The organism is Streptomyces sp. NPDC031210 (genome assembly GCF_055570395.1).
The window spans coordinates 277,729-335,399 of record NZ_JBVIHH010000008.1; the positions used below are offsets into that span (position 1 = coordinate 277,729).

The following is a 57,671-nucleotide window of genomic DNA, read 5'->3' on the forward strand; positions in this document are numbered from 1 at the left end:
GTCCAAGTGATGCAGCGGGACGCCATCGACCGGCTCGGGCTGTCCACGCTGCTGCTGGAGCCGGAGATGCTGGAGGCCGTGGAGGCGGACGTCCATCTGGTCGGCACCCTCCTCTCGCTCAACAAGGTCATGCCGGAGACGACCAAGGAGACCGCGCGGGCCGTCGTCCGCAAGGTCGTCGAGCAACTGGAAAAACGCCTGGAGACCCGCACCCGCGCCACCCTCACGGGCGCGCTGGACCGCTCGGCGCGGATCAGCCGGCCGCGGCACCACGACATCGACTGGAACCGCACGATCCGGGCCAACCTCAAGAACTACCTCCCGGAATACCGCACGGTCGTCCCCGAGCGGCTGATCGGCTACGGCCGGGCCGCCCGGTCGGTGAAGAAGGAAGTGGTGCTCTGCGTCGACCAGTCCGGATCGATGGCCGCCTCGGTCGTCTACGCCTCGGTGTTCGGCGCCGTACTCGCCTCCATGCGGGCCCTGGACACCCGTCTCGTCGTCTTCGACACCGCGGTCGTGGATCTGACGGACCAGATCGACGATCCCGTCGACGTCCTGTTCGGCACCCAGCTCGGCGGCGGCACGGACATCAACCGCGCGCTCGCCTACTGCCAGTCCCGGATCACCCGCCCCACCGAGACCGTCGTCGTGCTCATCAGCGACCTCTACGAGGGCGGTATCCGGGACGAGATGCTCAAACGGGTCGCCGCGATGCAAGCCTCCGGCGTGCGGTTCGTGACCTTGCTCGCACTTTCCGACGAGGGCGCGCCCTCCTACGACCGGGAGCACGCCGCGGCTCTCGCGGCCCTGGGCGCACCGGCGTTCGCGTGCACACCCGATCTGTTCCCCGAGGTGATGGCCGCCGCCCTGGAGAAACGGCCGCTGCCCATACCGGACATGGAGGAGCAACGGTGACAGGATCGCCGACCGGACTTGCGTGACACCTGGTTTGTCGTGCAAGGATCAGGCCATCGCTCGATCGCCCGCGACGCGAGTGACACCTGGGCAGAAGGCCCGGCGTGTCCCCGTCCGTATGGGAAGGTCCCCTCCTTGTCCGCTGTGTTCGTCATGCCTGCCGCCGTGCGCTCTGTGCGCACCGTGGCCGCGCGGCGTGCGCTGCTGGCGGGGCTCTTCCTGGTCGGCTTCGTAGCTCTCGGCTTCGCCTTCGGTCCCGGCGCGCACGCCGACGACGGCACGCGGTCGCCGAATCTCACCGGTCCGGTGACCACCGTCCGGGACACGTCGTCCGACGAGGCCCCGACGCCCACCGACTCCAGCGCTACCGCGCCCGCCCGGACCTCCTCTGACGGGGCTTCCGCTCCGGACGAGGCGTCCACCCCCTCCCGGGCCGCCACCCGGGACGGGGCGGCGGACCGGGCCGCGTTCGCGCGGCACCGCGAGGCGACCCGCACGAAGCTGGCGGAGCGCGAGGACACCGCGTCCGAGGCGTTCGCCCGGGCCGTGCGGCCCGCCGCCGAGCGGGCCGAGCCGGTCACCGGCCCGATCGCCGCACCCGTGGCCGGTGTCGTGGGAAAGTTCCGGGACGCGGCCGGCGCCACGCTGCCCGTACCGCTGCCGACCTGCGAGCTTCCGGTACAGCCCGGCAGCGGTGCGCCCGCCACGGACGAGGCGCGCCACGGTGCGCGGCCGGCCGGTGCGCGGACCGCGTCGCCCGCCGGTGACCTCGCCGCACGCTTCTCGGCCCAGGCCGCGGAGGCGTCGGCGCACACCACCGCGGCACAGGCGCCCACCGCCGCGCACGAGCAGCGCGGCCAGGGACACGACGGCCTTCCGGCGCAGTTGCCGCAAGGCCCCGTGGCGCCCTCCTCGCACCACGCCGGTGACGGCCACGGTCCCCGAGGCGGGGACCAGCACGCCGCCGCCACGGCGGACTCCACACGCTTCCGGCTGCTGCCCGGTGGCGTCCGCACGGCCGATGGCGCTCCGACGCGTCGGCGTGCCGAAGAAATCCTCGAATTCCCCGGCTAGGGCAGACCGTTCCGCGTCTGTAACCGACCTGCCGCGCGGGGGCGGGACAGGTCTGCCCGTCAAACCTCCCTGAATTCGAAGGACTTTCACCACCATGCGCTCCAACATCCGTCGCTCCATCGTCGTCGCCGCCGCTGCCACCGGCCTGTGGGCCCTGGGCACCGTCGCCGCCAGCGCCGCCGAGCTGCCCGTCACCCCGGACCTGCCGTCCACCGGCTCGGTGACCGACGCCGCGAAGCAGCTCCCCACCGGTGACGCGGCCGGCAAGGCCAAGAGCGCCCTCGGCGGTGTCTCCACCGACGACCTGCCCGCCGCGCCGGCGCTGCCCTCGGCCGACGGCCTCGGCCGCGTGACCGACACGCTGGACGGCCTGCGGAAGCAGGGCGACCCGGCCAAGGCCGCCGACCTGAACAAGGGCAAGGCCACCGCCAAGGCGGCGGGCAAGAAGGCCGACAAGGACGCCAAGAAGGCGCTCAAGCGCGCCACCAAGCTCACCGACGGCAAGGTGCCCGCCACCCCGTCGCTGCCCGCCACCCCGGGCGTTCCGTCCGCCGGTCTGCCCGGTGAGCTGCCCGCCACCCCCGAGCTGCCGAAGGCCCCGGCGCTGCCGAAGGCGCCCGGCTCGGCCGACAACCTGCTGGCCGCCCTCGCCGCCGCGGGTGTCCGTCCCGAGCAGCTCACGGACCTCGCCCAGGGCGGTCTCGGCACCGTCCGTCCGGCCGTCGAGCAGGCCGCCGACGACGTGCTGCCGCCCGTCGCCCGCCGCATCGTCGTCAAGGTCGTGCCGGTCGCCCAGGGTGCCGTCGGCGGTGCCGGTCAGCTCGCCGCTGACGCCGCGGGCCGGACGACCCCGTTCGTGACCGTGGTCGGCGGCCGGGCGCAGGGCCTCGCGCAGAACGTGGCCGCCAAGGCCACCCCGTTCGTGCAGGGTGTCGCCGCGGAGGTCACCCCCTTCGCGCAGGGCGTCGCCGCCGAGGCCCGTCCGTTCGCGCAGGGCCTGGCCACCGTGGCCGCCGCCGACGCCAAGAGCACCGCCACCGACGCCGCCAACGGCGTGCGCGGCGCGGCCCCGGTCGCCGTCCCGGCCGTCCCGGCCGCTCCCGCCGCTCCCGCCCTCCCCGCCGCCCCGGCCGACCTGACCAACGCCGCCAACATCCCGGCGCTCCCGGCCTTCCCGGTGCTCCCGGTCCAGGCCGTCTGAGGACCGCTCGACGGTACGGTCGGCCGGTGCGGCCGGGCCCTTCGGCCCTAGCTCAGGAGACGGGCATCATCCGTCCCCCGGGCACGGCCGGGCCCACCCGCACCGCCCGTACCTCCGGCAGCACCGGAACGGCGTAGGCCGGGTCCCCTCGGGGACCGGCCCGCCGGCTGCGGCGGCAGCCTCGCGGGGCGGCGCGCAAGCGTCACCGCGATGTCCGGTCAGGCCGGAACACCCATGAACAGCCGGGCGGTCCTCTGTGGGGGAGGACCGCCCGGCCTTTTGCGTTCCCCGGGGCCGCGCGGTCGGCGAATGCGCCGGTGGGCGAATGCGCGGGCGTGCGGTGTCGGGCTCCGCCGCTCGGCCCGCCGCCCACACCTAGGAGTGGGGAACGCGCAGCCGGTCCCAGCTCACCTTCCCCGGTATCCCGTCCGCGTCCCGCCCGGAGAAGCCCAGCCTGCGCTGCCAGGCCGCGTACGACTTCCGGTCCGCCTCGGTCCACTCCGGACCGGGGCCCTCTTCGTAGTGGCCGCAACCCTCGGCCACCAACCGCCTGCCCATCGCCGTGATCACCGCGTCGCGCGCGCCCGTGTGGAAGAAACCGCGCCCGGGGAACGGCTCGTACGGCGGGTGTTCCGGCCTCGGCGGCACCGGCCGGGTGGTGTCGTCACCGGAGCCCGACCCCGACCCCGAACCCGACCCCGACCCCGCGCTGCCCTCCGCCGCCTTCGCCAGCCGCTTCTTTATCCGCGCCCGCATCGAGTCCATCGTGAAGCCGCGCGGATCGGTCTTGCCCGGCTGCCACTCCTTGTGCCCGATCACCGAGCGCTCGCTCCAGCCGTGCGCCCGGCAGATCGCCGCCGACACCTTCTCGATGGCGACCATCTGCTCCGATGGCCACGGGTCCTTGCCGTCGCCGAGGTTGACGCACTCGAAGCCGTAGAAGTGCCGGTTGCCGTCGGTGTCGGCGGAGTTGTCGGGCGGCAGTTCCGTCTCGTTGATCACCGCCCGCAGGACGTCGCGGTCGCCCAGTCCGGCGTGGTTGGCGCGCCCGTTGCCGACGAGATGGATCTCGCCCTTCTTGTCGATCACGCCGTGGCACAGCGGCCCCGGCAGCGCCGCGTGCCCGTCGTAACACAGGTCCACGGAGTTCGCGGTGCCCTTGGTGACGGTGTGATGGATCATCACGCCGTGCATCGGGCCCCAGGGGCCCTTGGAATTACGGTTGTGGGTGCGCCAACTGCGCACCTCGTGGACGATCAGACCCTCGTCGCGCAGGGCCTTGAGCAACCGGGAAGCGGTCAGGGGCGTGGCCATCAGTGGTTCCCTTCCTCGTCGACGGCGGCTTCCGCCGCGGCGGTCGTCTGCGACCTGCTCACCGCACGTTCCGCCGGTTCGCCGGCCGCCTCGCCGTCGGCCTCCTGCGCCCGCGCCTCCTCCTCGGCCGCCAGTGCCGCGTCGTCCGCCGCCGGGATGCCCGCCGCCAGCGGCCGGAACGCCAGCCGCAGGTCGGGGGCGGTCTGTTCGCCCTCCACCCAGGCCAGCGGCGCGTAGTGCACCTCGATGCCGGCCGGGTCCTGGAGCAGCGGGCGACGCGCCGCGTCCACCGGCCACTCCACGCCGCCGGTGGCCGTACGTGCCGGGATCAGCCAGAAGTCGCCGGTCCGGTAGGTGCCGCCGGCCGCGAAGTACACCTCCACGCCGTCCTCCAGCGGCAGCCAGCGGCCTTCCGCCACCCGCACCGCGCCGTGCCGCAGTTGGCCCGCCTGCCCGCCGCGGCCGGTCCGCCCGGTCTCGTGGTGGTCCCAGCGGCGCAGGAAGGGACGCAGCTCCGGCCGCCGTCCCACGCCCGGCGCCGGCTCGCCCGACAGCCGCACCCGCCGCCCGGGCAGGTCGACCTCCTCCACCCGCAGCAGCGGCTCCGCCTCGCCGCGGCTGGTGTACGCGGTGTCCACGAACTCCACCAGGTCCCCGACCGCCAGGGAGAGCTTGTCGTCGTTGCCGAGGGAGGCCAACTCCACCCAGGTACCGTCGAGTTCGTCGACCGGGAAGGTCACCGAACCGTTCTCCCGGGACCATTTGAAGGTGGCGTCCGCGGCGGGCCCGCCGTCGTGCACCTCGACGCGGTAGAGCTGGTTCTCCGGCCCCCGGTAGCGGGCGTCCGGCGCGACCAGGCACGGCCCGTCGTCGGCGTGGTCCGGGCGCTCGGCCCGCGCCGCCAGGCGGGAGGCCGGCGCGGACGCCCGCTGCGCCCAGCGGGCGAACGCCGCGCGGATGTCGTCGACCGGCGGGTGGTCGCCCTCCAGGCCCAGGGCGGAACCGGGCAGCGGCAGCACCTGCCACACCACCTTCGTGCGGGCCGCGGTGTCCGGCATCGCCGAGCCGAGCGCCACCTCGCGCAGCGCCGGATCCTCGGCCGCGGTGACCACCCGCTCCCACACCTTCAGATACGCCAGGTAAGGGAACCGGGTGGGCAGCCGGTCGCCGGGCCGCTCCGGGTCCCGGAAGCCGTCGGGCTGGTCCCAGTAGGTCCAGGTGGCCGGTGGGGCGGCCGCCTTCGCCGCGTCCCGCGGCCCGTCCTGGCCGGCCCGGCCCTCCTCGCCGGTCTTCCCGTCGTCGCCGTCCTGGCCGGCCGCCCCGCCCGCCGGCACCGGAACGCCGGGCCGCGGCCGGGTCGCGTCACACAAGATGCCGTCCACGTAATAGCGGCCGCCGCCGATCAGCAGGTCGTCCAACTCCCGGCTGCCGCCGACCATCTCGATGCGGAAGCCGGTGGCGCCGCGCGGCCCGCCGTGCTGCCCGATCAGGTCGGCGGCGAGCGTACGGGCCTGGTGCCGCTGGATCGCGGCCTGCTCGTTGGCGTCCGCGTCCAGTTGGACGCGGCCCTGCTGGGCGACCACCGCGGAATAGTGCCGCTCCGGCCGGTAGGTGTCGCGGGAGAGATCAGCGTGCATGGAAGGGGTCCCCCTCGTACGGGATGCTCAGAAGGTCAGGAAGGCGACGCCGGAAGGCGCCGGTCCGGCCGGGCCGGGTGGTCGCGTCACGCGCGTCGGGCCGCGGGCTCATGTCACGAACACGATCCCCGCGTCGGTGCCCGCCGGGGTGTACTCGGCGAGCCGGGCCCGCAGGCTGTCCTCGCGCTGCGGCTGGTAGAGGTCGTGGTACGCGCCCATCTCGGCGCCGTCCTCCGCGCCGCGCCGGATCTCCTCGGCGCAGCCCGCCGCCAACTGCCCGTACCACGGCGTCCCGTAGCGCACCCCGCGCAGCAGCGGCCGCACCCGGGCCGCGTCGTGGGGGCCTGCCAAATCCGGCTGGCAGCGGTGGCGGCGCGGGGTGCGCGAGCCCGGCGGGACGTAGCTGAAGCGCAGGCAGCCGATGCCGCGCCGGGCGACGTGCAGCCGCCCGGTGAACAGGCTGTTCTCGGCGATCTCCACGGCGTGGGTGTGCACCTCGCCGATGACGGTGGTGCGGTGCGCGTGCAGCACGGCGTGCGCGTGCCGGCAGTCCGGCGCGGACAGCGCCGCGCGGTCGGAGCCGGTGGCGTCCAGGATGCTGTCGCGCAGGTGCAGGGGCAGCGGATCGGTGCTGACCTCCTCGCCGATCACCTCGATGGCGCCCAGCACGCAGCGGTCGATCTCGACGCAGGCGGTGGTCCGCTCCAGGACCAGGCTCGGTTCCTGCGGTGAGTGCGGAGCGCACTGCGGCTCCAGCGACCAGCCCGGTACGAGGGTGCAGTGCCGCAGTACCACCGCGCCCATCGGCCCGGTGACGTTCAGGCCGCGCCCGGTGACCAGCAGCCCGTCGAGCACCATCCGCGGCCGTTCGCCCGGCGGGCGGTCCTCGCCCTCACGGGCGCGGATGTTGAGCGCGTCGGGACGGTTGCTGTACCAGTCCAGCAGCCGGATCACCGGCCGGGTGCCCTCGGCGGCCCGCAGTTCGAGCCGGTCGCCGGGCTCCAGGTCGAAGTCGAGCTGCTCCTGGTAGGCGCCGCTGTGGGTGATCTCGATGATGCCGTCCGGGCCGCCCGGCCCGGCCCGCCGGTCGTCCCGCCACCGGCCGTACGCGTCCATGATCCGCCGGAACGGCTGGCCCGGCCCGACCCGGTAGACGGCGGCGTCCGGGGCGGCGGGCCGTTCCCGGGGGTAGGTGCCGCCGCCCAGGTCGTCCCCGAACGCGTAGTGGTAGTCCACCCACACGCCCTGCCGCGGCGCGAAGCGCGCGCCGAACGCCATCCGGCCCAGCTCCGGATCGACCGCGACCTGCCCGCGCCGCGGACGGTAGCGCCACTCGCTCAGATCGGCGACGACGATGTCGGACGGCGCGATGGGGGCGTCGTGGCCGTCGCGCCGGACGGTGAAGCTCTTGCCCGGTCCGTAGTAGTCGGCGAGCCGGTCGTGCAACTGCCGGCGGCGGATCGCGGCCGGCACGTTGTCGATCGTCGCGCTGTGCGTCGCGGACGGTTCCGGCTCGGGGCGGGTGACCAGCGGGGTGTCGTTGCCCAGGATCGAGAAGGTGTAGAGGTTGCGGGCCCGGTCGACGCAGTAGGCGGGCGCGTGCGTCACCGCGTACGGCTTCAGCCGCCACACGAACAGACCGACCCCGGCGGGAGAGCTGGTCCCCTGCGTACGACGGGAGTTGACGCGTCGCACGTCCACCGAACGGGCCACCGCGCCGAACGGCCCACCGGCCAGGTCCAGCGCCGCGCCGTCCCGGACATCGGCCAGCCGGCCCCGCCCCAGCCGCCGCGCGTCGACGGCCGGGGTGTCCGACCCGTACAGCTTCACCGGCTGCTGGTGCGCGACCAGCCGGGAGCACTCCACCGCCCGCGCCGGCCATCCCGCGACGCCCTGCGCCAGCTCCTCCAGCAGGGCGAGGGTGCCCTTGCGCCGCCGGTTGCCGACGGTGGCCGCCACATCGCGGCGCGGCGCCAGCGCCTCGGCGAGCCGGCGCCGCGAGTCGTCGGGCAGCCCGCCGTCCCGCAGCCCGGTCGCCAGGACCCGCTCGTAGCCGGGCAGCGGGCGGTAGCCCACCAGGTCCCCGATGTAGGGCAGCACCCACTCGGCGGCGCTCTCCACGAACCAGTCGTCGTAACTCTGGGCCACGCCCTCCCGTACCCGGTCCACCTGCTCGGCGATCACCGCCAGCAGCGCCCGCAGGGGCTCACCGCCCTCCGCGTCGCGCAGCCGGTGCCACTGCGGAAGCAGCTCCGCGAGCCCGTCCGGCTCCCTCGTCGTGCTCATCGTGTGACCTCCGTGAGGATCAGCGTGTCCGCGACCCGCGGTGAGAACAGGGCGAGTTGCGCCGGCCTGATGCCGCGGAAGACGCGGACCGCGCGGCCCTTCTCCAGCGGGCGGGTGTCGGTGATGTCGGGGTTGAGGCGCAGCAGCGTCGCGAGCGGGATGCCGTAGCGGGCGGCGACGGAGCTGAGGGTCTCGCCGCCGTCGGCGCGCACTTCGTGGACGCGCTCGTCGTACGTGGCGAGTCGGGCGGGGACCGAGGGCTGGTGTGGTTCGGTGAACCGGTCGGCCAGGCGGGCGAGTTCCTCGGGTGTGACGGAGGCCGGGACGCCGGTGAAGGCGTCCACGTCCAGGTAGTCGACGCCCGGCACCGCCTGCGCCGCCGCCAGCACCTGCGACAGATGGGCCGGCTGACCCAACTCGCGCCCCTCGTAACCCAGTTCGCTCATCAGTGCCTGCCGCAGGCGGGGCTCGACCAGCGGCCACGAGCGGTCCGGTGCCACCTTCACCTTCGCCGCGAGCAGCAACAGCACCGGCTCACGGACGTCCACCCGCACCGGCAGCCGGGCGTCGCCGTACTCGGCGAGGGCACGGCGCAGCGCCCGCAGCACGTCCGCGTCCGGTGCCAGGGGGATGTCGTCCACGCCCGCGACCGTCACATGCAGCACCTGGCGGCGGCCGTCGAAGAGTTCCCGGGCCGAGGCCCGGCCGATGCCGGCCCGCGAGCGGGCGAAGTCCTCGTAGTCGGCGAGGGAGACCAGGCGGTCCAGGGCGGACACCGACAGTGGAATGGTGCGCCGGGTCAGCCCGGGCCCGTCGGCGTCCGCGCCGCCCGTCGCCGGCTGCGGGTTGGTGACGCCGGTGACGCCCAGCGGCCGGGAGACGGCCTGGGTGATGCGGTGCGCCGCGACGTTCGCGGCCCGGCCGGTCCCGAAGCGGTAGCGCGCCCGGACGTTGTCGTGACCGGTCGGCAGGCGCGCGCCGTGCACGCCGTCGCCGAACGTCACCGTCGTGCGGCCACCGTCGACCGCCGGGGCGGTCACATACACCCGCTCGTGCGGCCCGCGCCCGGCCAGGCTGTCCACGGCGTGCCACAGCAGCCCGTCGACGCGGATCTCCAGTTGGGCGGTGGCGCCCAGCGGATTGTCGTCCGGCAGCCAGGTCAGCGGCGACTGCCACAGCGCGAACGTCTGGTGGGCGCGGGTGGCGTCGCCACTGCCGACCGGCTCGTCGCGGCTCTCGCCGTGCGAGGCGGGCACGACATTGCCCTGGATCCGGACGGTGTCGCGCCGGTAGCGGTGGGAGAGGTCGGCGGTGAGGGTGAGCGTGGTGTGGACGCGGTCGCCCGGCAGACCGGGATCGAGCCGCTGCTCGACGCCCGCGATCACCGCCAGCTCGGTGCCGGGCACCCCGGCCGCGCCGGGGATGTCGGTGCGCTCTCCGGAGACGACCAGATACCGGCCGGGCCGTAAACCCTCGTACAGCCCGGCGAGTTCCAGTGCGTTGCCGTGCACGTCCTCGCCCAGCGGCTCGTCGGCCGGCCGCAGCGCCTCGCCCGCCGCGTGCACCGTCGTGTCCCGGATCGCGGAGAGCACCACATCGTGCTCGTCCAGCCACGGGTCGGCGAGGGTGAGCAGCGTGCCGCGGCCGGTGATGCCGTAGTCGGTGTGGACGGTCGTGCGCACGGCGGTGACCTTGGTGGTGACGAACGCCAGCTTCCTGTCGCCCGGAATCCCCTCCGGCCCGTCCATGCCCTTGCGGGGCCGCTCGATGGCGACCCAGCCACCGACGGTGATCCCGTCGTACACCGCGTCCAGCGGCAGCGTCAGCCGGTCGGCGGGCCGCGGCACCGTCGCGATGCCGATCTCCACGCCCGGCGGCTCACCACCGGACGCCACCTTCACCGTCACTTCGTATGCGCCGTGGGTGATCTGCCGGTGCTCGCCGGGGGAGAGCCGCCACTGCGCCGGGGTGCCGTTGTCCACCGCGATATGGATCTTGCCGTCCTCGCCCGGCCGGGACACGAACAGCGTCCGCTCCGGAAGGCCCGGCAGCAGCCGGACGGTGACGCCCGGCTCCTGCGAATCGGCGGGGCGCCGGCCGAGCCAGCTCAGGTCATGGTCCTGGCCGGTACGCGTGGACAGCTCGATGCGGCCGGGGCCCAGCTCGAAGTGGACGTCGGCGGGCAGGTTCTCGGTGCGCTGCACCGAACTCCCCGTCTCCACATGCTGGAACTCCGCCCGCACCGGCACCTTGCCCGCCGTGTCGAACACGATCCGTACGCTGGTCAGCGCCGCCCCGGTGAGCGGCCAGTCCGCCGTCCTGATCACCCGGCCGCGGTCGTCCTGTACGGGCTTGAGCGGCGCGGTCGCCCCGAACGGCGCGGCGGTCACCCGCATCGCCAGGACGGCGCGGAGCAGGGGGTCGGGGGCGGGCCTTCCCGGGGCTGCGCCGGCTCTGGCCGCGCCCCCTGCGGCCGCTCGCGCCACGGTCGTCGCCGCCGGTGTGGCCGCCTGCCGCCACGCCGGGTACAGCCCGTCGGACACCCGCGGATCCAGCGCCGACAGCAACCGTGCGCCGAGGTCCGCCCCCGCCCCGAAGAGCCGGCCGGGATCGCCGGCCGGGGCTTGGGAGCCGGCCGGCGGGCGTACGACGCGGGTCCGCAGGGCGGGCAGGAGGCCGGTCAACGCGGCGAGTGCGGTGGGTGGTTGAGCGTCGTGGCCCTCGTCCTTACGGGCCGCTTCCGCCGCTGAGGCCGGGCCCGTCCCGGCCTCCGGCTCACCCGGCGCACCCGACTCACCCGGCTCCTGAAGCTCGCCCCCCAGCTCCCCGGCCCGCCGCGCCAACTCGTCGACCACCGCCGCCAGTTCCTCGAACCACGCGGCGACCTCCTCCCGCGCGGCCGCCAGCGCCTGCGCCTCCACCAGCCGTTCGTGCGGCCCGGTCAGCCGCCGCACGAACGCCTCCGGCGTGGTCAGGCCGTCCAGATCCGCGCGCAGCGGCGCCAGCACCTGCGCGTCGAAATCGGCGATGAACTTGCTGACCGGGCGCGGATCGGGGGCCTGGGGAGTCGGTGCGGGCGGGTAATCGGGGTCGTCCGGGTCACCGGCGTCGGGCGGCTCGGTGATCCACTCGCGCAGCTCGGCCACCAGCTCCTTCAGCGAGGCGGGTGCCGACCCCGGCAGCCCGATCCCGGTCACGTCCTCCGCGCGGTCCCGCCGCACCCGGGCGACGGGCAGCAGCAACCGCCGCGCACCGAAGTCGAACAGCAGCCGGTCGCCGACCGTCAGCACCGTCTGCGCGCCCTCGATCAGCAGCTCGGGCCGCGTCCGCACATCGTCGGCGGTCAGCAGCGCCGGCCGCCGGCGCCGCACCGCCAGCTCGTTCCAGGCCCAGCGCGCGGTCAGATCCTCGTCGGTCTCGAAGGTCTGCGCGTCCTGGCCGGTGGTCGCCGGCACGCTGTGGCTGCGCGCGCCCCGCGGAATGACCACCGGCACGTCCTCGGCCCGCGGATCGCGGTCGAGGGTGTACGCGAGGTGGGTGCCGGCGGCGACGCCGGGGCGCGGCCGGTGCCCGACCAGCCGTCCGAGCAGGGCCAGCGAACGGTGCTCGTTCGCGGTGCGCAGATACCCCTCCTCCGCGATCCGCTCGGAGTGGAAGGTCAGGACGTCACCGAGCACCGCCCAGGCGTCCAGCAGCCCGATCGCGGGATCGTCGGGGGTGCGGACGGTCAGGCCGCGCAGCGCCGGGTAGGCGGGCGAGGCGAGCCGGTCGAGCATCGCGGCCAGGAACGAACCGTGGTCGCCGACGCGGTAGTCCAGGGCCGTGCGGCCCGGCGGGTTGTACAGGGCGGCCGGGGCGCGGCGTTCGTCGCTTCCCCCGCAGCCGCAGCCGCAATCGCGGGCGCTCATCGTCCGCCTCCCAGCTCGATGACCAGCCGGCCGTTCTCGGGCCGCTCGGGGTCGTTGTCGCACACGGCGATCTCCAGCGGGCCGAGCCGCAGCACACCGTCCTCCAGTTCTCCGTCGTCCTGATGGAAGAGCCGCCGCAGCCGGGTCACCCGTACGCTCTCGACGCCCGGCACCGCCGCGGCCACCGCCACCAGTCGGCTCAGCCGCACCGGCTCGCCGAACGTCAGCGCGTCGGGATGGAAGAAGCCGAGCCCGCCGCCGGACAGCCGCCGACTGCCCAGCACCCGGGTCAGCTCGGCGAGGATCTGCCCGTGCTGATGGCCGGGCGCGGCACAGACCTCCAGGGCGACGTCCAGCGGCACCGGGCGGGCGGGCCCGACGACCAGGTCGTGCCCGATCCGCCGGTAGCTCTCCAGCGCGTACGCCACGGAGTCCAGCAGCTCGGGACCCGGCTCGCCGGTCCCGGCCGCGTCGATGGCGACATGCGCCTCCTGGACGCCGCCGGTCCAGCGGATCTCCGCCGCCGCGCGCCGCACACCGGGCAGCGCGGACGCCAACTCGGCGTAGTCGGCGGCGGTCACGGCGCGCAGCCGGGTCCGCCTCAGATCCAGCGGGGCGAGCTGGCGGACCTGCTCGACGGGCTCCGGGTCGACGCCGCCGCGCGCGGGCAGCGGGTTGCGTACGCCCGCCACCGGCATCGGGTCACCGGCGTCCGACTCCCCGTCGGCGCGGCGCAGGACGAGGTGGTTGATCGCCTCCGCGCCGACGTTGCCCGCCGTGCCGCCGCCGAGGCGGTAGTGCGCGGTGAGCCGGCTGCCGGGCGCCGGGCGGGCGCCGTGGCGGCCGTCGCCGAACCGCAGCGCGATCCGCCCGTCGTCCTCCAGCTCGCCGACGAAGTGCCGGTCGCGGGGCCCGCTGCCCAGCAGGTCGCGCCGGGGGACCCAGGTGTGCTCGCCGTCGGTGATCCGTACGGCGGGCAGCGCGTCCCGCGGGTCCGGCAGCAGGGTCGCCGCCGGACCGTGCAGCACCGGCTCGTCCGGGTGCAGTCCCGCCGCGTACGCCGGGCCCCAGCCGTGCGCGATCTCCCAGGCGATCCGGCCGTCCAGGACCGTGCCCGCCCGCGCCCTGGCGGTCAGCACGTCCAGGCGGCGCAGCTTGCCGGCCAGCAGCCGGTCGCCGCGGTGCAGCAGCTCCCGCAGGGCCCGTACCGGGTGCCGCCGCAGTTCGAGGCGCTCCAGGACCTCCAGGCCGAACACCACCGCCAGTTCGGCGACCTCGTCGTCCGACAGCCCGTCGTGGTCGCGGGCGCCGCGCCACAGCTCCACCAGCCGCGCCCACACCCGCTCGCGGATGCCGGCCAGACGGGTCGCCTGCCCCGCGGCCACCTGCGCCGACTGCGGGAAGGGCACGGTCTGGGCCACGGGGGAGCGGTGCAGTACGGGGCGGAAGCGCGGCACGAGGCCGGGGTAGACCGACTGCGCGAGCAGCGTGCGCAGCGCCTCGGCCTGCGCGTGGACGGTGCCCGGCACCACCCGCTCCCCGCTGCCGCCGGCGGACGCCGCGCCGCCGTGCCGCCCGGCGGCCTCCAGACCGATACCGGCGCGTGCGGTCGCCTCCGCGCCGACGACAGCGCACAGCTCCCGGATGTCGTCGGCGGTCAGCGCCCGGTGGCGACCGGCCTTGTCCAGCAGGGCGTTGACGGTGCGGGCGGTGGCGTTGCCGCTGTCCTTGTGGTCGGCGCATCCCCACCTCGACGGCTCGCAGGAGCCGAGTACGGCGGGGGCCGCGGGGACGTCCGCCGTCTCCGGTGGGCTGCCCGGATCGTCCGCGCGGGTCAGCGACCGCCCGTGGTCGACCAGCGCGACATTGCCGCGCGCCACGCTGACGTCCCCGACCGGCGCGCAGTCGCGGCCGCCGAGGGTGGACAGGCACAGGGGGAAGGTCAGGGCGTCCTGCGGCGCCCAGGCGACCTCCAGTACCGGCTGCCCGTCGAGCCGGTCGATGTCCGGTGTCACGGAGGTCAGTCGGACCACCTGGCGGTGCGTGGGGTCCTGGTCGCCGGGCGTGCCGGTGCGGGGCCCCTTGACCTCCTCGAAGAGCAGCAGGTCACCGGGGGAGAGCCGCAGCGCGCGGGTCCGGCACCCCTCGTCGGCCCCCTCGTCGGCCCACTCATCGCGCAACGTCGCCGAGGTCGCGCCCCTCGGCAGTGCGCACACCTCCTCGCCCCAGGTCCACAGGCGGATGGTGGTGTGCTCCGGGCGCAGGCACAGCGGCCCGTCGGCGACCGGCTCGAAGATCTCCACCGCCCCGCGCTCGTCCAGTACGGCCAGATCCCGGTCGTCGACGACGGTGCCGGGCTCCGGCCGGTCGCGCGGCACGGGGGCCCGGACGTCCACCGCGGCGAAGCGGAACTCGCCCGGCAGCAGGGTGAGTTCCCGCGCCACGTCGACCGTGACGAACGCGCGGGCGCTGCACCCGTCGTGCATCGGATAGTCGATGAGCCGGACGTGGCGGCGTACCGACACCCGGCGCCGGGCGGTGTCGAGATACGCCTCGGTCGCCACCGCGTCCTGCTGGTAGCTGATCCGGTCGGCGGTGTACGCGAGCAGCTCGACCAGCGTCATGCCCAGGTCGGCGGGGTTGCGCTCCACCCAGTCGGGCGTCGTCAGCCGCATCCGGTCCAGGACGAGCCGGCGCAGCGCGTCGTAGTCGCGGGCGGTGTAGTCGATGACCGGGGCGGGCCGGAAGGTGTCCGGGCAGTCCTGCCCGCCGTCGTCGCCGGCGCAGTCGAAGGGGCTCGGGCAGTTGGCCCGGAAACCGAACTCCGCGCTGTGATACCGCTGGTCGAACCCTTCGTACGGCTCGGTGCCGGGCCGTCCGTAGGGGTCGGTCTCCACCAGCGACAGCCGGTAGCGGGAACTGTCGCCGGTCCGGTCGAGCACCACCAGGAGCCGGTCGTCCAGCTCGGGATCGTCCTCCCGCTCGACGGAGATCTCCAGCGCCTCCAGACCGGTGATCCGGCGCCCCCCGTCGATCCGGACGTTCTCCGGGCACAGGCCGTGCGGCGCCTTGCCGAGGAAGGTGACGGTCAGGGTCACCCCGTCGTCCGCGACCTCCACCGCGTCGATCCCGCCCCGCCGCGCCGCCCTGACCCGCCCGCGCCTGCTGTCCGTACGGCACACCGACTCCGCCATGGCGCCGCCCCGTTCGCTCACAGTCCGCCCCGCCCCTCGAACACTTCGTCGCGCCGATTCGCGGTGGAGCGCACCACATAGCGCAGACACACCCGTACGACGTTGTCCTCGCTCACCACGTCCAGGGACTCCACCTCGATGAGGTCACCCAGCCAGCGCTGCAACGACGCCTGCACCGACAACTCCAGTGCCGACGCCAGCTCCGGGCTGTTCGGCGTGAAGACCAGATCGAGCAGCCCGCACCCGAAGTCGGGGCGCATCACCCGCTCGCCCGGGCTGGTGAACAGCAACTGCTCGATCAGATCCCGCACATGATCGTCGTGGTCGGCGTGCGCGGTCCGCCCCCGCCGGTCGACCCGGAACGGGAACGCGATCTCGGTACGCGTCTGCCTGGCAGCCCTCATCGACTGGACACCCCCTGGTGAACGGACGCCACGACCGGCGGGCCCTGCGGCACCAGCCCGGCGCTGAAACACATCGCCGCCGCGCTCTCCAGCAGCACCGGCACACCGTCGACCCGCACGGCGTCCTCGCCGGGGGCCGGCGTCCACCGGACGCCGGCGCACGGCTGTGGTCGCCGGTCCGCGAAGTGCGGACAGCCGCTGACCGTGAAGAGGTCCGCGGCGGTGGCCACGGGCGCGCCGTCGATCCGCACGCCCGCGCCGCCGGCCGCGGTGGACACCACCAGGCCGCCGTGCGGGCAGCGGATCACGACGCCGCCGTGGACGAGATTCCCGGTCAACACGTTTCCCGACTCCCCGTTTCTCGATGCTTCCCGAAGCTTCCTGACGGTTTTCGATGGCCCCCGACGATTCCCGAGGCTCTGCGACGGTTCCCGCTCCGATGGGCGGGCGGCCGGCCGCGCTCAGTGCTTCCCGGGCACGGTCAACCGGCCCTCGTTGATGTCGACCAGGTCCCCGACCAGCGAGATCGAGGCGCCCTGACCGTTGTTGATATGGACACCCGTCGCATCGATCCGCACGTACGCGCCGCCCGGCGCCTGGAGCAGAATCCCCGTGGTCGGCACGTCCGACAGGACGACCTTGTGCTTCCCCGGCGTCTGGATCACGACGGGATGCGACTGCGCCGGCGCGATCCGCGCGTCCTCCGGCAGCTCCTCCCGCCGCCCGTACCAACACCCCGTCCACACCGGGAAACTCGGGTCGCCCTGCTCGAACTCCACCCACACGCCCGCCCCCACGGACGGCACGACCACCTGCCCGGCCCCCTCCCCGGTGAACGGGAAGCACGGCAGCGCCCAGGTCGACGCCTCGTCCCCGAGCACGTCCGGGACCTCCACGACCAGCCGGCCGATGCCCAGCGGGTCATCGTTCGCGGCCACCCGGCCCCGGAACTTGCCGAGGAAGCGGTTGTTCGGTGCACCAGCCATCTGCGGTCTCTCCTTTTGGGGGCTACGGGCGGACGGTCTTCGAGCGCGCGATCAGCCCTTCCCGCGAGAGCGTGAAATTCTGCTGATACGAACCCGGCCGGAGAGTGGTCGTCACGCTCTTCACGTAGTAATCGCCGTCATACGTCACGCCGGCACCCCGCACCCCGACCAACTCCCGCGGCCGCAGCACATATCCGTGCCGGTTCACATCCAATTGCCCCGACCCGGAAATCGCGTCCGCGGACGTCGCCGCCCGTCCCAGCGCCTCCGCCTTCGCCAGCGCCTCGTCCTTCTTCGCCGTACCGGAAAGCGTCCTGCGCTTCAGCGCCGGCGAACCGCGCAGACCGAGCGGCGGCCGCAACGGGCTGATGTCGGGCTGCGCCAGCAGAGGCGCCTGCCGCGTCACCGGGTCCTGCACCCGCGCCTGCGGCTCCTCCCGCGCGGTCCCGTCATAGGCGAACGTCAACTGGTCCACCGTGGAATTCACGTCCATGTTCACGTTCAGCGCGTGCTGGCGCTGCCCCAGCCGCTGCTCCGGGCCCCAGAACGCGGTCGAGCGGCCCGCCACCGGACCCGGATCGAGATAAAAGGTGTAACCGTTCGCCCGCGCCAGGTCGTTCACGTACTGGAGATCGGTCCCGCATTGGTAGTCGACCCGCATCTGCTCCCGTGGCGGCTGCGGAATCTGCTCCCGGATGATGCGCGCCTCGATCCCGTAATCCGCGTACTTCGCCAGAATCCGCTCGACGCGCTGGGAGGGCGCGAGATTCGGATACCGGTCCGTCCGCTCCTCCAGGTCCATCAACAGCGTCAGGTCCTCACCCGTCACCGTCAGCGTCGTCTGCCCCGGCTGATTACTGGCCCCGACCTCCTGCCGGACGATCAGCCCGTCCAGCAGCACCATCGGGATTCCCCGGATGGCCACGGTCACGATCACCCGCGTCTTCGGATCGAAGAATCCCTCCGGCAGCAGCCGCCGCGTGATCAGCCCCTTCTTGGTCAGATCGAAGGCGATCTGAAATCCCGAACGCTCACCCGCCGTACTCGTGATCTGCGCCGACAGCAACGCCTCGGTCACTTCGGACGGCACCGGCCTGACCGACTTCGGCCCCATGGAGACCGACACATGAATCGGCCCCCGCCCCACCGGCTCATCAGCCATTGCGCACCCCCGGACCACCCATGCCCCCGGGAAAACCGCCCGGCAGGGGTACGGCTATCCGCTCGCCCGGCTCATCGGTCAACTCCGCCGGATCCAGTACCGGATTCGCGTCGGCGATCTGCCACCACTGCCCCGGATCCCCGAAATACCGCTGCCCCAGTTGGTCGGGCCGCTCCCCGCCGCTGACGGTATGCGGCACGGTCTCCTCGGCCGCGTCCTCCAGCGCCGGTAACAACCTGCGTTTGGCGTACCGCACTTCGGTGCCGTCCGCCGCCCGGTGCACACCGATCCCGACCTGGTGGTACCGGCTGCCGCGCGGATACGGATGCGCCCCCGGCACCTCGTCCAACGCCCGCTCATACGGCTCGATCATTCCTCAGATCCCCCTCCCGAGCCCCAGCCCCGCAAAGCTCCCGCCCCGGGCCGCCCGGGCCAACTGCTCCTTCTGCGCCAGGTGCGCGAGATACAACTCCGCCCCACGGTGCCCGGCCGGCAAATCGCTGACGGTGAGCACCTTCAGCCCGATGCTCAGCGAGGCCCGAATCGGATTGAGCCGCACATCGAACGCCGACTCGTTGACCGACAGTTCGGTGAGCCGCACGGGCATCACCCGCTTGCTGCCCCAGGTGAACAGTGTCAGCGGCATCTCGATCGGGCTGATCTCGATGGTCCCCTTCTTGGACAGCCGACTCGCCTCCCGCAACTGCGCCGTGGTCGGCTGCACCAGCATTTCCAGGGTCGCCAGTTGCGGATGGATCCCGTCCGGCGCCGCCACCTCGAACTGGTCCGTCGCATCGATCTCGGCGGTGAACTTCCACGTCTCCTGAGCCGGCCCCTTCAACCGAAGCGCCTCATTACGATCACCGCCCCCGCTCCCACCCCCACCCGAATCCCCACTCCCACCCGCCGCCTGCGGCGCGACACTGCGCTCCAGCGTGTCCGGATTGAACTGAAGAACAATGATCCGCTGCGGCGTCCCCCGCTCCGGATCAACCAGAACGATCCCGGACCGAAGAGGCTTGGGAATATCGGCATAACGGGTCACAGGCGGGCCTCCAGTCGTTCGCGCAGCGCGGTGTAGTCGTGCGCGGGGAATGCTGTGGGGAACACTTCGAGCATGGCCTGGAGGTTCTCGGTGACGTGCTTGCCGAGGCCGCGCAAGGAGACATCGGAGAAGAGGTACTGCCACCCGAAGGTGCCCTTGGTGACGGCGAGGACCTTCATGTATTCCGGGTAGTCGAGCTGCAGGCGGACGACGTCCGTGGAATGGCCCGGACAGCGGCTGAGATCCTTGTCGTAGTACCAGAGTTCCAGCGGGTTGACATGGGGTTGGATTCGGACGGCGGTGAGCAGTCCCGCGCCGGAGCGGGGCGTGTCGTCAATGGTGCGGAACTCCGCGACCAGCTCCTTCTCCGCGTCGGGGGCCTTCTCCCAGGCGAGGTCGGGAGCGGGCCGCAGGAGCGCGTCGTAGAGGTTGCGCACGCGAAACTCTCCGTGGATCACCGGCGTCTTCTTGCGTTTCGCCGATCGCCAGCGGCACGCGAGTTCGGTGATCCACGGCGTTGCCCGGTCGAGAGCGGGTTCGAGGATGACGTCCTGCCACTCCGGTTGCGTAGCGAACTCCTGGGGCTTGCCGGCCGACGGGTCCGTGAAGGCGCCGATGCTCTCGAAGTCGATTTCGAGGACGCCGCAGTCCAGTAGTTCGTCAAAAGATTCGTAGAGTTTCGACTCGATCGCCGAGTACTCGCGCATTTCTCAGGTCCCTTGCTGGTTGCGGGTGGGGCGGGTCACGGCTTCTTGTCGAAGGTGAACTGCCCTTCCGCCGCTGCTCGGATGAGCTTGCGAATGTGCCTGTCCCAGCCCTTCTTCCGGCGCCGCTTGAGCCTCCTGAGCGTCTTCAGGTCCTCCAGCAGGACGGACATGTTCGGGATGTTCCGGCTGTGGACGCCGGCGACGTCCTCGATGTCCTCGGCTATCCCCTTCGGGATGTTCAGCATGTTCTGCATGCGCACGGCCGAGTCGTAGTTCGCGTACACCTTGTCGCCCGGGCCGGGCGGGATTTCGAGGTCCGACCTCTCGTTGTAGTCCCGTGGCCGCTTCTCCTTCACCCATGTGTTGTTCGCGTAGTCGGGGTAGTAGGCGCCCCACTCCGTCCGGAGGAAGGACGGGAATCCGGCAGGGCTCCCGGAGTGGTAGTTCACCTTGACGTCGTACCAGGCGATCTTGTTCTTGCCGGAGCGAATCCACTGCTCGGCCGGTATTTCGACCTCGTTCTTGAAGTTCTGGTTCACTCTGTTCCGGGCCGGCACCAGATTTCGCCCGTCGGCCGTTCCGCCCAGGAGCTGGGTCAGCAGATGCTGGCGGACCCAGTAGTTGCTGGAGTCGGCGTTGAGATCGTATGTGTTGATGTACCGGAAGCCGATGGGTTCGTCCTTGCGGGCCTTGTCCGCCTTCTCGCCGCGCCTGTCCGCCCAGGGCTCGTTTATGGCCTCCGCGGTGAAGTCGGTGGCCAGCACGTTGTTCTTCTTCGACGGGGCTTTCGGCGTGGGCAGCGGAGGGTCCGGCTTGCTGTGGTCGATGTGCGTTTCGTACGTACTGAAGCCCGGGATCACGGGAACGGAAGGATTGAGCCGCGCGATGACGGTGAACTTCTCCCCGCCCTGCTTGTAGAGAGCGGTCAACCGGAAGTGCCTCCGGAGGCTGCCCAGGAGCGCCTTGTGGGAGCCGAACTCGATTCCCCGGTCGAGACGTGGCTCAAGCATCTTCCGGATTCTCGCCGCGATCAGCGCCAGGCGCCTCTCCTTGGCGCTGCTGGAGTCCTCCTCCTCGCTCCTGGTCCTCTTCTTGTCGTTCTTGTCGTTCTTGCCGGGCCTGGGGCGAGGCTTCCCGTCGCGGTCCTTGTCCGGTTTGGTGTGCGGCTTTCCCTTGCCTTCGTTGCCCTTGTCGGGCTTCGTGCGGGGTTTGTCGCCGTCGTTCTTGTCGGGCTTGGCATGCGGCTTGCCGTCGCCGTCCTTGTCGCCGCCCTTGCCGGGCTTGGTTGTCGTGCCCGGCCCCTCCTTCTTGGGCTTGGTCGTGGAGGCGGGGTTGTCCTTGCCCGGCTTGGTGGTGGCGGGGCCGTCCTCGTCCGGGTGCTTCGTCGTTCCCGGTCCGTCCTTGTCGGGCTTGGCGGTCGTGGGGCCGTTCTTGCCGGGTTTCGTGAGGTCCGGCCCGGCCTTGTCCGGCTTCGCCGCCGGCTTGGGGGAGGGCGCGGGCGTCGGGCGGGTGTCCGGCTTGTTGGTGGGCTTGGTGGGCCTGGTGGGGGTCGAGGTGGGGGGCTTTTCGTGGGTTGTGGGTTTCTTGGGTGTGGTGTGGGGCGTGGTGGGCTTGCTTGAGGGGTGGGGTGTGGGCTTGGCCGGGTTGGGCCTGGTGGTGGGGTGGGGGGCCGGCTTTGGCTTGGTGGTGGTGGGGTGGGTTGGTGAGGTGGGGGCGGTGGGCTTGTTGGTGCGGGTGGGGGGCTTGGAGTTGGGGGTGGGGGTGTGAGGGGAGGGCCTGGGGGCGGGGCCGGGGGGCGAATTGTGGTGTGAGGGGGAGTCGGCGGGGGACTTGTCGTTGGTCTTGGTCTTGGGGTTGCCGAGTCGGGCGGCTACGCCCTTGAGGCGTTTGCCGACCTTGGCCACGTATTTGCCGATGCCGCTGAGCAGGAACTCGTAGGCGAGTTCCAGGAGCGCGACCACGCCCGCCGCGACCGCCTTGGCGAAAAGGAGGCCGGCGCCGCCGTTCCGTACGGCCTTGAGCCAGTCCAGGACCAGGCCCATCGCCCGCATGATTTCGCTCAGCGCGCCCAGGGCCGTACGGATGGCGTCGATGACGGCCATGGCCCACCCGGCGCCCGGAATCAGCTTGGCGATGACCTTCGTGACGACCATTTCGCCGATGATGACCGGGAGTTGGGGGACGACCGCCTCCCACGCCTCCTTGACGATCTCCTCCAACTTGATGCCGCCGTTGAGCAGTCGGTCCAAGATGGCCTTCGGGACGCCGATGATCTCCTGGATCTTGTCCTGGAACCACTGCTTGACGGCCGCCTTCACCTCCCGGAAGAGGTGGTTCTTCGCGCCGTCCACCGCGGAGTTCTTGGCGCCGCTCAGCCAGCCGCCCGGGTCGGAGAGGAAGTCGACGGCGATGAGCATCCAGTCGCCGAGCGCGCTCAGCAGCTTGGCGGCGAAGTCCAGGACCGCCTTCACCGCGTCCACGACGGCTTTCACGACGTCCTGGAGCATCTTCTTCAGGACGTTGAGGATATTGCTGAGCAGTTGGCCGATGGCGTTCAGCAGGTCGGTGACGATCTGCTTCAGCAGGGTGGCGAGCTTGTTGACGAGCGCGATGGCGGCCGCGATCAGGTCCGTGATCAGCTTCCGGATGCGCTGGGCGAGTTCGATGACCGCCCGCACCATGGCCTTGGCGAATTCGATCAGATCGTTGATGAAGTTCTTGATCGTGTCGACGATGAACGTGCGGGCCTCGTTGATCCAGCGCTCGACCGTCTCCTTGAAGTTCTTGATGAAGCCGACGACCGCGTCCCGCGCCTCCTTGATGACGCGGACGATCGCGTTCTTGATGTCGATGACCTTCTGCTTGATCCAGTCGAACGCCTTGGAGACCCAGTTGCCCGAGTCCTTGACGCTGTCGTCGCGCTGCTTCTTGGCGTCCTCCTCGGCCTTGGCGCTCTGGTCCTGGATCTTCTTGTCGCCGCTCTCCTTCTCCTTCGTGACGTCGTCGTCGGTCTTCTTTTCCTTGTCCTTGACGTCCGTGCGGACCTTTTCGTGCCGCTCGGTCTTCTTCGTACCGAGCTTCTTGAGCTCCCCGTCCTGCTCCGCGCGCCAGTCGGAGCGCTGGGCGGTGACCTCGTTCATGGCCTTCTCGCGCTCGCCCGCCTGACTTTCGGTGTTCGTCGCGATCTCCGCGTCGACCTGCTGCTTGTGCTTTCGCTGGGAGTCGCGGAAATCCCTGTCCTTGGTCTGCCGGCCCTCGGACATGCCCTTGTGGCCCTCGCCGAACGCGGCCCGGAACTGCGGTCCGCGGTCGTGCTCGGCCACTTCGGAGGCCGCCTCGGGAGGCACGGCTCCCGTATGCGCGTCACCCCCGGGCGCGCCGCCCTTCCCGCCCTGCGGGCCCGGCACCTTCGCCGTCAACCGCTCCTTCGGAGCATCGGGGTAGACCTGGTCCTCACCCATCGGGCGGGCGGCGTCGTCACGGCCCGCCGCCACGGTCTCCTGGCCCTTGGCGTCGACAGCGGAGCCCTGTTCGCCGGCCGTCTGCTCGGCGGCCCCCTGCATCTGGACGCCGGGCGCGTTCCCCGCCTGGGCCTTCTTGAGCGCTTCGTCCTTCGTCGGCAGCCCGGCGAACTTGGCGGCCAGCTCCTGCGCGTCCACCTTGAAGCCGACCCAGCTCAGGACCTTCCCGATGCCGAAGCCCAGCGCCATCTTGAACGTGTCCCAGCCGCCGGGCTCCTCCGCCTTCTCCGCCTCGATCGGGCCCTCGGGCTCCTTCGCGTCCTTGACCTCGGCTTTCTCCTGCTCGGGGGGCGCGGACTTCTGCGCCGGGTCCTGCGCGTAGCGGCCGGGCGCGTCGGCCTTCGGCTTGCCCTGGAGGGTCTGCGGCGCGCCCGCCGGGCGCTGCATGGCGGGCGGCGCCGCGGCCAGCTCCTTGTGCTCGTCGCCGACGGTGCGCTCCACCGCGCCGCTCACACCCGACATGGCCTGAAGTGCCTTGTGGGGCTTGAGCTTCGAGGCGGTCGACAGGCCCGCTTCCGGGGACACCTTCGAGAGGTTCGGAGCCGGTCCGGAATCCTTCTTCCCCTTGCCCGGGGCGGACGCCCTGCCACCGCCACCGCCACCGCCTCCGCCGCCACGCGGCCCCTTGGCGGCGGGAGCCGGCCTGGACGCCGCCGCCCGGGGCGCCGGTGCCGCCTTGGGCGCGGGTGCGGCCTTCGGGGCGGGTGCGGCGGCCGGGGCGGCGGCCGGTGCCTCGGGGCCCTTCGCGGGTTCGGGAACGGCGGGCGCGGACTCCTTCGCCGCCGGCGCCTCCGTACGGGAAACCGGCTCGCCGCCCTCCGCACCGCCGCCCGACGGCTCGCTCCGGGCACCGCCGGCCGCGTCGCCGCTCGTGCCGCTCGCGCCGCCCGGCGTATCGGCGTTCGACCCGCCCGAGACGTGACTGTCGCGTGCGGGCGAGGCCGCCTGTGTGTCCGCCGCCGGCCCGCTCCCGCCCGCCGGAGCCGCGTCCGTCTTCTTCTGCTCCTCCCGGGCCGCGGGTGCGGGCGGCGCCGACTGCCCGCCCACCGCCTGCGAAGAGCCCTTCTCCGGCGCGCCCCCCGAGGTGCCGCCCCCGGCGGGAGTGCCCCTCTCCTCCTTGGCGGCCGCCTCCTTGGCGTCGCCACCACCGGACCTGCCCGGCGCCTCCTGCACCGCCGTCTGCGCGGCGACCGGCCCGGCCTTCGGATCGGCGCCCTGCTCGGGGTCCTTGGACGTCGTGCCCGGAACGGGTGGCACCGCCGCCCGCGCCAGCGAGAGACCGCCGGCGCGCCCACCCCCCGGCGCGTGTCGCTCAGCCGACGACTCCGCATCGTCCGACGCGCCGCCCCCGTCCTCCCCGGACGCGGACGCGGACGCGGCCCCGGCCCCGGCCCCGTCCTCGGACTCCGGCCCCGATTCCGACTCCGCTTCCCCTTCCGCGTCCGCCGCCGCGTCCTCGGCGTCCTCCGCGTCCCGCTCCGCCTGGACCTTCTCGGCCCTGGTCACCGGGGGTGCGGGGAACGAGGGAGCCGCGCCGGACGACGACGGGTCCAGCGCGTCCGCGGTCGGTACGCCCGACACGTCGGGGTCCTGCTCGGGAAGGAAGTCCTCCGGCCGGAGCTTGATGTCCCAGGCGCTCTTCTCCTCGCCCCCGGCCTCCACCTCCGACGCGCCGCCGGCACCGAACGGCTCCTCGTCGGCCTTCTCCTCGGGACCGTCGAGATCCTGGTCGCGTACGCCGTCGAGCGTGCTGACGGGGCCCGGCACCTGGGTGTCCTTGCCGGACACGGTCGGCGAGCCCGTGGGCTTTTCCGCCCCGTGCTTGTCCTCCTGCTTCACCTGCCGCCCCGCCACGAGCGGATCGACGGCGCCCGGCCGGTTCTTGGCCGCGGACTCCTGCTCGCTCGCGGCCGGGACGCCCCGCTCGTCCTTGCCTTCCTTGCCCGCCGCGGCGCCCGCGCCCTTCTTCTCCCCGCCCTGCTTTCCGCCCTCGGACCGCCCACCCTCCGACGTCCCACCCCCCGCCGCACGGCCGTCCGACTGCCCGCTCTCCGCCTTCCCGCCCCCGGCCGCGCTCCGCCCCGCCGACGGCCCTTCCCCGTCCCCCGCCGACGGCCCTTCCCCGTCCCGCGCCGACGGCTCATCCGCGTCCCGTGAGGACGGCTCATCCGCGGACGAGGACGACTGCCGCCCCCCGGCCGAGGCGCCCCCGCTCCCCACGCCCTCATCCGGCCGCTCCCCGCCCTGCGGAGTGCTCTGCCTCCCGCGCACGCCCCCGTTCTCCGGCGTACTGCCGGCCGCCCCACCCGCCTCCGCCCGGTCCTTCTCCGGCCCCGGCGCCACCGCCGGCCGCTGCTCCCGCTCCCGTCGCTCCTCGGCGCTCCGCCGCTCGGACTCGCTCTCGATCCGCAGTTCCTCGGCCGGGTCCCGCTCGACGGCCGGCACGTCGAGGGAGTTCCGCTCCAAGGCGCCGTCGGCCTCGACCTCGTCGACGAGGTCGAGCACCCGCTCGTGCTCGGAGCCGAGGAGCCTGCTCTCCAGGCGTTCCAGGACCGTGTCCCGCAACTCCTCCGGCAGCCGGGCCAGTTGCGTCCGGGTGCGCCGGGAGCGGTCCTCCGGGTCGCCGCGCAGCGAACGCACGACCGAGTTCGCCAGCCGCTCCACGAGCGTCGCCGGATCCATCAGCTCCATACGCCTGCGGTCGGCGTCCACCGTCGCGTAGCGCAGCCAGCCCGGCGTCGCCCGGCCCTCCCCGACCTCGGCCGCCGGCTCCTCCTCCCGTACGGAATCGCGCAACGCGCCCAGGACGGACGCCCGCGCCGCCGACTCCGCCTCGCGCTCGACGGCCTCCAGGGGGAGACTCACCGCGCCCAGGTCGCGGCCGGCGCGCAGGGCGCCCAGGCCGTGCGGATTCTGGACGGTGTGCAGCAGCTCGTGGGCCAGCAGACGCTGCCCGTCCGCGGTGCCCGGCAGGTAGGCGCCCGCGCGGAAGAAGATGTCCTGGCCGACGGCGACCGCGTCCGCGCCGAGCAGGTCGGTCAGCCGCCCGGCGTCCCGGTCGGTGTGCAGCCGGACCTGGCTGAAGTCGTGGCCGAGCCGCTCCTCCAGCTCCCGCCGCACGCTGACATCCAAAGGCTGTCCGGCGCCGCTGACGATGTTCTTCGGCTCGGGCACGTGCGAAACGGCGCGGCCCTTGCGCTTACGGCGCTTCTCGTCACGCGCCGACCGGGCCGACCGCGCCGCCCCCGCCTCCTGGGCCGTGTCCCGCGACGACGTACTCATCGGGCCTCACCCCGCCCCGACAGCCCGGCGTGCACCGCGCGCGCCAGCGCCTCGCCGATCCGTACGGGAGACGTGGTGGCGGGCAGGGGCGGCAGACCGGACAGGGTGTCGAGCACCGTGCCGGTGCCGTCCGCCGCCACCGGCACGCCGCGTTCGCGTACGAGACGGGTCAGCTCGGCCTGGAAGGCGGCCGATACGCGGTCCGGGTCGACGCGGGAGTCGAAACCGTCGAGGACGAGTTCGCCGATGTCGACGCGGACCGCCGCCGCGCGCGGTGCCTCGTTCACACCCATCCGTGGACCTCCGAGGGCGTCAAGGAGCGTTCCAGCTTCAGGTATTCGGTACGTGCCGCCGCCAGCATGTGGCGCATCTGGAGGCGCTCGCCCTCCTCGGCGGCCAGGAACGCGCCGGACAGGGCGATGTTGCGGATGGAGCCGCCCGCGACGGTGAGCCGGGCCAGCCGCCCGTGGTCGATGCCCTTGGTGGGCGCCTGCGCGGGCAGCACCCGGCGCCAGATCTCGGCGCGTTCCCTCTCGCCGGGGAAGGGGAAGTCCACGACGAAGCGGATCCGGCGCATGAACGCCTGGTCCAGGGCCTTCTTCATGTTGGTGGTCAGGATCGCCAGGCCCCGGTACGCCTCCATCCGCATCAGCAGATAGCTGACCTCCAGGTTGGCGTAGCGGTCGTGGCTGTCCTTGACCTCGCTGCGCTTGCCGAAGAGCGCGTCCGCCTCGTCGAAGAGCAGCAGCGCACCGCCGCGTTCGGCCGCGTCGAAGACCCGGCCGAGGTTCTTCTCCGTCTCCCCGATGTATTTGCTGACGACCTGGGAGAGGTCGATGATGAAGAGGTCCAGACCCAGCTCCTTGGCCATGACCTCGGCGGCGAGGGTCTTGCCGGTGCCCGAGCCGCCCGCGAAGAGGGCGGTGACGCCGAGGCCGTAGCGGAGCACTTTGGCGAAGCCCCACTCCTGGTAGACGGTGCCGCGCCGGCGTACGTGCGCCACGACCTCCCGCAGGACCTTCAACTGCCGCTCCGCCAGGACCAGGTCGCCCCATCCGGCGCGCGGTTCGATGCGGCGGCCCAGCTCGTCCAGGCCCATCCGGGCCTCGGTCAGACCCGCCTGCCAGGCCAGAGCGGTCGCCGTCGGACCGCCCTCGGACGCGTCGGGCAGGTCGCGGCGGACCCGGTCGGCGGCGGTCCGTACGACGTGCGGCGGCAACTGGAACTGCGCCACCAGGGCGCGCAGTTGGGCCTGTCCGACCTGCGGCAGGCCGACGAAGGCGGCCGACCACATCTCCAACTGCTCGGCGTCGTCCAGTTTCGGCACGCTCACCCGTCGGCCGCCCGGCCGCCCGCTGGGGCGTGGTTCGGCTCCCGCGACGACCAGCGGCACGGCGGCGTCCGCGACGAACGCGTCGGTGGCCGCGGCCTGCTCCCGGTCGAGGTCGGCGACCTCCACGAGCAGGGCCGCGGGCAGCAGGATCGCCTCGCGCTGCCACAGCCGGGCGAGGCGGTCGCGTTCGACGGAGTCGGTGGGCACGTCCCGCGCGTCCATGGCGTACAGCCCGAGGCCGGACCGGCGGGCGGCCAGGGCGGCGATGTCGGCACGGCTGCGCGGATCCCCGCCGATCAGCTCCACGCGCGGCGGCGCGTCCGGCCCGGCCTCGGCCCAGCCCGTCGCGACCTGGGCCGCGGCCCGCTCGTACGAGGGCGGCAGGTCCGCCGGCGGCGGTGTGCGGTGCAGCATGCCGTGCAGCCGGGTGTCCAGGTAGGGCGAGCCGACGAGGAAGTGCAGGACGCGCTCGTCCAGTCGCAGCCGGGACGTCGTCAGACGCGTCTCGTCGTTCACCTCCACCAGCCGCCAGCGGCGCAGCGGAGCCACCGGCGTCAGCGCGCTCCAATGCGGTGCGCCGAGGGCGGCCAGGGCGAGCGAGAACGTCGGATAGGGGCGCTCGGGGTCGCCGCAGGCGGCGGCGCAGCGGGCCGCTGTGGTGGGGTCCAGCTCCGTCGCGGCGGTGAGCAGCACGATGTCCCGCTCGAAGTCGCTGAGACCGAAGCAGGAGATCAGGGCTTCGAGCGTGGGCGGGGCGGGGGGTCGGGGGTCGGCTGCGGGGGTGTCGGACGACGCGGTGGCCGACATGGTGGCGCGGGCGGCGTGGGTGTCCAGGCGCGCCAGGACGGCGGCCACGGCGGCGGCCAGCGCGGCCTGGCCGTCCGAGGCGTCGGCCGCGCCGGTGTTGGTGCCGGTGCCTGCACTGGCACTCGTCCCGGTCCCGGTCCTGGCGCCGGGGCCGGTGTCGGTGCCCGCGCTGCCCATGTCGTCCCCTCCCGCCCTACCGGTCACGCGCCTCAGCCGTCCTTGCCGGAGCGGGAGCGGGAGCGGGAGCGGGAGCGGGAGCCGGTCCCGGGGCGGGTGCCGGTTCCGGTGCCGGTGTCGGTGTCGGTCCCCGGGTCGGTGTCGGACGTCGACGCCGTCGATGGGGTGGCAGGAGCCGTGGTGGGAGGCGCGGAGGGAGGCGACGAGGGAGGCGTCGATGCGGTGCCGGAAGCGGGTTTCGTGGCCGACTTCTTGGCGGCCCGCGCGCCCCCGCCACCCGCCGCGGCCTTCCGGCCCGTACGCGTGGCCGCCCCACCGGACCGCCCGGCCCGCGCCCCGCGCGCGGGCTTGGCGCCGCCCTCAGCCGCACCAGCGACACCGGCCGCCCCCGAAGTCCCTTCAGCCCCCGAAGCCCCCTCGGCCCCCGAAGCCCCCTCCGCCCCCATCGGATACACCCGCACCCGCGGCTCCCTCACCGGCGTGGCCGGAACCGGTCGCTCGCGGCCGTCGATGAGGACCAGCGCGGCCTGATAGCAGACCGACAGGGCGTACGGCGTCTGGTAGAGCATTCCCCAGAGCTTCGACGTCTCGTCGACGTCCATCTGCGTCGGGCTGAAGCGGACCTTCTGGATCGACTCGGCCAGATCGCTGCCCGCGAGATACGGGCGCCGCGCCGCCTCCTCGATCAACTCCCGGGGCAGCACCGGGATCTCGTGCAGGGTGCGGATGACCGTGCCCAGCAGCCGCTGCCCGACCAGTTCGGTTTCCTCGCCGAACGCGCTGATCAGGTAGTGCAGATCCAGCGGGGCGGCGGGGCGCTTGAGCAGGGTGCCGTCCGAGGCGCGGGTGGGCAGGTCGCTGTTGCGCAGGGAGGTGTTGGGCGTGACCTGGTAGAGGAAGACGGTGAGGGTCGGCTCGGTCGGGGGCTCGGCCGGTGGTCTGCGGGTTTCCACCGAGACGGCCAGGTCGATCTCGGGCCGCAGATTGTTCTCTATCAGCAGGGCGAGGGCCTGGGTGACGGTCGCGACGGCGAGTGCGTTGCTCATGGCGTCAGTTCCTCTTCTCGTCGCGGGAGAGGTAGTCCTCCAGGCTCAGCGCGGGGGCGGGCCGCCCCGGCCGGTCGGGCCGGGCCGTCGCCGCGGGGTCCCGGCCGCCCGTCGCGGTGACCTCCAGCTTGCCGATCCGCACGTGCACCACACGCTCGGCCGGGCGCCCGCCCCGCCGGGCCGCCGCCTGCCGGGCCGCACCGCGCGCCGCCGTCTCGCCGGGGCGCGGCCGCGGCGGCGTGACCGGGGCGGGAACCACGGCGGCGCGGCCCGGGGCGGCGGGCCCGGGCGGGCGCGACCGCCCGGTGTCGCCGTCCGCGTCGGGATCCGCCGGGGACCGCCGTCGCGGGCGCACCGCCCCGGGGTCAGCCGGGCGGGCGGTCTTCGGGGGCGGCGCGGCGGGGCGGGGCGGTGACGCGGCCGGGTGCGCCCGGCCGCCGTCCCGGTCGTCCGACGCGTCCCGCGCGGCGGCCTCCGCGCGTAACACGGTCTCCCGCTCGGTCGTCCGCACCTCGCGCTCGACGCGCGTGAACATCCTGTCCAGGGCCGGGAGTTGGGGTGCGGGTGGGGTGAGCAGGGCGGGCGCGTCCGGCTCGTCGTCGCGGTCGCCGCCGCGCAGGGCCTCGACGCGTTCGAACGGGCCCGGCAGCCGCGGCCGTACGAGCGCGGGGCGCCCCGGGCCGCCGTCCGGGTTCCGTGGCGGCCCGCCGGTCGGCGCGGCGGCGTGCCGGGCCAGCAGCCGGTCGAAGTAGTCGGGCAGGTCAGGCATCCGCGCACAACTCCAGGTAGTAACGGCGCCGTTGCGGGCTGAGCGCGAGGATCTCCGGTTCGCTCCAGCCGTAGGCGGTGGCGAGGAGGTGGACGTCCAGGAGCACGTCACGGGCCCAGGCGTCCAGCTCGGTCCACAGGTAGGCGGCGATGTCCAGTTCGGCCGGGGTGGCCTCGCCGCATTCCGGGCAGGCGATGTTCAGGGCGATCTCCGCCGCCGGGTCGGCGCGTTCGGCCTCCTCGGCCAGCCGCCGCCGCAGTTGCTCCGGCAGCAGGGCGGGCAGCCGGTCCGGGGATATCCGCTCACCGTCCCGTACGGCGGAGAGCGTGCAGCGGGCGAGCAGCAGACCCTGCGGATCAGCCGGGCCGGATGGGGCGGAGGAGGCAGACGAGGCGTACGACGCGGCGACGGCCGTCAGGTCGGCGACCGACGGCAGCCGGAACTCGACCACCCAGCCGCCCTCCGCCACCCGCAGCGCTCCCACCGGCTCCGGTTCCCCGCTGAGCGAGGCCGCCGCCGGCGCGAACCGGGCCGCGTCGAGGTCGAACTCCATCGCCTCGCCGCACGCCCCGCACTCGATCCGTACCTGCATCCGCTCGCCGAACAGCGCGCGCCGCAGCGCGAACAGATCCGCCGCGCGCCGGCCGGGAGGCATCGCCAGGAGCGTGTCCGGGCCGGTCCGCGGGCGGGCCGCCCGGTGCAGGAGCAGGGCGCGGCCGGGAGCGTCCCGGTCCAGCCCCGCTTCCCAGGTGGCCAGCAGTTCCGCGGGCCCCGTCAGCGCCATCCCTCACCCCGTGCCATCCCTCACCCCGTGCCCCTCCACGCCCGGCGCCTCGCGCGCCAGGCTCTCGCCCGCCCCCGCCCCGCGGGGCCGCGGCCGTCGTCCACCGGGCGCCCCGCGGTCAGGCGGGGTGGGTGAACGACGGTTCCTGCGGCTCGGGCACCTCGTAGTCCCGCTCCCAGCCCTCGCACTCCAGCTTCAGGCTCTGGATGGCGACCGCGTTGGCGTTGGCGTCCAGCTCGCCCAGCACCTGGTACTCGCTCGGCCAGGACCGGTAGATCTTGTGCGAGACGGCGACCTGCCCGGCTTCGTTGAGGACCTGGATGACGATGTCCTTGCGGAAGTCGGCCAGCGACACCTCCGAGCCCAGACCGGCGCCGACCTGCCAGACCTTGTTGGCCCAGCGGTCGAACTCCGGATCGTGGGTGACGCCCCGCTCCAGCGTGATGCCCTCGAATTCGGAGCGCCCGGGGGACTTGCGCGGGGAGCTGGGGTCGCCGCCGTTCCGGTGCTTGACGACCTCGGTGGTGCGCTTCAGCGGACTGATCTTGCTGACGCCGGCGACCGTCCGACCGTCCCACAGGACCAGGAACTTGAAGTTCTTGTACGGGTCGAAGCGATGGGCGTTGATCTGAAACTCAGCCATAGGATTTCTTCACGTCCCTCACGTCCCTTGCCTGCACGTTCCTAGGCGTCGAACCGGCCGGCCATCTGCTGGATCTTGACGATCACGAACTCCGCGGGCTTGACCGGCGCGATACCGACCACGACGTTGACGATGCCGCGCTCGATGTCCTGCTCGGTCGTGGTGTCCTTGTCGCACTTGACGAAGTACGCCTGGCGCGGCGTGCCGCCCTTGAAGGCGCCCTTCTCGAACAGCGCGTGCAGATACGCCGAGGCGTTCAGCCGGATCTGCTGCCACAGTTGCTCGGTGTTCGGCTCGAAGACCACCCACTGGAGCCCGCGCAGCAGACTCTCCTCGACGTGCAGCGCCAGGCGCCGTACGGGGACGTACTTCCACTCGCTCTCCAGCGCGTCCGCGCCCTCCAGGGTGCGGGCGCCCCAGACGAGCGGGCCCACCATCGGGAAGGTGCGCAGGCAGTTGACGCCGAGCGGGTTGAGCAGCCCGTTCTCCCGGTCGGTGAGCTTGACGGTGAGCGAGTGCACCCCCGCCAGCCGCGCTTCGGTGCCGGCCGGCGCCTTCCACACGCCGCGCTCGCCGTCCGTACGGGCGAAGACCCCCGCGACGGCACCGCAGGGCGGGAAGGAGCGCAGCCGCCCGGTGAGCGGATCGGTGAGCTGGAGGTGCGGGAAGTACAGGCCCGCGTGGTTGCCGCGGACCGGCTCGAAGGCGGCGATGCCGGCGCGGGCGGCGTCCACGCCGCTCCAGGCGGCGGGCGCGTCGACGAGCAGGAAGATCCGCCGCTCCCGGCACAGCCGCTCGGCCGCCGACAGCACCGTGATCATGTCCTCGGCCCGCGCGTACGACGCCAGCTCCGGCAGCGCGAGCAGGTTGACGTCGTCCACCTCGCGCAGCGCCTGGATGCCGCTCTTGCGGGCCTCGCTGCCGATCAGGTCGCGCGGTCCGGGCGCCGCGCCGTCCTCGCCGCCGCACAGCGGGAAGACCGGCGGATTGACGGACGCCTCCAGGCCCAGGTCGTTGGCGCACTCGCCGACGAAGCGGACCACGTCACGCGGGTCGACGGAGCCCGCGACGACCTGGATACGGCGTCCGAAGGCGGTGACCTCGGCGCCCGCGAAGGCGTGCTTGCCCGGGGCGTCGGGCAGCGCCCGCAGCTTGTGCTCCAGCAGCAGCGCCAGCTCGGCGACGGTGCACGGCGCCTCGCCGTCGCAGTCCGGGTCGTAGAGCGTGAACTCGCGCTCCACCTCGCCGATCTTCACCGTCAGGTCGACGTTCAGCTCGGGGAGTTCGTGGTGGAAAGCCTTGGAGACGGTCCCGGAGGGGTCCGGCCGGCCCTCGCCGACGACGTGGACGCGGATCAGCGAGGAGCCCGCGTTGATCACCGTCTCGGCGTACCGGCCGTGGTCGGCGTCCATCGACAGACCGGCGAAGGACTCACGGGCGGTGCCGTGGGCGTCGAGCACCTGGAGGTTGAAGGTCTCGTCCGGGCACGGGGTGTCGTGGTCGACGGCCACCCGCAGTCCGGAGCCCCAGACGCCCGGCTCCTTGGCGTGCACTTCGAGCACCGGGCACTGGCTGTGGCCCTCGGTGGACTCCAGGGTGACGTGGGCTTCCTTGCCGGTGCCGGCCTTGGCGACCCGGACGATGACGGCGACGGTGCCGCCGTTGCCGAAGAACTGGTGGACGGCGTAGCCGACCGCGCTCTGCGAGGTCAGCCCGCCGAAGCGGCGCTCGAAGTCGGCGAAGCTGGTGATCCGTACGGGCCGGTTGAGCGGGCCCCGCCGGGTGTGGCCGACAAAGGCGGTCACGGATGTGGTCACGGTGGTGATGCTGCGGATGCTGCTGGGAAGCTCTTCGACATAAACGCCTGGGTAGCCCCGATTGGCAGTATGTGTCGGCATTCCCCCTCCAATCCCTTCAGGCACCGAGTGTGAGGACACCAAGAAATCGAGAACACCGGGAGGGGTGGGGGAAAAAGGGGGGAGGAGCGTCAGGTGCGGAAGAGCCCACGACCGCCCTCTTCCCGCAGCCGTGCGTCCCCCCGCCACCCATCAAGTTCCCCCGTCTTCACCCGGCGCAAAACGGTCACCGACCGACCTGCACGGGACCAAGCCCGAAGCTTGTGACTCCTGATGCGTAAGTGCTCAACGCAGTTTCCGCTGTGGGGAGTTGAGGGGTCAAGAGGGCTTTCAGGACACCTTGCCGGGAGGAATTGTGCGGATGCGTCGCAGCCTCTTCTCAAGCGGATTCCCGCTTTCCCGCGACCGGAATCACACGACAAGGGGCGCGCGGGGACGTACCGGGTGGAGCTCGCGAACGGCGCGCCACGAGGGCGTGCACGGCGCGTGACACCGGCGCCGCCGCCCGGTCCGGCCGCCGCGCGAAACCGGCCGCCCGCTCACACAGCGGTACCGGCGGCAAAAGATCTGTGACCGTAATCACCGCCGGAGTGTGATCTGCGATTTAGGACCGCAGGTGAAGCGGCGATAGCCTGCGAGACGGACATGCCGCGTATCCGGACACCGTGTACGCCTCCCCTGTGACAGTGCCGTCACGTTGCCCTTCGCGGCACGCCCATCGCAGAGAACGACCCGCGATCACTACGGCGATTCTGAAAAGACAAGGGACGGACGCGCGTGGACCTGTTCGAGTACCAGGCGAGGGACCTCTTCGCCAAGCACGGTGTACCGGTGCTGGCCGGTGAAGTCATCGAGACGCCTGAGGCGGCGCGCGAGGCCACTGAGCGGCTGGGCGGCAAGTCGGTCGTCAAGGCGCAGGTGAAGGTCGGCGGCCGCGGCAAGGCCGGCGGCGTGAAGCTGGCCGCCACCCCGGACGAGGCCGTCGCCCGCGCGACGGACATCCTCGGCATGGACATCAAGGGCCACACGGTCCACAAGGTGATGATCGCCGAGACCGCTCCGGAGATTGCCGAGGAGTACTACGTCTCGTACCTCCTCGACCGCACGAACCGCACCTTCCTCGCCATGGCGTCCGTCCAGGGCGGCATGGACATCGAGGAGGTCGCGGAGAAGACCCCCGAGGCCCTCGCGAAGGTCCCGGTCAACGCCGTCGACGGCGTGACGATCGAGAAGGCCCGCGAGATCGTCGCCCAGGCGAAGTTCCCGGCCGAGGTCGCCGAGCAGGTCGCCGAGGTCCTCGTGACCCTGTGGGAGACCTTCGTCGCCGAGGACGCGCTCCTCGTCGAGGTCAACCCGCTCGCGAAGGTCGCCGACGGTCGCATCATCGCGCTGGACGGCAAGGTCTCTCTCGACGAGAACGCCGACTTCCGCCAGCCGGAGCACGAGGCCCTGGAGGACAAGGCCGCGGCTAACCCGCTCGAAGCCGCTGCCAAGGCCAAGGGCCTGAACTACGTCAAGCTCGACGGCGAGGTCGGCATCATCGGCAACGGCGCGGGTCTCGTGATGAGCACCCTCGACGTCGTCGCGTACGCCGGTGAGAAGCACGCCAACGTCAAGCCCGCCAACTTCCTCGACATCGGTGGCGGCGCCTCCGCCGAGGTGATGGCGAACGGCCTGGAGATCATTCTCGGCGACCCGGACGTCAAGTCCGTGTTCGTCAACGTCTTCGGTGGCATCACCGCCTGTGACGAGGTCGCCAACGGCATCGTCCAGGCGCTTGAGCTGCTCAAGTCCAAGGGCGAGGATGTCACCAAGCCCCTGGTCGTGCGCCTCGACGGCAACAACGCGGAGCTGGGTCGCAAGATCCTGTCGGACGCCAACCACCCGCTCGTGGAGCGCGTGGACACCATGGACGGCGCGGCCGACAAGGCCGCCGAGCTCGCGGCTGCGAAGTAAGGGACGAGGGACTCCAACACCATGGCTATCTTCCTCACCAAGGAAAGCAAGGTCATCGTCCAGGGGATGACCGGCGCCACCGGCATGAAGCACACCAAGCTGATGCTCGGTGACGGCACCAACATCGTCGGCGGCGTGAACCCCCGCAAGGCCGGTACCGAGGTCGACTTCGACGGCACCGCCGTCCCCGTCTTCGGCTCCGTCGCCGAGGCGATGGAGAAGACCGGCGCGGACGTCTCCGTGATCTTCGTTCCGCCGAAGTTCGCCAAGGACGCCGTCGTCGAGGCGATCGACGCGGAGATCGGCCTCGCGGTCGTCATCACCGAGGGCATCGCCGTCCACGACTCCGCCGCCTTCTGGGCGTACGCGGGCGCGAAGGGCAACAAGACCCGGATCATCGGCCCGAACTGCCCCGGCCTGATCACCCCCGGCCAGTCCAACGCCGGCATCATCCCGGGCGACATCACCAAGCCCGGCCGCATCGGTCTCGTGTCCAAGTCCGGCACGCTGACCTACCAGATGATGTACGAGCTGCGCGACATCGGCTTCTCGTCCGCCGTCGGCATCGGTGGCGACCCGGTCATCGGCACCACGCACATCGACGCCCTCAAGGCGTTCGAGGCGGACCCGGAGACGGACCTGATCGTGATGATCGGCGAGATCGGCGGCGACGCCGAGGAGCGTGCCGCCGACTTCATCAAGGCCAACGTCACCAAGCCGGTCGTCGGCTACGTCGCGGGCTTCACCGCGCCCGAGGGCAAGACCATGGGCCACGCCGGCGCCATCGTCTCCGGCTCCTCCGGCACCGCCCAGGCGAAGAAGGAGGCCCTGGAGGCCGCCGGCGTCAAGGTCGGCAAGACCCCGTCGGAGACCGCCCGTCTGGCCCGCGAGATCCTCGTCGGCTGACCGGCCTCCCGGCACCACCGGACCCGTTCCGGTCGTCGCGGCCGCGGGCCCGTACCCCTTGGTGGGTGCGGGCCCGCGGCCGTTCCGGGTCGCTCCGAGCACCGCGCGCTCGCCGTTGGTGCGAACCCTCACTTAAGCGGAGCTTTCGCGACACGGCCGACAATCGCCCCATACCCGCGTTGTACCGGTGGGGTTGGCAGCATGGCGGTGTGAGCCAGCTCATCGATCGTGGCCCGACGTTGTCCTCGCACGGCCGAGCCGCCGCGCAGCGCTCCTCCGCGATCGGCGCCGCGTTCCTCGGCGGAGTGACGGCCGCCGGCCTCGGACTCGGGGCGCTCGTGGTCGCGGTGCTGCTGCTGTGGGTCGCGTCCCCCTTCCCCGACAGCGCCCCCTCCCGGGCCCTGCACCTCGCCGCCGACCTGTGGCTGCTCGCCCACGGCGGCGACCTCGTACGCCACACCACCCACTCCGGCACGCCCGCCCCGGTCGCCGTGACGCCGCTGCTCCTGGCCGCCCTCCCTGCCTGGCTGCTCCACCGCGCCGCCCGCCACACCCTCGCGAGCGTGGTCGGCGGCCTTCCCGGGCCGGGGGGGACGGGGGAGGCGGGCCGCTCCCGTGCCGAGGCGGCCCCCCACCCCGTGAGCGGCGCCCCCGGGCCCGCCGGCCCCCGCACCCTCCTCGGCGCCCTGCTGACCGGATACCTCCTGGTCGCCGTCGCCACCGTGCTCTACGCCGCCGGCGGCCCGCTGAGTGCCGCGCCGCTGAGCGCCCTGGTGTGCGTACCGGTCGCCGCCCTCGCGACCCTCGCCGTCGCGGGCGGGCGCGTCCTGGGGCCCGACAGCGTCGACCTGCTCCCCGAGCCGGTCCGGCACGCCCTGACGGCCCTGCCGGCCGGCGTCCGGGCGGCCTTCCACCGCGCCCGGCCGACCGTCGCGCTGCGGGCCGCCGGCGCCGCCACCCTCACCCTCCTCGCCTCCGGCGCGCTTCTGACGCTCCTGGCACTCGCCGTCCACGCCGGCCGGGTCCGCCAGGACCTGCTCCAGCTCGCACCCGACTGGGTGGGCCGCGGCACCGTCGTACTGCTGTGCCTCGCCCTGCTGCCGAACGCGGCCGTCTGGGGCGCCGCGTACGGGCTGGGGCCGGGGTTCACGGTCGGCGCGGGCAGCGTGATCGGGCCGCTGGGCACCTCCGACCACCCCGCCCTGCCGCATTTCCCGCTGCTCAGCGGACTGCCGGACGCGGGCGCCGGCAACCCGCTGACCTGGGCGGCGATGGCGGCCCCGGTAGCCGCCGCCGTTCTGCTCGCCCACTACGCCGCGCCGGTCGCCCCGCCGCCCGCCACGCCCCCGCCCTGGCGGACCACCGCGTCGGTCGCGGGCCTGGCGGCGGCCTTCTGCGGCGCGTCGACGGCCGTACTGGCCGCCCTCTCCGGCGGCCCGCTGGGCAACGGCACACTCAGCGACTTCGGCCCCTCCGCCTGGCAAACGGGCCTCGCCGCCACCGCCTGGACGGCGGTCCCGGGCATCCCGCTCGCCCTCGCGCTGCGCATGTGGCGCGTGCGCCGGGGCGCGCGTCAGGGGGCGGTACGGACGGCCGCGCGGGCCTGGTTCCGCCGACGCGGCGAACCGCTCGCGACCGAGGACGCGGGCACCACCCCGGCGGTGCCGCTGCCGTCGACGGCGAAGGCGGCCGCGGAGGCCCGAGCGGCGGCGGTGAGATCGGCGACCAGGGCGGCGGCCACCAAAGCGGCGGCGGTGAGGGCGGCGACCAGGATGGCGGCCACGAAAGCGGAGGCGGTGAGGGCGGCGACGCGGGCGGCCGCCGCGAAGGCGGCCAGGGCGGCTACGGCGGCCAAGAGGACGGCGGCGGACGCGCGGGCCACGGACCACTCGCACCGCGGGCCCCGCACCTGGTGGCCGTCGCGCACCCGCGCCCAGGACAGCCCGGACACGGACGAGCGCGCCGACGCGCCCTCATCGGCCGTACCCGACAGCGGCCCGGTCACGGGCGACGGGCGGGCACCCGACGCCGCGGCCGAAAGCGGCCGGCCGGCGGACGGCGACGCGGCGAAGGCCCGGGCCGCCGAGCCCACCGCCCCGGCGGGCGGCGCCTGAAGGCGCCCCGAGCCCTGCCCGGCGCCTACCGCTGCGTCCCCAGCAGCGGGCGCAGCCGCTCGGGGAGGAGCTTTTCGCAGGACTTGCTCGCCGAGCGGGTGAGGGCGTCGTCCACGCACGTGAAGTAGTCGCGGTAGACCATCTGCACGGTGAAGGTCGCGGCGACCATCATCAGCGCCAGCGCGGCGGTCACCAGGCCGGCGATCGCGGCCGTCGTCTGCGGGCGGGTGGACCCCGGCGCGGCGGGGGAGCCGGCGGTGGGGGCCGGGCGGCCCTCCATGGCCGCGGTCGTGGCCGCCTTCGTCGCCTTCGAGGCGTTCGGCTTGGCGCGCAGCGAGCTGATGCCCCAGTAGATCGCCAGGGAGCCCAGCAGCAGGGCCACCTCCGGCAGGCTGAACAGGACGAAGAAGAAGGCCCACATGCCGGAGAGCAGGGCGTACCGCGCGCGCCGCTGCGTCGGGTCGGTGGGGTCCCAGCGCAGGCCGCCGGGGCCGCCGCCGGGAGCGCCGGGGCCGCCCTGCTGGCCGCCTCGGCCCGGCTTGGTGCCGAATCCGCCGCTCTGCCGGCCGGGCTGCCGGCTGCTCCACTGGCTGCCCCAGGCCGGCGGCGGCCCGTCCGGCGGCGTCCGGCCCTCGGACGGTCCGCCCTGTTGCGGCTCGGAGCCCTCACCCTGGCCGTGCGGAGCGGTGTGGCGGGGCCGCCACTCCTGCTCGGGGGCGTCGGGCGGCGGGGGCGCGAAGGGGTTGTCCCGGTCGCCCGCGCCCTCCGGTCCGCCGGTCCGCCCGGGGACGCCCGAGTCGTCCGGTACGCCGCCGTTCTCGGGGACGTCGGACGAGGGCTCGGAGGACGAAGCGGCCGAAGACGGGGAAGAGGACGACGACTTGCGCTCACGCCGCAGCAGGACCGCCCCGGGGGCGGTCGCGGGCTGGGGGTACCTCCCAGCGGTGGCCGGGGGAGGGAGGAGGAGAGCCGCGCGGCGGCGTCGGTCCGGCATTTGGAGTGTGTCTTCCCCTTGTCTTGGCCGCCCGTCCGGCCGGCGGGCCGGACACGCGATCACCACGAACTACATGCGTTCTCACGCCCGACGCTACCTCCCGCGCTCGCCCCCGTCCCGTGGGGGCCGCGCGGTGTGCCGGTATCGTTGCTGACGGTCGGCGCCTTCGTAGGGTTCCCCGTATCCACGTGACCCATGGCTTCGTATGACCGTACAAAGCCCCCGAGGTGCCGGCGACCCGTCCGCTTCACGGCAGCACCCCGCGAGAAAGACCCCCATCGTGGTCCCCTCTTCCCCTCCGCCCTCCTCCGACCCCGGCCCCCCGCCGCCCCCCGGGCCGCCGGCCGCGCCCGCCCGCCTCGTCGTGCTCGTCTCCGGTTCCGGGACGAATCTGCAGGCGCTGCTCGACGCCATCGCCGACCAGGGTGCGGCGGCCTACGGAGCCGAGGTCGTGGCCGTCGGCGCCGACCGGGCCGGCATCGCGGGGCTGGAGCGCGCCGAGCGGGCCGGACTGCCCACGTTCGTCTGCCGGGTCAAGGACTACGCCAGCCGCGCGGACTGGGACGCGGCGCTCACCGAGGCGACCGCCGCGTACGCGCCGGACCTGGTGGTCTCGGCCGGTTTCATGAAGATCGTGGGGGAGCGGTTCCTGGCCCGCTTCGGCGGTCGGCTCGTCAACACCCACCCGGCGCTGCTGCCGAGTTTTCCCGGTGCCCACGGTGTGCGCGACGCGCTCGCGTACGGCGCGAAGGTCACCGGATGCACCGTCCACTTCGTCGACGACGGCGTCGACACCGGACCGATCATCGCCCAGGGCGTGGTCGAGATCCGGGACGAGGACGACGAATCCGCGCTGCATGAGCGCATCAAAGAAGTCGAGCGCTCGCTGCTCGTCGAGGTCGTGGGGCGTCTGGCCCGTCACGGCTACCGCATTGAGGGACGAAAGGTACGTATCTCGTGACCGCCACCGAAGGTACCGCCACCGAGGGTACGAAGCGGCCCATCCGCCGCGCGCTGGTCAGCGTCTATGACAAGTCCGGGCTGGAGGAGCTGGCGCGGGGCCTGCACGCGGCCGGCGTCCAGCTCGTCTCGACCGGATCGACCGCCGCGAAGATCGCCGCGGCCGGGGTGCCGGTCACCAAGGTCGAGGAACTCACCGGCTTCCCCGAGTGCCTCGACGGCCGGGTCAAGACCCTGCACCCCAAGGTCCACGCCGGCATCCTCGCCGACCTGCGGCTGACCGACCACCAGCGGCAGTTGGCCGACCTCGGCGTCGAGCCGTTCGACCTGGTGGTCGTCAACCTCTACCCGTTCCGGGAGACCGTCGCCTCCGGTGCGAGCGCCGACGAGTGCGTGGAGCAGATCGACATCGGCGGCCCGTCGATGGTCCGCGCCGCCGCCAAGAACCACCCCTCGGTCTCCGTCGTCGTCAACCCCGGCCGCTACGACGACGTCCTCAAGGCGCTCGCCGACGGCGGCTTCGACCTGGCCGCCCGCAAGCGGCTGGCCGCCGAGGCCTTCCAGCACACCGCCGCCTACGACGTGGCCGTCGCCTCCTGGTTCGCCGACGACTACGCGGCCGCCGACGACTCCGGCTTCCCCGAGTTCCTGGGCGCCACCTACGCCCGCAAGAACGTGCTGCGCTACGGCGAGAACCCGCACCAGGGCGCCGCGCTCTACGTCGACGGCACCGGGGGCCTCGCCGACGCCGAGCAACTGCACGGCAAGGAGATGTCCTACAACAACTTCACCGACACCGAGGCCGCCCGCCGCGCCGCCTACGACCACACCGAGCCGTGCGTGGCGATCATCAAGCACGCCAACCCGTGCGGTGTCGCGGTCGGCGCCGAGGTCGCCGAGGCGCACCGCAAGGCGCACGCCTGCGACCCGCTGTCCGCCTTCGGCGGCGTGATCGCCGTCAACCGCCCGGTGTCGCTCGCGATGGCCGAGCAGGTCGCGGAGATCTTCACCGAGGTCATCGTCGCGCCCGGCTACGAGGACGGCGCGGTCGAGGTCCTCTCCCGTAAGAAGAACATCCGCGTGCTGCGGTGCCCGGACGCGCCGTCGCGGACCGCCGAGGTCAAGGCCATCGACGGCGGGGCGCTGCTCCAGGTCACCGACCGCCTCCAGGCCGACGGCGACGACCCCGCGACCTGGACGCTGGCCGCCGGCGAGGCGCTGTCCGACGCGGAGCTGGCCGAGCTGTCCTTCGCCTGGCGGGCGAGCCGGGCCGTGAAGTCCAACGCGATCCTGCTCGCCAAGGACGGTGCCACGGTCGGCGTCGGCATGGGCCAGGTCAACCGCGTCGACTCGGCGAAGCTGGCCGTCCAGCGGGCCGGCGAGGAGCGGGCGCGCGGCTCCTACGCCGCGTCCGACGCCTTCTTCCCCTTCCCCGACGGCTTCGAGGTGCTCGCCGAGGCGGGCGTGAAGGCCGTCGCCCAGCCCGGCGGTTCGGTCCGCGACGAACTCGTCGTCGAGGCCGCCAAGAAGGCGGGCGTGACGATGTACTTCACCGGCACCCGGCACTTCTTCCACTGAGCCGAGGTACGGCGAAAGGGCCGCATCCCCACGGGGATGCGGCCCTTTCGCGTCGGCGCCGGTCAGTAACGGGGCCGGTTGAACCAGGCGTTGCCGTCGTCCTTGGACACGAAGACGATGATCAGGATGCCGAGCGCGGTGTGGATCAGACCGAACGGGAAACTGAGCAGGCTGACCATGGTGTGGAGGACGCCGAAGACGATGGTGGCGACGCGCACACCCTTGCCGCCGTTGGCGAACTGGAGGGCGACCGTGATGGCGAACGCGGAGAAGGCCACGATCAGGACGATGACGGCGATCAGCACGCCCTTGCCGACGCTGATGAGGGCGGTGGTCTCACTGTCGGTGTAGGCGCCGTGGGCGGCCTTGCTGACGCTGCCCAGCCCCATCACGGCGAAGATCAGACCGATGACGTTCAGGCCGGCGAGGACGAACAGCATCACCCGCGCCGCCTTCACCCCGCCCGGCATCACGGTCGGGTACTGCGCACCGGGCATCCCGCCACCACCCGGGTAGGGGCCGTACGGCGACGCTGGCTGCTGCGGATAGCCGTATCCGGGCTGCTGGCCCGGCGGCGGACCGTAGGGATTGTGGTTCGGGTAGCTCACGGGCGGTGTCCTTCGGGCGTCTTGAGCGGATATCAGCGAAGCAGGGGGACGGCGGACCGGGCCGGCCGCGTCCGTACAGCGCCGCGAAGGCCCCGGTCGCGCGGCGGCGAGGGGGCCTTCGGGGAGCGGAGCGCGCTTACTGCGAGCGGACGACCACAGTGCCGGCGATCTTGTCCGCGAAGGTCTGTGCCTTCTCGTCCCACAGCGGCCACAGGTAGCCGATGGAGCAGGCGATGCTGTCGACGAAGTGGCACAGGCGGCGGACGAAGGCCATACCGAAGCCGATGGGCTGGCCGGTCGTCTCGCGGACCAGCCTGATGCCCAGGGCCTTCTTGCCCGGCGTCTGGCCCGTGCTGCCCTCCTTGACGAGGATGAAGATGCCCGCGCCGAGGGCGATCAGGGCGCCAAGAGCCATCACGAGGAAGCCGCCCACGCCGACGCCGCCGCTGGAGGCCGCCGCCGAGTCGAAGGCGTCGTTGATGCACTGCGTGTCGCCGGGCGGGCAGCTCGACGTGTCCGGGATCGAGGACGCGGCCGAGCCGACCGACATCGCCAGGCCCACGAAGTAAAGGATCGTCGGGACCAGACCCACGATCAGGTAGTCGATCAGGAACGCACCCACGCGCGCGCCCCAGCTCGCGTACCCCTGCGGCATGCCCATGCCCGGCATCCCGGGCTGGCCGTACGGAGCGCCCTGCTGCGGGTAGCCGTAACCCTGCTGCTGGGGGACCTGCTGCTGCGGGTAGCCGTACGGCTGCTGCTGGCCCTGCGGCTGCTGCGGGTAGCCGTAGCCCGGCTGCTGCTGCGGGGGGACCGGGGGCTGCTGGCCGTAGGGTGCCTGCGGCTGCTGGCCGTAAGGATTGTTCGGGTCGCCGAAGCTCATGGGTGTTTTTTCCTCCGTTGGGTCAGTGGGGGACGACGCGGCGTGACTCGGAGGAAAAACAGGTTTCACTGGCCCGCCCCCGACGATGCCTGCGGCACTGAGCGGCAATCCTTCTAGGTGGGACTTGGCTCTGTCCAGTCAAGAGGGGGCGGCGTTGTCCAAGTGCAATGATCGTCACGGCCCGCGCGCTCTCTCGCGCGCCCTGATTGGAACGGGACGGCCCCTATCCGGGAGGATGGGGTCATGACTGCCCAGATTCTGGATGGCAAGGCCACCGCCGCCGCGATCAAGTCCGAGCTCACCGCCCGCGTCGAGGCGCTGAAAGCCAAGGGTGTGCAGCCCGGCCTCGGCACAATCCTGGTCGGCGACGACCCCGGCAGCCGCTGGTACGTCAACGGCAAGCACCGCGACTGCGCACAGGTCGGCATCGCCTCCCTCCAGCGCGAACTGCCCGGGACCGCCACCCAGGAGGAGATCGAGGCAGTCGTCCGCGAGCTCAACGAGGACCCGGCCTGCACCGGCTACATCATCCAACTCCCGCTCCCCAAGGGCATCGACACCAACCGCGTCCTGGAGCTGATGGACCCGGCCAAGGACGCCGACGGGCTGCACCCGATGAGCCTGGGCAAGCTGGTGCTCGGCGTGGCGGGCCCGCTGCCGTGCACGCCGTACGGCATCGTGCAGCTCCTGCGGCGGCACGGCGTCGAGATCAAGGGCGCGCACGTGGTGGTCGTCGGCCGCGGCATCACCATCGGCCGCCCGATGCCGCTGGTGCTGACCCGCAAGTCCGAGAACGCGACGGTGACGCAGTGCCACACCGGCACCCGCGACCTCTCCGCGCACCTGAGGCGGGCCGACATCATCGTCGCCGCGGCCGGTGTGCCGCACATCATCAAGCCCGAGGACGTCAAGCCGGGCGCGGCCGTGCTGGACGTCGGTGTCAGCCGGGACGAGAACGGCAAGATCGTCGGCGATGTGCACCCGGGCGTCGCCGAGGTGGCCGGCTGGGTCGCCCCCAACCCCGGTGGTGTCGGCCCGATGACCCGCGCCCAGCTCCTGGTCAACGTCGTCGAGGCCGCCGAGCGCGCGGCCGGCTGAGCCCCGCCCGCACAGCACACCGCACACGCACAGACGGACCGGACACCGGAAGGGACTGCCAGCCATGGGTGCCGAAGCGCATTCGGACCACGCGTCCGCACCGCAGCGCTCCTCGCGCCGCTTCCCGCAGCTCACCCGCGACACCGCCCGCCCCGAAGGCGGTGGGCGGGCCGCCTCGGGCGACTATCCCGCGCCCGCCCGCCAGTGGCCGCTGCTCACCGTCATGGGCGGCGTCGCCCTCGGGCTGCTGCTGGTGGCCCTGGACGCGTTCCGCATCGGGTCCCTCGTGATCGGCCTGTCCCTGCTGGCGGGGGCGGCGCTGCGGTGGGCCCTGCCGTCGGTGGGCATGCTGGCGGTCCGCTCCCGCTTCACCGACCTGGCGACGTACGGCGTGCTCGGGTTCGTCATCGTGATGCTGGCGCTGATGGTGCAGCCCAAGCCGTGGGTGCACATCCCGTTCCTGGACGACATCGTCCACTTCACGGTGCGCTAGGTCCTGTCGACCCAGCGCCACCCGATCCCGCGAAGTCGTACGGACGCGGCGGGAAGGTCGTGGTAGCGGCGCCGGAATGCCACACTGCTGGTGTCACGGGGGCGTGCGCGGGCGAATGACCTATGCCCGAACGCTCCCGTGCGCGCCCCCGACAGCGGAACTGACATCCCGTCCGCCGGCATCCCTGGGAGTGGCCGGCAGGCCGGACCGGGCACGCCGGTGCACGGCGCGGGTGCACGCATACGGGGGGACAGGGGGAGGCAATGCCTCGTTGGAGGTCGCTGCCGGAGGAACTCGATCCGCAGGTGCGGGAGTTCACCGGCCAGCTCCGCAGGCTCGTCGAGCGCAGCGGACTGAGTGTCGCCGCCGTCGCGGACCGTACGGAATACAGCAAGACGTCCTGGGAACGGTTCCTCAACGGCCGCTTACTCCCGCCGCAGCGCGCGGTGGTCGCACTCGCGGAGGCGACCGGCACCCATCCCGGCCACCTGACGACGCTGTGGGAACTGGCGGAACGGGCCTGGAGCCGTTCGGAGATGCGCCAGGACGTCACCATGGAGGCGATACGCGTCGCCCAGGCCCGGGCCGCGCTGGGCGAGCCGGGGAAACCGGAGACGACCCCGGAGGGCGGTGCGACCTCCGGGAAGGACGAGACGGGGGACGTGCCGTCCGCCGCCGACTTCCCCGGGGTGGCCGGCCCCGCCCCGGCACCCGAGGGCGGTGGCGGGGGCCGTCCGGCCGGGCGCCGGCGAATAGCCATGGTCGCGGTCGGGGCGGTCGGTGCGCTGCTGGTCGGCGTGGCCGCCGTGTTGCTGCTGAATCCGGCCGGCGGCGAGCGCGGGAAGGCGGCGCCCGCCCCGTCGGCGACGCCGACTCAGAAGCCGGTCCTGCCCGCCGGGGTGCGGTGCGCGGGGGCCGGTTGCGCGGGCAAGGACCCCGAGAAGATGGGCTGCGGCGGCAAGCACGCCGTCACCCCGTCCCGGGGCACCGCGGGCGGCGCGCTGATCGAGGTCCGCTACAGCGCGCTGTGCCACGCCGCCTGGGCGCGGATCACCGCCGCGGCCCCGGGCGACCAGGCCACCATCAGCGCCGGCGAGCACAGCGCGACGGCCCGGGCCGGGCAGGACGGCGACGCCTACACCCCGATGGTCACGGTCTCCGGCGACCCGGCGAAGGTGACGGCCTGCGGCACGACCGTCGCGGGCGTCAAGGGCTGCGTGCGCCCCACCGCGAACGCCTCCGCCGCCCCCTAGTCCGGGCACCGGGGTGGCCGGGATTCGCCCTTGGGGAAGGGGCGCGAGATCCGGGGGGATTGCCCGGCGGGATCGCGGGCATGCGCTCATTACCCCCCACGGGTGTCACCACTCGGCGGCCGTCCGCACTCCCCCCTCCAAGCGCGGGCGGCCGCCTCACCTGTGGCGCGGCGCCCGCGCGAGCGGGCGGCGGCGGACCGTCCCCGAAAGGGCCGTACGGGCGTGCGGGAGGCACCCGGTGAGGTGTTCCACACCGGCCCGTCGCCTGCGCCGGGCGGGGGTCCGATAGCCTGACGCCCGGGTCTCTCGATACCAAGAGACCTCGTGAGACCTCGATAAATGGGCAGGGACACCCACCGCCACCCATGGTGGTCCGGGGGCTTGCCCCCAGGAACCCCCAGAAAATATCGCGCAGGAGATCGCCATGACCCGCACTCCCGTCAATGTCACCGTCACCGGCGCCGCCGGCCAGATCGGTTACGCCCTCCTCTTCCGCATCGCCTCCGGTCATCTGCTCGGCGCGGACGTGCCGGTCAAGCTGCGTCTCCTGGAGATCCCGCAGGGCCTGAAGGCCGCCGAGGGCACCGCCATGGAGCTCGACGACTGCGCCTTCCCCCTGCTCCAGGGCATCGACATCTCCGACGACCCGAACGTGGCCTTCGACGGTGCGAACGTCGCCCTCCTCGTCGGCGCCCGCCCCCGCACCAAGGGCATGGAGCGCGGCGACCTCCTGGAGGCCAACGGCGGCATCTTCAAGCCGCAGGGCAAGGCCATCAACGACCACGCCGCGGACGACATCAAGGTCCTGGTCGTCGGCAACCCCGCCAACACCAACGCGCTGATCGCGCAGGCCGCCGCGCCGGACGTACCGGCCGAGCGCTTCACCGCGATGACCCGCCTGGACCACAACCGGGCCATCTCGCAGCTCGCGAAGAAGACCGCCACGCCGGTCTCCGAGATCCGCCGCCTGACGATCTGGGGCAACCACTCGGCGACCCAGTACCCGGACATCTTCCACGCCGAGGTCGCCGGCAAGAACGCCGCCGAGGTCGTCAACGACCAGGCGTGGCTGGCCGACACCTTCATCCCGACCGTGGCCAAGCGCGGCGCGGCGATCATCGAGGCCCGTGGCGCGTCCTCCGCCGCCTCGGCCGCCAACGCCGCCATCGACCACGTCCACACCTGGGTCAACGGCACCGCGGACGGCGACTGGACCTCCATGGGCATCCCCTCGGACGGCTCCTACGGCGTCCCGGAGGGCCTGATCTCCTCCTTCCCCGTCACCACCAAGGACGGCAAGTACGAGATCGTCCAGGGCCTGGAGATCAACGACTTCTCGCGCGAGCGCATCGACGCCTCGGTGCAGGAGCTGGCCGACGAGCGCGAGGCCGTCCGCGGTCTCGGCCTGCTCTAAAGCGGCGCGTCCCTGACGGACGCCTTCGTCCCACCGAGCCCGCACGGCCGCAACAGACCGTGCGGGCTCCGGCGTTCGGGACGCCCCCTTCCGGGTGCCCACGGTGGTGCCCCGCGCGTTCGGGTGGCGCACAAAGGGGGCGGAATGCGCCCCGGCCCTCTATCCTGGACAGGTTGCACCAACCGCAACCGCCGTATCCGTACGGCGAGTTGAGGGACGGGGGCGGCCGGGACGCCGCTCGTCGGAGCCGGTCGCGGCCCGCCGTGACCGGGAGGATCGGGGGATCCGGTGAACGGACCGTCGCGCGCGCACGCGCACAGCGAGGCCACCCGGCTGCTGAGCGCCGGAGTCCACTTACAGCCCGGCTTCCGCCGCCGGGTGATCGACGAACTGATCGGCCATGAGGAACGCCCCGTGGCCCCGTCGCTGGGCATCGACGTCGTGACCGTCCTCGCCCACGCGCTGCGCGCCCGCCGGCAGGAGGCATGGACCGCCGGGGCGCTGCTGGTGATCTGGATCGCCTTCTTCGTCACCGACATCCGGCGGGCCCCGGGCGGGGCCACCGACCGCTCGTTCGGCGAGGGCGGGCAAGGCGGCTACGGCGGCACGACGGCCGACGACGCCGCCCTGAACATCGGCGGCGTGACCGCGCTCGGCCCGGCCGTCTGGTACGCGCTGATCTGCGTCGCGCTGTGGACGGCGCGCACGATCTCCGGGCGCGCCACCGTCGTCTACGTCCTGGACCGCCCCGTCGCCCCCACGCGGGAGAAGACGCCGGCACGGTCGGGCGGTGCGCTGCTCGGCCTCTTCGCCGGGGTCGGCGCCGCTCTCTACTGGTTCCGCGTGCTCAGCGGCGGCGACCTGGTCGGCGTGCTCTTCCCGCTGCTGATGAGCGCCACCATCTGGGTGCACCGGACGCGGGTGACCGGCGTCCTGCGCGGGGAACTGGGCCAGGACACCTTCCCGTCGAGGCCGCCGCCCGAGCTGCCGGCGACCCCGCGCTGCCGCCGGATCGGCGCGGCCCTGGCCCGCGAACAGCACGCCGGAGCCACCCTCTACGACCCCTACCGGCCGTTCATCGGCGTCGGCTTCCCCTACCGCCCCTGGTCCTTCGCGCTGGAGCTGCGCCGCAAGCAACTGGGCGGCGCGCCCGCGGGAGAGCCGCTGACCAGCCGCCGCGTCATCGACCTGATCAAGCCGCAGTTGGCCGCGCTGCGCGAGTCCGCCACGGAGACCGGACGGGACCGGCTCAGGGGCCTGGAGATCGAGGAGCTGGTCTATCTGCCGGCCGGAGTACGGCGGAACGAGGGCGTGTACGAGCCCGAGGCCATCGCCCGGCATCTGCGCGACGCGGTGGACGAGGGCGGCGAGGCGCGGCGGCACTTCCTGCGCATCCGGGTCGGCGGCTGGGACGAGCAGGTCGTGGTGTCCGTGCACGTCCGGGTGCACACACAGGGCCGGATGCTGGTCCTGGAGGTCGTACCGCATGTGCTGGGCCCGATCCTGGAGGAGTTCCGGGACGTCGACGTGATCGCGGAGCGGCGGTCCGAGGGCGTGCCGCGGGACGCGGCGCGGGCGCTGGCACACAGCCCGACGACGGCCGTGGCGGCGGGTATCTCGGCGGCCCGCACCCTCGCCGGGGTCTGCCGGATCTGGCTGGACGACCCGCGGCACCAGGCACCGGACGGGCCGGCCAACTCGGTGCGGGAGATGGGGAGTACGGAGTACGTCTCGCTGTTCCAGAAGATGGATGTCAGCCGCTATGTGAAGACGATCCAGGACCGGATCGCGAGCGGGGTGCGCGACGCGCTGGAGTCGCAGGGCTACGAGACGGACCGCTTCGAGCAGCAGATCGTGCACGTCAGCGACGGCGGGCTGTTCATCGGCGAGATGAGCGGCGGAGCGGTGGCCATGGGACCGGCGGCCCAGGCCCGGCATACGGAGAGCGGGAGCGGGAGCGGCGGTACGCCATGACGGGGCGGGAAGGGACGGACGCGGTGAACGAGGCGGGCGAGAGGAACGGGGTGGACGAGATGAGCGGGTCCGGCGAGATGAATGGGTCCGGCGAGATGAACGGGACGGATGCGGTGGACGGGAGGGGCGGAGCGGCGGAGCGGGGGCCGGCGCCCGCCCCGGGCGTGGGGGCGAACAGCGTCAGCATCGGGCGGATGAACGGCGGCGCGGTCGCCGTCGGCCCGCACGCGCGGGCCGTCCACCAAGCCGCGCCGACCGCCCCGGACGGCCTGTCCGAGCTGCTGGACGCGGTGCGGACGCTGCGCGGGCAGCTCGTGCATCTGGTGCCGTCGGAGGAGACCGCGGCGGTGGACGGCGAACTGGCCGAGGTGGAGGGCGAGATCACCGGCGGCGGGCGCCCGGACCCCGGTCGCCTGGCGCGCTTGCGGGCGCGGCTGGAGGTGGGGGCGACGGCCGCCGCCGGTCTGGCCTCGGCGGCGGCCGTGGTGCAGGCGATCGGTCAGTTGGTGGGGTGAGGGGCCGATGAAGGAGTGGGACGCGGACCGGCAGCGGTGGGTGGAGACCGCCGCGGCGCCGCCGCGCCGCGCCCCGGCACCCTGGCGCCGGGGACAGGCCCCGCAGCCGCCCGAGCCGCCCGGGCCCCCGCCACCCGCGCCCTCCCCGACGCCGTCCGAAGGCCCCCGGCCGCCGTCGGCACCCGCCCCCTCTCCGGCCCCACCGCCCCCGCCCCGGTCGTCCTGGGCGGTGCGTCACAGGCTGCCGCTGGCGCTGGCCGCCGTGGTCCTGGCCGCGGGGACCGGGGGCGGGGTGTGGGCACTGGGCCGGGACGGCGGCGGGGAGCGGGTGGTGCCCGCCCCGGGCCCGGCCGGTGGCGGCCGGACCACGCCGTCGCCCGGCCCCGGTGCCTCGGCGGGAGCCACCGCCACCCCGTCGGACGACGCCACCGGACCGTCGGGCGCCGCCACCCCGACCGGGCCGCCCGTCCCGCCCGGCTACACCCTCGTCCGCGAAAACGACTACTCCGTGGCCGTGCCCGAGGGCTGGCGCCGCCGCGAGTCCGCGCCCGGCGTCGTCTTCCACGAGACCCCGGACCGGGTCCGGCAGCTCCAGATCTTCTGGCTGGAGGACCCGACCGTCACCGTCTCGATGGACCTCGCCGAGGAACAGGCCGAGCGCCGATCGGGCTACCACCGCGTCGCCCGACGCCAGTTGGGGGAGGGACCGGACGACCCCGTGGAGCTGGATTACGTCTACACCTCGCGGGAGTCCGGCAAGCGGCACGTCATCGACCACCGCTTCGCGACCGCGGCCGGGGAGCGCTACGCGATCCTCGTGGTCGGCCCGGACGGGGACCACGAACGGGAGGAGCGGCTGCTCACCGCCGTGGTGGCGGGATTCTGCCCGACCGGCGCGACGTGCGCCCCGCAGCCGTGAGCGGGGCCGCCGGCGGGACGCGTCCGCTCAGCGCACCGGACGCAACCGCAGGTGGGTGACGTCCGGGGAGGCGATCACCCGGGTCGTCTCCAGTTCGCGCAGACCCGGCGGCAGCATGCCGAAGAGCTTGACGCCGCCGCCGAGCAGGACGGGCGGGAGATGGATCTGGAGCTCGTCGAGCAGACCGGCGGTCAAGAGTTGCTGGATCACCTGCGCGCCGCCCGAGACGGCCACGTCCTTGCCGTCCGCGGCCTCCCGCGCCCGGCGCAGCGCCTCCTCGATCCCGCCGGTGACGAAGGAGAACGTGGTCCCGCCCTGCTTGACGAGGTCCTCGCGGGCACGATGGGTGACGACGAACACGGGGCTGTGGAAGGGCGGTTCGGCTCCCCAGGGGCCCTCGGCGACGTCGAACATCCGCCGGCCCATCAGATAGCTCCCGGCGCGCGCGAACGCCTCGCCCAGCAGCTCGTCGTCGCGGCCCGTCGTGCCGCCCTCCAGGCCGTGCCGCGCGCGCCAGCCGGCGAGGCCGTACACCCACTGGTGGAGCCGTTCGCCCTGGTCGCCGAGGGGATTGTCGACGCCGTCGTGCGGCCCGGTGATGTACCCGTCCAGCGACATCGAGATATCCGCGAAGACCTGCGCCATGACCCGCTCCTCCCGGTGGTCCGGCCGCCCCTCTTCCCATCATGGCGCCGGGCGGAATCCGGGGCGACGCGGCCGCGGCGGGAGGCGCGTCGGGCCCGTCAGTTCCGGGGGAACGCGTCAGTGGCGAGCGTGAGGTCGACCACCGTGCCGGTGAGGTCGATCGGTTCGCCGTACGCGAGCGTGAGGTCGCTCTTGTAGTCGCCGTCCTGGGGGTGGGTGAAGACGCGGCAGCGGCCGCGGTAGGGGTCGGCGATGACGTAGACGGGGACCTCGGCGAGGGCGTAGACCTCCTTCTTCGGACCGTAGTCGTTCATGCCGGTGCCCTTGGAGATGACCTCCGCGATGAACTCGATGTCCTGGTAGCGCCAATGGCCCCGCTCGTCCTTCTCGGCGCCTTCCGCCAGCTTGGCGACGTCAGGGGCGAAGCCGTTCCGGTCGCCCGGGAAGTCGATCCGGACGTCCGACATCACCATGACGTCCATGCCGAACCGGTCTTCCAGTGCGCGCACGATCCGGCGGATGGTCTGCCAGTGCGCGTTCCGCTGCGGCGACATATAGATGGCCCCCTCGACGATCTCAACCTTGTAGCCCTCGGGGACGGGCATCCGCTCCAGCCGCTCGAACAGGTCGTCCAAGCCCGGCTCGCTCTTCTCGGCCATCTCGTCGGTCTCGATCCTGTCGGTCCGTTCGAGGCTGATGGTCATCGTGCCGCTCCTCCTGGCCGCCGCGCGATGCGGGCAGCCGCAGGCTTCAACGATACGTATGTGCGACAGGTCACGCGGGCTCTGAGCGGCACGGGGGCCCTGAGCGGCCCGTCGGCCGGCTCCGGAAGGGCAAAGTGCCTTTACGGGGTATTCCGGGACATTCGACGGCACATTCAGTGAGTCGGGTCACTTTCCATGAAGGTTTGGGCATAGGTGAGGGGCTTTAGGGGAGGGCTCCCCGTTGCTGGTTGAACCAGTGGCAGCAAATCGGTAACCGGAAGGCAGAACGAACGTGTCGTCAATCGAGACCATTCACGTAGACGGGGTGTGGCTCCCCGCCGCATCCGGCGCCACGCGGGAGGTCCTCGACCCCGCCGACGCGACGACGCTCCGGCTGGTGTCCGAAGGCGGCGCCGAGGACGCCGACGCGGCGGTCGCCGCCGCGCACCGGGCCTTCGACGGCGGCGCCGGCGCCTGGCCGCGCACCCCGGTCGCCGAGCGCTCCGCGCTGCTGCGCAAGGTCGCCGAGCTGCTCCAGCGCGACCGCGAGAAGATCGCCCTCATCGAGAGCCGGGACACCGGCAAGACGCTGGAGGAGGGCCGGGTCGACGTCGACGACGTCACCAACGCCTTCCGCTACTTCGCCGATGCCGTGATGAACGAGAGCGGCGGGCGGGTCGTCGACGCCGGGTCGCCGGACGTGCACAGCATCGTCGTCCACGAGCCGGTCGGCGTCTGCGCGCTGATCACGCCGTGGAACTACCCGCTGCTCCAGGCGAGCTGGAAGATCGCGCCGGCGCTGGCGGCCGGCAACACCTTCGTGATCAAGCCCAGCGAGGTCACCCCGCTGTCGACCGTGCACCTGGTGAAGCTGCTGGTCGAGGCCGGGCTGCCGGCCGGTGTCGCCAACCTCGTCACCGGCGCGGGCGTGCCGGTCGGCCAGCGGCTCGCCGACCACCCCGACGTGGACCTGTTCTCCTTCACCGGCGGCCTGGCCAGCGGTACGAAGGCCGGCGCGGCCGCCGTCTCCGGCGCGAAGAAGATCGCGCTGGAGCTGGGCGGCAAGAACCCCAACGTCGTCTTCGCCGACGCCTGCGCCACCGAAGAGGGCTTCGACACGGCCGTCGACCAGGCGCTGAACGCCGCGTTCATCCACAGCGGCCAGGTCTGCTCGGCCGGCGCCCGCCTGATCATCGAGGAGTCGGTGCGCGACCGCTTCGTCTCCGAGCTGGCCCGCCGCGCCGAGAAGATCAAGCTCGGGCGGGGCACCGAGGACGGCGTCGAGTGCGGTCCGCTGGTCTCCCAGCAGCAACTGGAGAAGGTCGAGGCGTACGTCGCCTCGGCGCTCTCCGAAGGCGCCCAGTTGCGCTGCGGCGGCTCCCGCCCCAAGCCCTCCGACGTGCGGCCCGCGACCGGCTACTTCTTCGCGCCGACCGTGCTGGACGGCTGCCACCGCGAGATGAAGGTCGTCCGCGAGGAGACCTTCGGCCCGATCCTGACGGTCGAGACGTTCACGACCGAGGCCGAGGCCGTCGCGCTCGCCAACGACACCGAATACGGCCTGGCCGGCGCCGTCTGGTCCGCCGACACCGCGCGCGCCCGGCGGGTCGCCGCCCGACTGCGGCACGGCACCGTGTGGATCAACGACTACCACCCCTACCTCCCGCAGGCGGAGTGGGGCGGCTTCGGCAAGTCCGGCATCGGCCGGGAACTGGGCCCCACGGGCCTGGACGAGTACCGCGAGAGCAAGCACGTCTACGAAAACCTCCGGCCCGAGCCCGTGCGGTGGTTCGCCGGCTGACCGGCCCCCGGCCGCCCTCGCCCCTCTTCCGTCCCGCGCACCACGCGGCACCCCAGCAGCTTGTGCAGAAGGAGCACCACCCATGCCCCCGTCTTCCCCCGCGCCCCGTCCTTCCCGAAGGGTCGAAGCCGACTACGTCGTCGTCGGCGGCGGCACCGCCGGCTCGGTGATCGCCTCCCGGCTCACCGAGGACCCGAACGTCAGCGTCGTCGTGATCGAGGGCGGCCCCACCGACATCGACCGCGACGACGTGCTGACGCTGCGCCGCTGGCTCGGCCTGCTCGGCGGCGACCTCGACTACGGCTACACCACCACCGAGCAGCCGCGCGGCAACTCCCACATCCTGCACAGCCGCGCCAAGGTCCTCGGCGGCTGCTCCTCCCACAACACCCTGATCTCCTTCAAGCCGCTGCCCGGCGACTGGGACGAGTGGGCCGAGGCGGGCGCCGCCGGCTGGGACGCCAAGGCGATGGACCCCTACTTCCACAAGCTGCGCAACAACATCGTCGCGGTGGACGAGAAGGACCGCAACGCCATCGCCCGCGACTTCGTCGAGGCGGCGCAGAAGGCGATCGACGTACCCAAGGTCGAGGGCTTCAACAAGCAGCCCTTCCACGAGGGCGTCGGCTTCTTCGACCTGGCCTACCACCCGGAGAACAACAAGCGCTCCTCCGCCTCGGTGGCCTACCTGCACCCGCACATCGAGGCCGGGGACCGCCCCAACCTCCGGCTGATGCTGGAGACCTGGGCGTACAAGCTGGAGCTGGACGGCACCCGGGCGACCGGGGTGCACGTGCGGACCAAGGACGGCGAGGAGATCCTCGTCGCGGCCGGCCGCGAGGTGCTGGTCTGCGCGGGCGCGGTGGACACCCCACGGCTGCTGATGCACTCCGGCATCGGCCCGAAGGCCGACCTCGAAGCGCTCGGCATTCCCGTCACGCACGACCTGCCGGGCGTCGGCGAGAACCTCCTCGACCACCCCGAGTCGGTCATCGTCTGGGAGACCGACGGGCCCATCCCCGACAACTCCGCGATGGACTCCGACGCCGGTCTCTTCGTCCGCCGCGACGCCGAGTCGCGCGGCCCGGACCTGATGTTCCACTTCTACCAAATCCCGTTCACCGACAACCCCGAGCGGCTGGGCTACGAAAAGCCCGAGCACGGGGTGTCGATGACGCCGAACATCCCCAAGCCGCGCAGCCGTGGCCGGGTCTACCTCACCAGCGCCGACCCCGAGGTCAAGCCCGCGCTGGACTTCCGGTACTTCACGGACGAGGAGGACTACGACGGCAGGACCCTGGTCGACGGCATCAAGATCGCCCGGGAGATCGCCAAGACGGCCCCGCTGTCCAACTGGCTCAAGCGCGAGGTGTGCCCCGGCCCCGAGGTGACCTCGGACGAGGACATCAGCGAGTACGCCCGCAAGGTCGCGCACACCGTCTACCACCCCGCCGGTACCTGCAAAATGGGTGCCACCGACGACGAACTCGCCGTCGTGGACCCGCAGTTGAGGATTCGAGGGCTGTCCGGCATCCGTATCGCCGACGCCTCCGTCTTCCCGACGATGCCCGCCGTGAACCCGATGATCGGCGTGCTGATGGTGGGGGAGAAGTGCGCCGAACTGCTCCAGAAGACCCCGACCAAGGGAGGTGATGCGTGATGGCTACCACCTCCGCCGCCGCATCCGGCACCACCGAGTCCGCCACCGCCGCCACGACCACCGCCGACGGCGCGGACGACCGCGAGGTCGTCTTCTCCGTCCGCAACCTGTGGAAGGTCTTCGGCCCCAAGGCCGACCGCATACCCGGCGACGCCGCCACCGCCGGGCTGAACGCCCAGGAACTGCGCGAGAAGACCGGCTGCACCGCCGCCGTCCGGGACGTCTCCTTCGACGTCCACAAGGGCGAGGTCTTCGTCGTCATGGGCCTGTCCGGCTCCGGCAAGTCCACCCTCGTGCGCTGCCTGACCCGGCTGATCGAGCCGACCAGCGGCGGCCTGGAGATGGACGGCGAGGACGTGCGCGCCATGGACCGCGGCACGCTGCGCGACCTGCGCCGCCGCCGCGCCTCCATGGTCTTCCAGCACTTCGGCCTGCTGCCGCACCGCACCGTTCTCGACAACGTCGCCTACGGCCTGGAGATCCAGGGCATGGGCAAGACCGAGCGCCGCGAGAAGGCCACCGAGATGGTCGAGAAGGTCGGCCTCGCCGGCCTGGAGAAGCGCCGCCCCAGCCAGCTCTCCGGCGGCCAGCAGCAGCGCGTCGGCCTGGCCCGCGCCCTCGCCGTCGACCCCGAGGTGCTCCTCTTCGACGAGCCGTTCAGCGCCCTGGACCCGCTCATCCGCCGCGACATGCAGGAAGAGGTCGTCCGCCTGCACCGCGAGGAGGGCCGCACCATGGTCTTCATCACCCACGACCTCGCCGAGGCCCTGCGCATCGGCGACCGCATCGCCCTGATGCGCGACGGCGAGATCGTCCAGCTCGGCACCCCCGAGGAGATCGTCGGCTCCCCGGCCGACGACTACGTCCGCGACTTCGTCCGGGACGTGCCGCGCGAGCAGGTGCTGACCGTGCGCCGCGCGATGCGCCCCGCCGAGGACGGCGAGGCCGACCAGGGCCCGGCGCTGGCCCCCGACACGCTCATCTCCGACGCCATCGAGGCGGTCGCCCGCTCCGGTGGCGCGGCCCGCGTCGTGGACGGCGCCCGCTGCCTGGGCATCGTCGACCACGCCTGCCTGCTGAACGTGGTCGCCCGTCTCGACAGCCCCCAGCCCGGGGAGGTGGCCGCCTGATGTACGCCACGA

General features: G+C 73.0%; 44 protein-coding genes (2 of these 44 only partly in view). 19 read left to right on the forward strand and 25 right to left on the reverse strand.

Going from position 1 to position 57,671, the window contains the following annotated elements:
• From ACZ45Z_RS17590 to ACZ45Z_RS17600, 3 genes are all read left to right on the forward strand, one after another.
• On the forward strand, positions 1-918 hold the 3' portion of the coding sequence (locus ACZ45Z_RS17590) for a VWA domain-containing protein (RefSeq protein ID WP_468362848.1). The gene continues 261 nt to the left of window position 1, outside the view; the window shows 918 of its 1,179 coding nt (coding positions 262-1,179); the start codon falls outside the window, past its left edge; its stop codon occupies positions 916-918.
• Positions 919-1,053: 135 nt separating this feature from the next.
• A complete protein-coding gene (locus ACZ45Z_RS17595; protein ID WP_468362850.1) occupies positions 1,054-1,992 on the forward strand; it encodes a hypothetical protein in 939 nt (312 codons plus the stop codon).
• A 94-nt stretch (positions 1,993-2,086) separates the two neighbouring features.
• Positions 2,087-3,193: a hypothetical protein gene (locus ACZ45Z_RS17600; RefSeq protein WP_468362852.1), complete on the forward strand. Its 1,107-nt coding sequence runs from the start codon at positions 2,087-2,089 to the stop codon at positions 3,191-3,193.
• A 375-nt stretch (positions 3,194-3,568) separates the two neighbouring features.
• Here ACZ45Z_RS17600 and ACZ45Z_RS17605 read toward each other — a convergent pair whose 3' ends face one another.
• From ACZ45Z_RS17605 to ACZ45Z_RS17700, 20 genes are all read right to left on the reverse strand, one after another.
• A complete protein-coding gene (locus ACZ45Z_RS17605) occupies positions 3,569-4,507 on the reverse strand; it encodes a peptidoglycan-binding protein (protein WP_468362854.1) in 939 nt (312 codons plus the stop codon).
• Positions 4,507-6,144 carry a DUF6519 domain-containing protein gene (locus ACZ45Z_RS17610; RefSeq protein WP_468362856.1) on the reverse strand — a complete coding sequence of 546 codons (1,638 nt, stop codon included), beginning with the start codon at positions 6,142-6,144 and terminating at the stop codon, positions 4,507-4,509. The genes ACZ45Z_RS17605 and ACZ45Z_RS17610 overlap by 1 nt, the downstream gene beginning before the upstream one ends.
• A gap of 108 nt (positions 6,145-6,252) precedes the next feature.
• Positions 6,253-8,430, reverse strand: a complete 2,178-nt coding sequence (locus tag ACZ45Z_RS17615; protein ID WP_468362858.1) for a hypothetical protein — start codon at positions 8,428-8,430, stop codon at positions 6,253-6,255.
• Positions 8,427-12,338 carry a putative baseplate assembly protein gene (locus ACZ45Z_RS17620; RefSeq protein ID WP_468362860.1) on the reverse strand — a complete coding sequence of 1,304 codons (3,912 nt, stop codon included), beginning with the start codon at positions 12,336-12,338 and terminating at the stop codon, positions 8,427-8,429. Before ACZ45Z_RS17620 ends, ACZ45Z_RS17615 begins: the two co-directional genes overlap by 4 nt.
• Positions 12,335-15,532, reverse strand: a complete 3,198-nt coding sequence (locus ACZ45Z_RS17625; RefSeq protein ID WP_468362971.1) for a putative baseplate assembly protein — start codon at positions 15,530-15,532, stop codon at positions 12,335-12,337. Before ACZ45Z_RS17625 ends, ACZ45Z_RS17620 begins: the two co-directional genes overlap by 4 nt.
• 17 nt (positions 15,533-15,549) lie before the next feature.
• A complete protein-coding gene (locus ACZ45Z_RS17630; protein WP_468362861.1) occupies positions 15,550-15,936 on the reverse strand; it encodes a GPW/gp25 family protein in 387 nt (128 codons plus the stop codon).
• Positions 15,933-16,277: a hypothetical protein gene (locus tag ACZ45Z_RS17635; RefSeq protein ID WP_468362863.1), complete on the reverse strand. Its 345-nt coding sequence runs from the start codon at positions 16,275-16,277 to the stop codon at positions 15,933-15,935. Before ACZ45Z_RS17635 ends, ACZ45Z_RS17630 begins: the two co-directional genes overlap by 4 nt.
• 120 nt (positions 16,278-16,397) lie before the next feature.
• Positions 16,398-16,922: a phage baseplate assembly protein V gene (locus tag ACZ45Z_RS17640; protein WP_468362865.1), complete on the reverse strand. Its 525-nt coding sequence runs from the start codon at positions 16,920-16,922 to the stop codon at positions 16,398-16,400.
• 22 nt (positions 16,923-16,944) lie between these two features.
• Positions 16,945-18,084 (reverse strand): hypothetical protein, encoded by a 1,140-nt coding sequence (locus tag ACZ45Z_RS17645; RefSeq protein WP_468362867.1) that lies wholly within the window; start codon positions 18,082-18,084, stop codon positions 16,945-16,947.
• Positions 18,077-18,457, reverse strand: a complete 381-nt coding sequence (locus ACZ45Z_RS17650; protein ID WP_468362869.1) for a hypothetical protein — start codon at positions 18,455-18,457, stop codon at positions 18,077-18,079. The genes ACZ45Z_RS17645 and ACZ45Z_RS17650 overlap by 8 nt, the downstream gene beginning before the upstream one ends.
• 3 nt (positions 18,458-18,460) lie before the next feature.
• A complete protein-coding gene (locus tag ACZ45Z_RS17655; RefSeq protein ID WP_468362871.1) occupies positions 18,461-19,129 on the reverse strand; it encodes a hypothetical protein in 669 nt (222 codons plus the stop codon).
• Complete coding sequence (locus tag ACZ45Z_RS17660; protein ID WP_468362873.1) at positions 19,126-19,836, reverse strand: hypothetical protein; 711 nt, start codon at positions 19,834-19,836, stop codon at positions 19,126-19,128. Before ACZ45Z_RS17660 ends, ACZ45Z_RS17655 begins: the two co-directional genes overlap by 4 nt.
• Positions 19,837-19,871: 35 nt before the next feature.
• On the reverse strand, positions 19,872-26,639 hold the full coding sequence (locus ACZ45Z_RS17665) for an eCIS core domain-containing protein (RefSeq protein ID WP_468362875.1): 6,768 nt from the start codon (positions 26,637-26,639) through the stop codon (positions 19,872-19,874).
• A complete protein-coding gene (locus tag ACZ45Z_RS17670; RefSeq protein ID WP_468362877.1) occupies positions 26,636-26,932 on the reverse strand; it encodes a hypothetical protein in 297 nt (98 codons plus the stop codon). Before ACZ45Z_RS17670 ends, ACZ45Z_RS17665 begins: the two co-directional genes overlap by 4 nt.
• Entirely contained in the window at positions 26,923-28,956 is a 2,034-nt protein-coding gene (locus ACZ45Z_RS17675; RefSeq protein ID WP_468362973.1) for an ATP-binding protein, read from the reverse strand. Before ACZ45Z_RS17675 ends, ACZ45Z_RS17670 begins: the two co-directional genes overlap by 10 nt.
• A gap of 32 nt (positions 28,957-28,988) precedes the next feature.
• Positions 28,989-30,002: a Pvc16 family protein gene (locus ACZ45Z_RS17680; RefSeq protein ID WP_468362879.1), complete on the reverse strand. Its 1,014-nt coding sequence runs from the start codon at positions 30,000-30,002 to the stop codon at positions 28,989-28,991.
• Between the two features lie 4 nt (positions 30,003-30,006).
• Complete coding sequence (locus ACZ45Z_RS17685) at positions 30,007-30,771, reverse strand: hypothetical protein (protein WP_468362881.1); 765 nt, start codon at positions 30,769-30,771, stop codon at positions 30,007-30,009.
• Positions 30,764-31,555 carry a T4 family baseplate hub assembly chaperone gene (locus ACZ45Z_RS17690; protein ID WP_468362883.1) on the reverse strand — a complete coding sequence of 264 codons (792 nt, stop codon included), beginning with the start codon at positions 31,553-31,555 and terminating at the stop codon, positions 30,764-30,766. Before ACZ45Z_RS17690 ends, ACZ45Z_RS17685 begins: the two co-directional genes overlap by 8 nt.
• A 118-nt stretch (positions 31,556-31,673) precedes the next feature.
• Positions 31,674-32,198 carry a phage tail protein gene (locus ACZ45Z_RS17695; protein ID WP_468362885.1) on the reverse strand — a complete coding sequence of 175 codons (525 nt, stop codon included), beginning with the start codon at positions 32,196-32,198 and terminating at the stop codon, positions 31,674-31,676.
• A gap of 41 nt (positions 32,199-32,239) precedes the next feature.
• Positions 32,240-34,096 (reverse strand): phage tail sheath family protein, encoded by a 1,857-nt coding sequence (locus tag ACZ45Z_RS17700; protein ID WP_468362887.1) that lies wholly within the window; start codon positions 34,094-34,096, stop codon positions 32,240-32,242.
• Positions 34,097-34,831: 735 nt separating this feature from the next.
• Between ACZ45Z_RS17700 and sucC the strand changes: the two genes are divergently transcribed.
• The 3 genes from sucC (at position 34,832) to ACZ45Z_RS17715 (ending at position 39,030) form a co-directional block, all read left to right on the forward strand.
• Positions 34,832-36,010: an ADP-forming succinate--CoA ligase subunit beta gene (gene sucC / locus ACZ45Z_RS17705; RefSeq protein ID WP_468362889.1), complete on the forward strand. Its 1,179-nt coding sequence runs from the start codon at positions 34,832-34,834 to the stop codon at positions 36,008-36,010.
• Positions 36,011-36,031: 21 nt separating this feature from the next.
• Positions 36,032-36,916, forward strand: coding sequence for a succinate--CoA ligase subunit alpha (sucD, locus tag ACZ45Z_RS17710; protein ID WP_468362891.1), 885 nt, complete (start codon positions 36,032-36,034; stop codon positions 36,914-36,916).
• Between the two features lie 209 nt (positions 36,917-37,125).
• Positions 37,126-39,030: a cell division protein PerM gene (locus ACZ45Z_RS17715; protein ID WP_468362893.1), complete on the forward strand. Its 1,905-nt coding sequence runs from the start codon at positions 37,126-37,128 to the stop codon at positions 39,028-39,030.
• 25 nt (positions 39,031-39,055) lie between these two features.
• Here the strand turns inward: ACZ45Z_RS17715 and ACZ45Z_RS17720 are convergent, their stop codons facing one another.
• Complete coding sequence (locus ACZ45Z_RS17720) at positions 39,056-40,024, reverse strand: hypothetical protein (protein ID WP_468362895.1); 969 nt, start codon at positions 40,022-40,024, stop codon at positions 39,056-39,058.
• Between the two features lie 280 nt (positions 40,025-40,304).
• Here ACZ45Z_RS17720 and purN point away from each other — a divergent pair, with 280 nt between their 5' ends.
• Both purN and purH read left to right on the forward strand, forming a co-directional pair.
• Positions 40,305-40,985: a phosphoribosylglycinamide formyltransferase gene (gene purN, locus ACZ45Z_RS17725; protein ID WP_468362897.1), complete on the forward strand. Its 681-nt coding sequence runs from the start codon at positions 40,305-40,307 to the stop codon at positions 40,983-40,985.
• Positions 40,982-42,562: a bifunctional phosphoribosylaminoimidazolecarboxamide formyltransferase/IMP cyclohydrolase gene (gene purH, locus ACZ45Z_RS17730; protein WP_468362899.1), complete on the forward strand. Its 1,581-nt coding sequence runs from the start codon at positions 40,982-40,984 to the stop codon at positions 42,560-42,562. The genes purN and purH overlap by 4 nt, the downstream gene beginning before the upstream one ends.
• A gap of 62 nt (positions 42,563-42,624) precedes the next feature.
• On the opposite strand, the gene ACZ45Z_RS17735 is transcribed toward purH, so the two are convergent.
• Both ACZ45Z_RS17735 and ACZ45Z_RS17740 read right to left on the reverse strand, forming a co-directional pair.
• Positions 42,625-43,170, reverse strand: a complete 546-nt coding sequence (locus ACZ45Z_RS17735) for a hypothetical protein (RefSeq protein WP_468362901.1) — start codon at positions 43,168-43,170, stop codon at positions 42,625-42,627.
• A gap of 136 nt (positions 43,171-43,306) precedes the next feature.
• Entirely contained in the window at positions 43,307-44,053 is a 747-nt protein-coding gene (locus ACZ45Z_RS17740; RefSeq protein ID WP_468362903.1) for an RDD family protein, read from the reverse strand.
• 243 nt (positions 44,054-44,296) lie between these two features.
• Here ACZ45Z_RS17740 and ACZ45Z_RS17745 point away from each other — a divergent pair, with 243 nt between their 5' ends.
• The 7 genes from ACZ45Z_RS17745 (at position 44,297) to ACZ45Z_RS17775 (ending at position 51,719) form a co-directional block, all read left to right on the forward strand.
• Positions 44,297-45,151, forward strand: a complete 855-nt coding sequence (locus ACZ45Z_RS17745; RefSeq protein WP_468362905.1) for a bifunctional methylenetetrahydrofolate dehydrogenase/methenyltetrahydrofolate cyclohydrolase — start codon at positions 44,297-44,299, stop codon at positions 45,149-45,151.
• 64 nt (positions 45,152-45,215) lie between these two features.
• On the forward strand, positions 45,216-45,644 hold the full coding sequence (locus ACZ45Z_RS17750) for a DUF3017 domain-containing protein (protein WP_468362907.1): 429 nt from the start codon (positions 45,216-45,218) through the stop codon (positions 45,642-45,644).
• Between the two features lie 263 nt (positions 45,645-45,907).
• The gene (locus ACZ45Z_RS17755; protein WP_468362909.1) at positions 45,908-46,897 is read left to right on the forward strand and encodes a helix-turn-helix domain-containing protein; all 990 of its coding nucleotides are present in this window, start codon (positions 45,908-45,910) and stop codon (positions 46,895-46,897) included.
• A 424-nt stretch (positions 46,898-47,321) separates the two neighbouring features.
• Positions 47,322-48,311 (forward strand): malate dehydrogenase, encoded by a 990-nt coding sequence (locus ACZ45Z_RS17760; protein WP_468362911.1) that lies wholly within the window; start codon positions 47,322-47,324, stop codon positions 48,309-48,311.
• Positions 48,312-48,599: 288 nt separating this feature from the next.
• Positions 48,600-50,285 carry a hypothetical protein gene (locus tag ACZ45Z_RS17765; RefSeq protein ID WP_468362913.1) on the forward strand — a complete coding sequence of 562 codons (1,686 nt, stop codon included), beginning with the start codon at positions 48,600-48,602 and terminating at the stop codon, positions 50,283-50,285.
• Positions 50,282-50,800, forward strand: coding sequence for a hypothetical protein (locus ACZ45Z_RS17770; protein ID WP_468362915.1), 519 nt, complete (start codon positions 50,282-50,284; stop codon positions 50,798-50,800). Before ACZ45Z_RS17765 ends, ACZ45Z_RS17770 begins: the two co-directional genes overlap by 4 nt.
• Before the next feature lie 229 nt (positions 50,801-51,029).
• Positions 51,030-51,719, forward strand: coding sequence for a hypothetical protein (locus ACZ45Z_RS17775; RefSeq protein WP_468362917.1), 690 nt, complete (start codon positions 51,030-51,032; stop codon positions 51,717-51,719).
• A 27-nt stretch (positions 51,720-51,746) separates the two neighbouring features.
• On the opposite strand, the gene ACZ45Z_RS17780 is transcribed toward ACZ45Z_RS17775, so the two are convergent.
• The gene (locus tag ACZ45Z_RS17780) at positions 51,747-52,364 is read right to left on the reverse strand and encodes a dihydrofolate reductase family protein (RefSeq protein WP_468362919.1); all 618 of its coding nucleotides are present in this window, start codon (positions 52,362-52,364) and stop codon (positions 51,747-51,749) included.
• A 98-nt stretch (positions 52,365-52,462) separates the two neighbouring features.
• Positions 52,463-53,068, reverse strand: coding sequence for a Uma2 family endonuclease (locus ACZ45Z_RS17785; protein ID WP_468362921.1), 606 nt, complete (start codon positions 53,066-53,068; stop codon positions 52,463-52,465).
• Between the two features lie 292 nt (positions 53,069-53,360).
• Between ACZ45Z_RS17785 and ACZ45Z_RS17790 the strand changes: the two genes are divergently transcribed.
• The 4 genes from ACZ45Z_RS17790 to ACZ45Z_RS17805 all read left to right on the forward strand — a co-directional run.
• Positions 53,361-54,869 (forward strand): aldehyde dehydrogenase family protein, encoded by a 1,509-nt coding sequence (locus tag ACZ45Z_RS17790; protein ID WP_468362923.1) that lies wholly within the window; start codon positions 53,361-53,363, stop codon positions 54,867-54,869.
• Between the two features lie 82 nt (positions 54,870-54,951).
• Entirely contained in the window at positions 54,952-56,529 is a 1,578-nt protein-coding gene (locus tag ACZ45Z_RS17795) for a GMC family oxidoreductase (RefSeq protein WP_468362925.1), read from the forward strand.
• A complete protein-coding gene (locus tag ACZ45Z_RS17800; RefSeq protein ID WP_468362927.1) occupies positions 56,529-57,659 on the forward strand; it encodes a quaternary amine ABC transporter ATP-binding protein in 1,131 nt (376 codons plus the stop codon). Before ACZ45Z_RS17795 ends, ACZ45Z_RS17800 begins: the two co-directional genes overlap by 1 nt.
• On the forward strand, positions 57,659-57,671 hold the 5' end (the start) of the coding sequence (locus tag ACZ45Z_RS17805) for a hypothetical protein (RefSeq protein WP_468362929.1). It continues 182 nt past the right edge of the window; only the first 13 of its 195 coding nucleotides appear in the window; its start codon is at positions 57,659-57,661; its stop codon lies beyond the right edge, outside the window. Before ACZ45Z_RS17800 ends, ACZ45Z_RS17805 begins: the two co-directional genes overlap by 1 nt.

Excerpts from the sequence above, each read along its gene's own strand:
- ACZ45Z_RS17640 (WP_468362865.1), bottom strand. The coding sequence starts at position 16,922 with ATGGCTGGTGCACCGAACAACCGCTTCCTCGGCAAGTTCCGGGGCCGG.
- ACZ45Z_RS17700 (WP_468362887.1), bottom strand. The coding sequence starts at position 34,096 with ATGCCGACACATACTGCCAATCGGGGCTACCCAGGCGTTTATGTCGAA.
- ACZ45Z_RS17785 (WP_468362921.1), bottom strand. The coding sequence starts at position 53,068 with ATGACCATCAGCCTCGAACGGACCGACAGGATCGAGACCGACGAGATG.
- ACZ45Z_RS17720 (WP_468362895.1), bottom strand. The coding sequence starts at position 40,024 with ATGCCGGACCGACGCCGCCGCGCGGCTCTCCTCCTCCCTCCCCCGGCC.
- ACZ45Z_RS17780 (WP_468362919.1), bottom strand. The coding sequence starts at position 52,364 with ATGGCGCAGGTCTTCGCGGATATCTCGATGTCGCTGGACGGGTACATC.
- ACZ45Z_RS17745 (WP_468362905.1), top strand. The coding sequence starts at position 44,297 with ATGACTGCCCAGATTCTGGATGGCAAGGCCACCGCCGCCGCGATCAAG.
- ACZ45Z_RS17770 (WP_468362915.1), top strand. The coding sequence starts at position 50,282 with ATGACGGGGCGGGAAGGGACGGACGCGGTGAACGAGGCGGGCGAGAGG.
- ACZ45Z_RS17665 (WP_468362875.1), bottom strand. The coding sequence starts at position 26,639 with ATGAGTACGTCGTCGCGGGACACGGCCCAGGAGGCGGGGGCGGCGCGG.
- ACZ45Z_RS17600 (WP_468362852.1), top strand. The coding sequence starts at position 2,087 with ATGCGCTCCAACATCCGTCGCTCCATCGTCGTCGCCGCCGCTGCCACC.
- ACZ45Z_RS17680 (WP_468362879.1), bottom strand. The coding sequence starts at position 30,002 with ATGAGCAACGCACTCGCCGTCGCGACCGTCACCCAGGCCCTCGCCCTG.
- ACZ45Z_RS17675 (WP_468362973.1), bottom strand. The coding sequence starts at position 28,956 with ATGGGCAGCGCGGGCACCGACACCGGCCCCGGCGCCAGGACCGGGACC.
- ACZ45Z_RS17690 (WP_468362883.1), bottom strand. The coding sequence starts at position 31,555 with ATGGCGCTGACGGGGCCCGCGGAACTGCTGGCCACCTGGGAAGCGGGG.
- ACZ45Z_RS17650 (WP_468362869.1), bottom strand. The coding sequence starts at position 18,457 with ATGATCGAGCCGTATGAGCGGGCGTTGGACGAGGTGCCGGGGGCGCAT.
- ACZ45Z_RS17800 (WP_468362927.1), top strand. The coding sequence starts at position 56,529 with ATGGCTACCACCTCCGCCGCCGCATCCGGCACCACCGAGTCCGCCACC.
- sucD (WP_468362891.1), top strand. The coding sequence starts at position 36,032 with ATGGCTATCTTCCTCACCAAGGAAAGCAAGGTCATCGTCCAGGGGATG.
- ACZ45Z_RS17630 (WP_468362861.1), bottom strand. The coding sequence starts at position 15,936 with ATGAGGGCTGCCAGGCAGACGCGTACCGAGATCGCGTTCCCGTTCCGG.
- ACZ45Z_RS17660 (WP_468362873.1), bottom strand. The coding sequence starts at position 19,836 with ATGCGCGAGTACTCGGCGATCGAGTCGAAACTCTACGAATCTTTTGAC.
- ACZ45Z_RS17670 (WP_468362877.1), bottom strand. The coding sequence starts at position 26,932 with ATGGGTGTGAACGAGGCACCGCGCGCGGCGGCGGTCCGCGTCGACATC.
- ACZ45Z_RS17685 (WP_468362881.1), bottom strand. The coding sequence starts at position 30,771 with ATGCCTGACCTGCCCGACTACTTCGACCGGCTGCTGGCCCGGCACGCC.
- ACZ45Z_RS17750 (WP_468362907.1), top strand. The coding sequence starts at position 45,216 with ATGGGTGCCGAAGCGCATTCGGACCACGCGTCCGCACCGCAGCGCTCC.
- ACZ45Z_RS17795 (WP_468362925.1), top strand. The coding sequence starts at position 54,952 with ATGCCCCCGTCTTCCCCCGCGCCCCGTCCTTCCCGAAGGGTCGAAGCC.
- ACZ45Z_RS17755 (WP_468362909.1), top strand. The coding sequence starts at position 45,908 with ATGCCTCGTTGGAGGTCGCTGCCGGAGGAACTCGATCCGCAGGTGCGG.
- ACZ45Z_RS17605 (WP_468362854.1), bottom strand. The coding sequence starts at position 4,507 with ATGGCCACGCCCCTGACCGCTTCCCGGTTGCTCAAGGCCCTGCGCGAC.
- ACZ45Z_RS17740 (WP_468362903.1), bottom strand. The coding sequence starts at position 44,053 with ATGAGCTTCGGCGACCCGAACAATCCTTACGGCCAGCAGCCGCAGGCA.
- ACZ45Z_RS17615 (WP_468362858.1), bottom strand. The coding sequence starts at position 8,430 with ATGAGCACGACGAGGGAGCCGGACGGGCTCGCGGAGCTGCTTCCGCAG.
- ACZ45Z_RS17610 (WP_468362856.1), bottom strand. The coding sequence starts at position 6,144 with ATGCACGCTGATCTCTCCCGCGACACCTACCGGCCGGAGCGGCACTAT.
- ACZ45Z_RS17645 (WP_468362867.1), bottom strand. The coding sequence starts at position 18,084 with ATGGCTGATGAGCCGGTGGGGCGGGGGCCGATTCATGTGTCGGTCTCC.
- ACZ45Z_RS17620 (WP_468362860.1), bottom strand. The coding sequence starts at position 12,338 with ATGAGCGCCCGCGATTGCGGCTGCGGCTGCGGGGGAAGCGACGAACGC.
- ACZ45Z_RS17625 (WP_468362971.1), bottom strand. The coding sequence starts at position 15,532 with ATGGCGGAGTCGGTGTGCCGTACGGACAGCAGGCGCGGGCGGGTCAGG.
- ACZ45Z_RS17695 (WP_468362885.1), bottom strand. The coding sequence starts at position 32,198 with ATGGCTGAGTTTCAGATCAACGCCCATCGCTTCGACCCGTACAAGAAC.
- ACZ45Z_RS17760 (WP_468362911.1), top strand. The coding sequence starts at position 47,322 with ATGACCCGCACTCCCGTCAATGTCACCGTCACCGGCGCCGCCGGCCAG.